This is a genomic window from Methylobacterium sp. WL12 (assembly GCF_008039475.1).
Lineage (GTDB): Bacteria > Pseudomonadota > Alphaproteobacteria > Rhizobiales > Beijerinckiaceae > Methylobacterium > Methylobacterium cerastii.
The window spans coordinates 54,534-108,871 of sequence record NZ_VRUW01000008.1; the positions used below are offsets into that span (position 1 = coordinate 54,534).

At 70.9% G+C, this 54,338-nt stretch carries 55 protein-coding genes and 1 pseudogene (1 of these 56 only partly in view); 27 read left to right on the forward strand and 29 right to left on the reverse strand.

Translation table 11 applies throughout. From position 1 onward, the window contains the following. On the forward strand, positions 1-4,069 hold the 3' portion of the coding sequence (locus FV226_RS05355; protein ID WP_147762069.1) for an NAD-glutamate dehydrogenase. Its footprint begins 782 nt before the window's first position; the window shows 4,069 of its 4,851 coding nt (coding positions 783-4,851); the start codon falls outside the window, past its left edge; it ends in the stop codon at positions 4,067-4,069. Between the two features lie 390 nt (positions 4,070-4,459). On the opposite strand, the gene FV226_RS05360 is transcribed toward FV226_RS05355, so the two are convergent. Further along, a complete protein-coding gene (locus FV226_RS05360) occupies positions 4,460-5,635 on the reverse strand; it encodes an MFS transporter (RefSeq protein ID WP_147762070.1) in 1,176 nt (391 codons plus the stop codon). A gap of 288 nt (positions 5,636-5,923) precedes the next feature. Here FV226_RS05360 and FV226_RS05365 point away from each other — a divergent pair, with 288 nt between their 5' ends. Continuing rightward, positions 5,924-6,418, forward strand: a complete 495-nt coding sequence (locus FV226_RS05365) for a hypothetical protein (protein WP_147762071.1) — start codon at positions 5,924-5,926, stop codon at positions 6,416-6,418. Between the two features lie 73 nt (positions 6,419-6,491). Here FV226_RS05365 and FV226_RS05370 read toward each other — a convergent pair whose 3' ends face one another. Next, positions 6,492-7,739 carry a deoxyguanosinetriphosphate triphosphohydrolase gene (locus tag FV226_RS05370; RefSeq protein WP_147762072.1) on the reverse strand — a complete coding sequence of 416 codons (1,248 nt, stop codon included), beginning with the start codon at positions 7,737-7,739 and terminating at the stop codon, positions 6,492-6,494. Between the two features lie 164 nt (positions 7,740-7,903). On the opposite strand from FV226_RS05370, the gene FV226_RS05375 reads away from it, so the two are divergent. Next, positions 7,904-8,230 carry an iron-sulfur cluster assembly accessory protein gene (locus FV226_RS05375; protein WP_147751928.1) on the forward strand — a complete coding sequence of 109 codons (327 nt, stop codon included), beginning with the start codon at positions 7,904-7,906 and terminating at the stop codon, positions 8,228-8,230. A gap of 169 nt (positions 8,231-8,399) precedes the next feature. Then, positions 8,400-10,286 (forward strand): hypothetical protein, encoded by a 1,887-nt coding sequence (locus tag FV226_RS05380; protein ID WP_246691500.1) that lies wholly within the window; start codon positions 8,400-8,402, stop codon positions 10,284-10,286. 27 nt (positions 10,287-10,313) lie between these two features. Here FV226_RS05380 and FV226_RS05385 read toward each other — a convergent pair whose 3' ends face one another. Genes FV226_RS05385 through FV226_RS05395 form a run of 3 tightly spaced genes read right to left on the reverse strand, consistent with a single transcriptional unit; the run spans position 10,314 to position 12,812 of the window. Beyond that, positions 10,314-11,090 (reverse strand): ATP-binding cassette domain-containing protein, encoded by a 777-nt coding sequence (locus FV226_RS05385; RefSeq protein ID WP_187278706.1) that lies wholly within the window; start codon positions 11,088-11,090, stop codon positions 10,314-10,316. After that, positions 11,071-11,781 (reverse strand): ABC transporter permease subunit, encoded by a 711-nt coding sequence (locus tag FV226_RS05390; protein ID WP_147762121.1) that lies wholly within the window; start codon positions 11,779-11,781, stop codon positions 11,071-11,073. Before FV226_RS05390 ends, FV226_RS05385 begins: the two co-directional genes overlap by 20 nt. A gap of 50 nt (positions 11,782-11,831) precedes the next feature. Next, a complete protein-coding gene (locus FV226_RS05395) occupies positions 11,832-12,812 on the reverse strand; it encodes an ABC transporter substrate-binding protein (RefSeq protein ID WP_147751917.1) in 981 nt (326 codons plus the stop codon). Between the two features lie 197 nt (positions 12,813-13,009). On the opposite strand from FV226_RS05395, the gene FV226_RS05400 reads away from it, so the two are divergent. Both FV226_RS05400 and FV226_RS05405 read left to right on the forward strand, forming a co-directional pair. Beyond that, complete coding sequence (locus tag FV226_RS05400) at positions 13,010-13,387, forward strand: 4a-hydroxytetrahydrobiopterin dehydratase (RefSeq protein ID WP_147762074.1); 378 nt, start codon at positions 13,010-13,012, stop codon at positions 13,385-13,387. Between the two features lie 121 nt (positions 13,388-13,508). Beyond that, the gene (locus tag FV226_RS05405) at positions 13,509-13,757 is read left to right on the forward strand and encodes an RAG2 PHD domain containing protein (protein WP_147762075.1); all 249 of its coding nucleotides are present in this window, start codon (positions 13,509-13,511) and stop codon (positions 13,755-13,757) included. Positions 13,758-13,769: 12 nt separating this feature from the next. Here the strand turns inward: FV226_RS05405 and FV226_RS05410 are convergent, their stop codons facing one another. The 3 genes from FV226_RS05410 to FV226_RS05420 all read right to left on the reverse strand — a co-directional run bounded on the left by FV226_RS05410 (position 13,770) and on the right by FV226_RS05420 (position 15,544). Then, a complete protein-coding gene (locus tag FV226_RS05410; RefSeq protein ID WP_147762076.1) occupies positions 13,770-13,991 on the reverse strand; it encodes a hypothetical protein in 222 nt (73 codons plus the stop codon). A 90-nt stretch (positions 13,992-14,081) separates the two neighbouring features. Continuing rightward, entirely contained in the window at positions 14,082-14,939 is an 858-nt protein-coding gene (locus FV226_RS05415) for a metallophosphoesterase (protein ID WP_147762077.1), read from the reverse strand. After that, positions 14,936-15,544 (reverse strand): cation transporter, encoded by a 609-nt coding sequence (locus tag FV226_RS05420; RefSeq protein WP_147762078.1) that lies wholly within the window; start codon positions 15,542-15,544, stop codon positions 14,936-14,938. The genes FV226_RS05415 and FV226_RS05420 overlap by 4 nt, the downstream gene beginning before the upstream one ends. A 163-nt stretch (positions 15,545-15,707) precedes the next feature. Between FV226_RS05420 and croR the strand changes: the two genes are divergently transcribed. The 9 genes from croR to FV226_RS05465 all read left to right on the forward strand — a co-directional run bounded on the left by croR (position 15,708) and on the right by FV226_RS05465 (position 25,132). Beyond that, a complete protein-coding gene (croR, locus tag FV226_RS05425; protein WP_147751911.1) occupies positions 15,708-16,184 on the forward strand; it encodes a 3-hydroxybutyryl-CoA dehydratase in 477 nt (158 codons plus the stop codon). Positions 16,185-16,238: 54 nt separating this feature from the next. Further along, on the forward strand, positions 16,239-17,069 hold the full coding sequence (locus tag FV226_RS05430) for an RNA methyltransferase (protein ID WP_147762079.1): 831 nt from the start codon (positions 16,239-16,241) through the stop codon (positions 17,067-17,069). Between the two features lie 86 nt (positions 17,070-17,155). Then, positions 17,156-18,733, forward strand: coding sequence for a phytoene desaturase family protein (gene crtI, locus FV226_RS05435; protein ID WP_147762080.1), 1,578 nt, complete (start codon positions 17,156-17,158; stop codon positions 18,731-18,733). A gap of 68 nt (positions 18,734-18,801) precedes the next feature. Further along, on the forward strand, positions 18,802-19,212 hold the full coding sequence (locus tag FV226_RS05440) for a DUF2141 domain-containing protein (protein ID WP_147762081.1): 411 nt from the start codon (positions 18,802-18,804) through the stop codon (positions 19,210-19,212). An 8-nt stretch (positions 19,213-19,220) separates the two neighbouring features. After that, positions 19,221-20,186: an ABC transporter ATP-binding protein gene (locus tag FV226_RS05445; RefSeq protein WP_147762082.1), complete on the forward strand. Its 966-nt coding sequence runs from the start codon at positions 19,221-19,223 to the stop codon at positions 20,184-20,186. Continuing rightward, the gene (locus FV226_RS05450) at positions 20,183-21,382 is read left to right on the forward strand and encodes an ABC transporter permease (RefSeq protein ID WP_147762083.1); all 1,200 of its coding nucleotides are present in this window, start codon (positions 20,183-20,185) and stop codon (positions 21,380-21,382) included. Before FV226_RS05445 ends, FV226_RS05450 begins: the two co-directional genes overlap by 4 nt. Positions 21,383-21,488: 106 nt before the next feature. Continuing rightward, complete coding sequence (gene crtI / locus FV226_RS05455) at positions 21,489-23,015, forward strand: phytoene desaturase family protein (protein WP_147762084.1); 1,527 nt, start codon at positions 21,489-21,491, stop codon at positions 23,013-23,015. 114 nt (positions 23,016-23,129) lie between these two features. After that, positions 23,130-23,981: a lysophospholipid acyltransferase family protein gene (locus tag FV226_RS05460; RefSeq protein ID WP_246691505.1), complete on the forward strand. Its 852-nt coding sequence runs from the start codon at positions 23,130-23,132 to the stop codon at positions 23,979-23,981. Then, positions 23,981-25,132, forward strand: coding sequence for a glycosyltransferase family A protein (locus FV226_RS05465; protein ID WP_147762085.1), 1,152 nt, complete (start codon positions 23,981-23,983; stop codon positions 25,130-25,132). Before FV226_RS05460 ends, FV226_RS05465 begins: the two co-directional genes overlap by 1 nt. A gap of 30 nt (positions 25,133-25,162) precedes the next feature. Here FV226_RS05465 and cutA read toward each other — a convergent pair whose 3' ends face one another. Further along, a complete protein-coding gene (cutA, locus tag FV226_RS05470; RefSeq protein WP_147762086.1) occupies positions 25,163-25,492 on the reverse strand; it encodes a divalent-cation tolerance protein CutA in 330 nt (109 codons plus the stop codon). 88 nt (positions 25,493-25,580) lie between these two features. On the opposite strand from cutA, the gene FV226_RS05475 reads away from it, so the two are divergent. Beyond that, positions 25,581-26,348, forward strand: coding sequence for an NAD kinase (locus FV226_RS05475; RefSeq protein ID WP_147762087.1), 768 nt, complete (start codon positions 25,581-25,583; stop codon positions 26,346-26,348). A 414-nt stretch (positions 26,349-26,762) separates the two neighbouring features. After that, entirely contained in the window at positions 26,763-27,542 is a 780-nt protein-coding gene (locus FV226_RS05480) for an SDR family oxidoreductase (RefSeq protein WP_147762088.1), read from the forward strand. Positions 27,543-27,727: 185 nt separating this feature from the next. On the opposite strand, the gene FV226_RS05485 is transcribed toward FV226_RS05480, so the two are convergent. The 3 genes from FV226_RS05485 to FV226_RS05495 all read right to left on the reverse strand — a co-directional run bounded on the left by FV226_RS05485 (position 27,728) and on the right by FV226_RS05495 (position 32,988). After that, positions 27,728-30,472, reverse strand: coding sequence for an ATP-binding protein (locus FV226_RS05485; RefSeq protein ID WP_147762089.1), 2,745 nt, complete (start codon positions 30,470-30,472; stop codon positions 27,728-27,730). A gap of 79 nt (positions 30,473-30,551) precedes the next feature. Continuing rightward, positions 30,552-31,589: an HD domain-containing phosphohydrolase gene (locus tag FV226_RS05490; RefSeq protein ID WP_147762090.1), complete on the reverse strand. Its 1,038-nt coding sequence runs from the start codon at positions 31,587-31,589 to the stop codon at positions 30,552-30,554. A gap of 37 nt (positions 31,590-31,626) precedes the next feature. Next, the gene (locus FV226_RS05495; RefSeq protein ID WP_246691501.1) at positions 31,627-32,988 is read right to left on the reverse strand and encodes a pilus assembly protein TadG-related protein; all 1,362 of its coding nucleotides are present in this window, start codon (positions 32,986-32,988) and stop codon (positions 31,627-31,629) included. Between the two features lie 487 nt (positions 32,989-33,475). Between FV226_RS05495 and FV226_RS05500 the strand changes: the two genes are divergently transcribed. The 4 genes from FV226_RS05500 to FV226_RS05515 all read left to right on the forward strand — a co-directional run bounded on the left by FV226_RS05500 (position 33,476) and on the right by FV226_RS05515 (position 37,120). Beyond that, the gene (locus FV226_RS05500; protein WP_238272218.1) at positions 33,476-34,138 is read left to right on the forward strand and encodes a TadE/TadG family type IV pilus assembly protein; all 663 of its coding nucleotides are present in this window, start codon (positions 33,476-33,478) and stop codon (positions 34,136-34,138) included. Next, positions 34,135-34,719 carry a TadE/TadG family type IV pilus assembly protein gene (locus FV226_RS05505; RefSeq protein ID WP_147762122.1) on the forward strand — a complete coding sequence of 195 codons (585 nt, stop codon included), beginning with the start codon at positions 34,135-34,137 and terminating at the stop codon, positions 34,717-34,719. Before FV226_RS05500 ends, FV226_RS05505 begins: the two co-directional genes overlap by 4 nt. 265 nt (positions 34,720-34,984) lie before the next feature. After that, positions 34,985-36,538 carry an FAD-dependent oxidoreductase gene (locus FV226_RS05510; RefSeq protein WP_147762092.1) on the forward strand — a complete coding sequence of 518 codons (1,554 nt, stop codon included), beginning with the start codon at positions 34,985-34,987 and terminating at the stop codon, positions 36,536-36,538. A gap of 282 nt (positions 36,539-36,820) precedes the next feature. Continuing rightward, positions 36,821-37,120, forward strand: coding sequence for a hypothetical protein (locus tag FV226_RS05515; protein ID WP_147762093.1), 300 nt, complete (start codon positions 36,821-36,823; stop codon positions 37,118-37,120). 181 nt (positions 37,121-37,301) lie between these two features. Here the strand turns inward: FV226_RS05515 and FV226_RS05520 are convergent, their stop codons facing one another. Continuing rightward, the gene (locus FV226_RS05520) at positions 37,302-38,240 is read right to left on the reverse strand and encodes a pirin family protein (RefSeq protein ID WP_147762094.1); all 939 of its coding nucleotides are present in this window, start codon (positions 38,238-38,240) and stop codon (positions 37,302-37,304) included. 121 nt (positions 38,241-38,361) lie between these two features. Here FV226_RS05520 and FV226_RS05525 point away from each other — a divergent pair, with 121 nt between their 5' ends. Beyond that, positions 38,362-39,282, forward strand: a complete 921-nt coding sequence (locus FV226_RS05525) for a LysR family transcriptional regulator (protein WP_147762095.1) — start codon at positions 38,362-38,364, stop codon at positions 39,280-39,282. 127 nt (positions 39,283-39,409) lie between these two features. Then, on the forward strand, positions 39,410-41,026 hold the full coding sequence (locus FV226_RS05530; protein WP_147762096.1) for a cyclic nucleotide-binding domain-containing thioredoxin-disulfide reductase: 1,617 nt from the start codon (positions 39,410-39,412) through the stop codon (positions 41,024-41,026). 327 nt (positions 41,027-41,353) lie between these two features. Here the strand turns inward: FV226_RS05530 and FV226_RS05535 are convergent. The 5 genes and pseudogenes from FV226_RS05535 to FV226_RS28475 all read right to left on the reverse strand — a co-directional run. Next, positions 41,354-41,752 (reverse strand): annotated as a pseudogene (locus tag FV226_RS05535) (TSUP family transporter); the annotation flags it as partial. 101 nt (positions 41,753-41,853) lie between these two features. Beyond that, positions 41,854-43,205, reverse strand: a protein-coding gene (locus FV226_RS05540) for an IS3 family transposase (RefSeq protein ID WP_147753291.1) whose coding sequence is annotated in 2 segments (ribosomal slippage) — positions 41,854-42,869 and positions 42,869-43,205 — 1,353 coding nt in all. Because the reading frame shifts where the segments join, the coding sequence is not laid out codon by codon here. 324 nt (positions 43,206-43,529) lie between these two features. Continuing rightward, a complete protein-coding gene (locus FV226_RS05545) occupies positions 43,530-43,832 on the reverse strand; it encodes a hypothetical protein (protein ID WP_147762097.1) in 303 nt (100 codons plus the stop codon). A gap of 108 nt (positions 43,833-43,940) precedes the next feature. Continuing rightward, positions 43,941-45,062, reverse strand: a complete 1,122-nt coding sequence (locus FV226_RS05550) for an integrase (RefSeq protein WP_246691502.1) — start codon at positions 45,060-45,062, stop codon at positions 43,941-43,943. Between the two features lie 14 nt (positions 45,063-45,076). After that, on the reverse strand, positions 45,077-45,514 hold the full coding sequence (locus FV226_RS28475; protein WP_246691503.1) for a hypothetical protein: 438 nt from the start codon (positions 45,512-45,514) through the stop codon (positions 45,077-45,079). 257 nt (positions 45,515-45,771) lie between these two features. On the opposite strand from FV226_RS28475, the gene FV226_RS05555 reads away from it, so the two are divergent. Both FV226_RS05555 and FV226_RS05560 read left to right on the forward strand, forming a co-directional pair. Then, on the forward strand, positions 45,772-46,326 hold the full coding sequence (locus FV226_RS05555) for a metallophosphoesterase (protein WP_147762099.1): 555 nt from the start codon (positions 45,772-45,774) through the stop codon (positions 46,324-46,326). After that, entirely contained in the window at positions 46,323-46,628 is a 306-nt protein-coding gene (locus tag FV226_RS05560) for a hypothetical protein (RefSeq protein ID WP_147762100.1), read from the forward strand. Before FV226_RS05555 ends, FV226_RS05560 begins: the two co-directional genes overlap by 4 nt. 78 nt (positions 46,629-46,706) lie before the next feature. Here FV226_RS05560 and FV226_RS05565 read toward each other — a convergent pair whose 3' ends face one another. From FV226_RS05565 to FV226_RS05595, 8 genes are read right to left on the reverse strand one after another with little or no spacing between them, the layout of a single operon-like run. Further along, on the reverse strand, positions 46,707-47,105 hold the full coding sequence (locus FV226_RS05565) for a hypothetical protein (protein ID WP_147762101.1): 399 nt from the start codon (positions 47,103-47,105) through the stop codon (positions 46,707-46,709). Continuing rightward, positions 47,102-47,623, reverse strand: a complete 522-nt coding sequence (locus FV226_RS05570; protein WP_147762102.1) for a hypothetical protein — start codon at positions 47,621-47,623, stop codon at positions 47,102-47,104. The genes FV226_RS05565 and FV226_RS05570 overlap by 4 nt, the downstream gene beginning before the upstream one ends. Next, positions 47,620-47,820 carry a hypothetical protein gene (locus tag FV226_RS05575; RefSeq protein ID WP_147762103.1) on the reverse strand — a complete coding sequence of 67 codons (201 nt, stop codon included), beginning with the start codon at positions 47,818-47,820 and terminating at the stop codon, positions 47,620-47,622. Before FV226_RS05575 ends, FV226_RS05570 begins: the two co-directional genes overlap by 4 nt. Next, positions 47,817-47,981 carry a hypothetical protein gene (locus FV226_RS27880; RefSeq protein ID WP_187278707.1) on the reverse strand — a complete coding sequence of 55 codons (165 nt, stop codon included), beginning with the start codon at positions 47,979-47,981 and terminating at the stop codon, positions 47,817-47,819. The genes FV226_RS05575 and FV226_RS27880 overlap by 4 nt, the downstream gene beginning before the upstream one ends. Further along, a complete protein-coding gene (locus FV226_RS05580; RefSeq protein WP_147762104.1) occupies positions 47,981-48,361 on the reverse strand; it encodes a hypothetical protein in 381 nt (126 codons plus the stop codon). The genes FV226_RS27880 and FV226_RS05580 overlap by 1 nt, the downstream gene beginning before the upstream one ends. Positions 48,362-48,374: 13 nt before the next feature. Continuing rightward, entirely contained in the window at positions 48,375-48,680 is a 306-nt protein-coding gene (locus FV226_RS05585; protein ID WP_147762105.1) for a hypothetical protein, read from the reverse strand. Beyond that, positions 48,677-49,978, reverse strand: coding sequence for a PcfJ domain-containing protein (locus FV226_RS05590; RefSeq protein ID WP_147762106.1), 1,302 nt, complete (start codon positions 49,976-49,978; stop codon positions 48,677-48,679). Before FV226_RS05590 ends, FV226_RS05585 begins: the two co-directional genes overlap by 4 nt. Further along, positions 49,978-50,535, reverse strand: a complete 558-nt coding sequence (locus tag FV226_RS05595; protein WP_246691506.1) for a GcrA family cell cycle regulator — start codon at positions 50,533-50,535, stop codon at positions 49,978-49,980. The genes FV226_RS05590 and FV226_RS05595 overlap by 1 nt, the downstream gene beginning before the upstream one ends. Positions 50,536-51,100: 565 nt before the next feature. Between FV226_RS05595 and FV226_RS05600 the strand changes: the two genes are divergently transcribed. Then, the gene (locus tag FV226_RS05600) at positions 51,101-51,985 is read left to right on the forward strand and encodes a hypothetical protein (protein WP_147762108.1); all 885 of its coding nucleotides are present in this window, start codon (positions 51,101-51,103) and stop codon (positions 51,983-51,985) included. Positions 51,986-52,014: 29 nt separating this feature from the next. Continuing rightward, positions 52,015-52,623 carry a hypothetical protein gene (locus FV226_RS05605; RefSeq protein ID WP_147762109.1) on the forward strand — a complete coding sequence of 203 codons (609 nt, stop codon included), beginning with the start codon at positions 52,015-52,017 and terminating at the stop codon, positions 52,621-52,623. 52 nt (positions 52,624-52,675) lie between these two features. Here the strand turns inward: FV226_RS05605 and FV226_RS05610 are convergent, their stop codons facing one another. The 3 genes from FV226_RS05610 to FV226_RS05620 form a co-directional block, all read right to left on the reverse strand. Beyond that, on the reverse strand, positions 52,676-52,999 hold the full coding sequence (locus FV226_RS05610) for a hypothetical protein (RefSeq protein ID WP_147762110.1): 324 nt from the start codon (positions 52,997-52,999) through the stop codon (positions 52,676-52,678). 187 nt (positions 53,000-53,186) lie between these two features. Beyond that, positions 53,187-53,594, reverse strand: a complete 408-nt coding sequence (locus tag FV226_RS05615; protein ID WP_147762111.1) for a hypothetical protein — start codon at positions 53,592-53,594, stop codon at positions 53,187-53,189. Between the two features lie 159 nt (positions 53,595-53,753). After that, positions 53,754-54,125, reverse strand: coding sequence for a hypothetical protein (locus FV226_RS05620; RefSeq protein WP_147762112.1), 372 nt, complete (start codon positions 54,123-54,125; stop codon positions 53,754-53,756). Between the last annotated feature and the right edge of the window lie 213 nt (positions 54,126-54,338).

Here is a 54,338-nt window from a genome sequence, read left to right on the forward strand (position 1 = left end):
CACCGAGGCCGAGAGCCTCGGCATCCTGCGCGATCCCGGCCTCGCGGTGCTGCGCCGCGGCCGGGCGCTGGTCGACATGACGCCGGAGATCGTGGCCTTCCTCGAAGAGCCGCACGCGCTGATCATCACCAAGTCGAGCCTCAAGGCCCGCGTCCACCGGGCGGCGCATCTAGACTACGTCGCGGTGAAGCTCTTCTCCACCACCGGCAAGCTCACCGGCGAGGTCCGCATCGTCGGGCTGTTCACCGCCGCCGCCTACACCGCGCTCGCCCGCGAGGTGCCGTATCTCCGCGGCAAGGTTGCGGCCGTGGTGGAAAAGGCCGGCCTCGACCCGACGAGCCATGCGGGCCGAGCGCTGCTCGCGGTGCTCGAGACCTACCCGCGCGACGACCTGTTCCAGATCGACGTGGACCGGCTGTTCCGCTTCACCCTCGCCATCGCCAACCTCGCCGACCGGCCGCGCATCCGCGTCCTGTCCCGGACCGACCGGTTCGGGCGCTTCGTCTCGCTCCTCGTCTACGTGCCGAAGGACCGCTACGATTCGGTCGTGCGCGCCCGCATCGGCGCCTACCTGGCGCAGGAGCACGGCGGCCGGCTCTCGGCGACCTATCCCGACCTGCCCGAGGGGCCGCTGGCGCGCATCCACTACGTGGTCGGCTTCTCGGAGGCCGGCGCGCCGGAGCGCGACCCGTCGGCGCTCGAAGCCGGGATCGCCGCCTTGGTGCGGACCTGGGGCGACGCGCTCCGCGCTGCCCTCGGCGACGCCATGGGCGGCTCGGAGGCGCGGACGCTGGCCGCCCGCTACGGCGAGGGCTTCTCGGCGGCGTACCGCGAAAACTTCTCCGCCGAGGTCGCCATCGGCGACATCGCCATCCTCGAATCGCTCTCCGAGGAACGACCGCGCGCGGTCGCCATCGACCGCCGCGACACCGACCCGGCGGCGCAGGTGCGCCTCAAGGTGTTCTCGCGCGGGGCGTCGCTGCCGCTGTCGGACCGGGTGCCCGGCCTGGAGAACCTCGGCTTCCGCGTGATCAACGAGCGGACCTACAGCGTTTCGGCGGTCGGCGCCGACACCAGGGTCTGGCTGCACGACATGCTGCTGGAGCGCGCCACCGGCGCGGCGATCGAGATCGGCCCGCTCGAGGCGCCGCTGGAGAAGGCGATGCTCGCCATCGCCGCGGGCCAAGCCGAATCCGACGGCTACAACCGCCTCGTGCTGGAGGCCGGCCTCGCCTGGCGCGACGTGGCGTTGCTGCGGGCGCTCGGCCGCTACCTGCGCCAGCTCCGCGTGCGCTACGGCCAGGATTACCTCGCCGCGACCCTGAGCCAGCACCCCGGCATCGCCCGCCATCTCGTCGCTTTGTTCTACGCCCGCTTCGACCCCGTCACCGAGGGCGACCGCCAAGCGAACGAGGCCGCCGTCCGCGAGGCCATCGAAACGGCGCTCGCCGACGTGACCAGCCTCGACGAGGACCGCATCCTGCGCCGCTTCGTCAACCTCGTGGAGGCCGCGGTCCGCACCAACTTCTTCCAGACGGCCGCCGACGGGCTCCCGCGCGAGACGATCGCCTTCAAGTTCGCCTGCGCCAAGGTGTCCGGGATGCCGCTGCCGCGGCCGTTCTTCGAGATCTTCGTCTACGCGCCCCGCGTCGAGGGCCTGCATCTGCGCTACGGCTATGTCGCCCGAGGGGGCCTGCGCTGGTCCGACCGGCCGGAGGATTTCCGCACCGAGATCCTGGGGCTGGTGAAGGCCCAGCAGGTGAAGAACGCGGTGATCGTACCGGTGGGCGCCAAGGGCGGGTTCTTTCCCAAGCGCCTGCCGCCGGCTTCCGACCGCGCGGCGTGGCTCGCCGAAGGCACCGAGAGCTACCGCATCTTCATCCGCACGCTGCTCGAACTCACCGACAACTTCGTCAGCGAGGGCATCGCGCCGCCGGCCGACACCGTGCGGCACGATTCCGACGACGCCTACCTCGTGGTCGCCGCCGACAAGGGCACGGCGACCTTCTCCGACATCGCCAACGCGCTCTCGCTGGAGCGCGGGCACTGGCTCGGCGACGCCTTCGCCTCCGGCGGCAGCCAGGGCTACGACCACAAGGGCATGGGCATCACCGCGCGTGGCGCCTGGGAGGCGGTGAAGCGCCACTTCCGCGAGATCGACGTCGACACCCAATCCGATCCGGTGACGGTGGTCGGCGTCGGCGACATGTCGGGCGACGTGTTCGGCAACGGCATGCTGCTCTCGCGCACGCTGAAGCTGATCGCGGCCTTCGACCACCGCGACGTGTTCCTCGACCCGAACCCCGACATGGCCGTGAGCTTCGCCGAGCGGAAGCGGCTGTTCGACCTCGGCCGGTCGAGCTGGGCCGACTACGACAAGGGCCTGATCTCGGCCGGCGGCGGCGTGTTCTCGCGCGCGCTGAAGGCGATCCCGCTCTCGGCGGAGATCCAGGCGGCGCTGGGCTTCGACCGCGCCTCCGCCTCGCCGGCCGAGCTGATGCAGGCGATCCTCAAGGCGCCCGTGGACCTGCTGTGGTTCGGCGGCATCGGCACCTATGTCCGCGCCACTACCGAGACCGACGAGCAGGCCGGCGACCGGGCCAACGACGCGGTGCGCATCACCGGCCCGGAGATCCGCGCCAAGGCGGTGGGCGAAGGCGCCAACCTCGGGCTGACGCAGGCCGGGCGGATCGAGGCGGCGCGTGCCGGCGTGCGGCTCAACACCGACGCGATCGACAACTCGGCCGGCGTCAACACCTCCGACGTCGAGGTGAACATCAAGATCGCGCTGATGATCCCGGAGCGCGACGGCCGCCTCGACCCGGACGCCCGCAACGCGCTCCTCGTCGCCATGACAGACGAGGTCGCGCACCTGGTGCTGCGCAACAACGAGCTGCAGACCCTGGCCCTCACCCTTGCCCTGCACCGGGGCCTCGGCGAGACCGGTTTTGCGATGCGCACGATGCAGGGGCTGGAGGCGGAAGGCCGGCTCGACCGCGCTGTCGAGGTTCTGCCGGACGACGCGACCCTCACCGAGCGCATGCGCCGCGGCGAGGGTCTGACGCGGCCGGAATATGCGGTGCTGCTGGCCTACGCCAAGCTCTCGCTCTACGACGCGGTGCTGGCGAGTTCGGTGCCCGACGACCCGTACTTCGACCGCGAGTTGCAGCGCTACTTCCCCAAGGCGCTCCGCGAACGCTTCCCCGACGCTGTGAAGGGACACCGTCTGCGCCGCGAGATCATCGCCACCGCCCTGTCGAACATCATCGTCAACCGCGGCGGCATCTCGCTCGTCACCCGGCTGACCGACGAGACCGGGGCGGACGCGGCCACCATCGCGAAGGCCTACGCCGTGACCCGCGACGCCTTCGGCCTGATGGAGCTGAACGCGGCGATCGACGGGCTCGCCGGGCGCATCGGCGGGCAGGCGCAGGTCGGACTCTACGCCGAGGTGCAGGATCTGCTGGTCGACCGCATCGTCTGGTTCATCCGCAACCTCGACCTGACCGGCGGCATCGCCCCGCTCGTCGCGCGGTACCGCGACGGGATCGGTGCGGTGCTTGCGGCCCTTCCCGGCGTCCTCGGCGCGGACGCCAACGCCGCGATCGAGCGGCGGCGGGCGGAGCTCGTCGGGCAGGGCATGGACGACGAGCCGGCCCTGCGCCTCGCCTCGCTCCGCGCGCTGACCTCGGCGCCCGACATCGTCCGCGTCGCAGGCACCAGCGGGCGGCCGGTGGCGGAGATCGCGGCGACGCATTTCGCGCTGGAGCGGGAGTTCTCCCTGGATGCGCTGGCGGCCGCCGCCCGCGCCGCGCCGGTCTCCGACACCTTCGACCGGGTCGCCCTGGAACGGGCGGTGGCCGGCATCTCGAGCGCCCACCGCCAGCTCACGTCGGAGGTCGTGGACGACATCGGCCCCGGGCCGGAGGCGGTCGCCGCCTGGGGCAAGGCGCGCGGTCCGGCGCTGGCGCGTATCCGCGGGGCGATCGACGCCATCGCGGCCTCGGGGCTGACGGTCTCGAAGGCCACCGTCGCCGCGAGCCTGCTCGGCGATCTCGCGCGACGCTGATCGGCCCGGTCGCAGACACGAAAAAGCCGGCCCGGCGCTTGCGCGGGACCGGCTTTTTAAGGGCCGACGGGTTGTGCGCGTAGGCTCAGAACGGGCCCATCCGCATGTCGAGCATGCGCTGGTTGTGCTCGAGCCAGAGGCGAAGCATCTGCGAGAACAGGCCGGGCTTCGGTGCAGGCTGGGTCATGGTTCGCACTCCGTAGGTGTGACGGTCGTAGGCGCCGTCCGTTCGCCCGGAAGATGCGCGTCATGGTGCATCGCAACAATAGCTTCTGCCGCACGTAACGGATGCGTCGATCGCATGGCAAACGCTAAAAATTAACGATTTTGCGCCGGGGCATGCGGAAATTGCAGTATCTTGCAGCTCGGCTGCGAGCGTCGTTCTTCATGTCAGCCGGGATGGATCGGCGCCGGCAGCACCGACCGCGTCGGGCCCGACATCGCCGACAGCGCGAGGCCGAGCCCCAACGTCGACACCGCCGCCGCGATCAACGGCAGCTGCCCGTAACCAACGCCCGCGGTGAGTGCGACCCCGCCGAGCCAGGCGCCGGTGGCGTTGCCGAGGTTGAACGCGCCCTGGTTAAGCGTCGAGGCGAGGTTCGGCGCGTCGCTGGCGGCCTCCACCACCCAGATCTGCAGCGGCGAGACCAGGGCGAAGGCGAGCCCGCTCCACACCACCAGCGCCGCGAGCATCGCGAACTCGAAGCGGGCGACGCCGGCCAGCAGCGTCAGCACGGCGATGAGGCCGAGGAAGCTGCCGATCACCGTGGCGGTGAGATTCCCGTCGGCGAGCCGTCCGCCGATCAGGTTGCCGGCGGTCAGCCCGATGCCGGCGACGAACAAGGCGCCGGTGACGCCGCGGGCGCTGAGTCCGGTCACCCCCATCAGCAACGGCGTGATGTAGGTGAACACCGTGAAGAAGCTCACAGAGGACAAGGTCGAGACCAGCATCGGCCGAAGCACGGGCCAGCGCCCGAGCGCCCGGAACTCTCCCGCCAGCCCGCCGCGCGAGCCGGGGAGCCCGGCTGGCACGAACAGCTGGATCGCGAAGCCCGCCGCGACGCCGATCGCCACCACCGCCCAGAAGGTCGCGCGCCAGCCCGCCGCCTGGCCCAGCGCGGTGCCGAGCGGAACGCCGAGCACGTTGGCGAGCGTCAGCCCGGCGAACATCAGCGACACCGCCTGCGTCCGCTTCTCCCGCGGCACCAGGTCCCACGCCACGATCGCGCCGATGCCGAAGAAGGCGCCGTGGGCGAAGGCGGTGGCGATGCGCGCGAGCATCAAGGTGGCGTAGGTCGGCGCGACGGCGCAGGCGACGTTGCCCATGAGGAACACCGCCATCAGGGCGAGCAGGGCGGTCTTGCGCGGCAGGCCCGCGGTGGCGATCGCCACGAGCGGCGCGCCGACCACCACGCCCATCGCGTAGCCGGAAACGAGGTAGCCGGCCTGCGGGATCGTGACGGAAAAGCTCTGCGCCACCTCCGGCAGCAGGCCCATGATCACGAATTCCGTGGTGCCGATGCCGAAGGAGGCGACGGCGAGGGCGAGGATCGGCAGCGAGGCCATTCGGAGTCTCCGTTGGCACGGGATCGGGCGCGCGGGCGCCCGTCCCTCTTTGTGCGGTGCGGTATGCCCTCAACATGCCGGATCGCCCGCGGTTGCGAACCATCGGTGATCGGGACGCAGCCCTGTTCTACGGACGGGTCTGCTGTAGGAGGCGTCGATCGGGCCGGGATAACTGCCCGGGTGCGTACACTGCCACTCCGTCGTCGTGCAGGCTGCTGATTACAGTCCTAGGCGTAACGCGCGGCGACCGGCCGTCGCGATCCTCGTATCTCGAGTGGAGACGACGTGATGAAGGCTCTTATCCTGGCAGGCGCGACGCTGGCCGCCGCCGTGGTCGCGGTTCCCGCAAGCCTCGAGGCCCGCCCGTATGGCGGTGGCTGGGGCGGCCATGGCGGGTTCCACAGCGTCGGCTTCGCCGGCTCGCGCGGTGGCTTCGTCGGCTCGCGTGGCGGCTACGGTGGGTATCATGGCGGCTACGGTGGATACCGGGGCGGCTATGCCGGCAATCGCGGCGGATACGGCTACCGCGGCGGCTACGGCCGGGGCGTCGGCTACGGCATCGCCGGCGCTGGGATCGGCCTGGGCCTCGGGCTCGCGGCCGGCGCCCTGTCGGGTGGCTTCGGCGGCTACGATTACGGCAGCAGCTACGGCGGCGGGTATGGCGGCTACGGCTACGCCCCCGCCTACGGCGCGAGCTACGCACCCGTCTACAACGGGAGCTACGGCGGCTACGCGCCGGCTGCCTACGGCTATGGCAGCGGTTGCACCTGCTCGGGCTACTGAGCCGAACGGCTGAGCCGCGCGGCGGCGGGCGATTCGGGCACCCGCCGCCCAGGTATCTCAAGTACAACCCGCCTCACGGCTCGGTCAGCGGCAGGCCGCGGCTCGGCGGGCTCCAATGCAGGTCCGGCGTCGCGGCATAGAGCCGGCGGTGGGCGAGCACGGCGTAGGTGTCGGTCATGCCGGCGATGTAGTCGGCGATCCGACGCGCGATCCGGCCCGGCGGCGCCCCATCGAGCCCCGCGCTCCATTCCTCGGGCATCCGCGTCGGGTCGGCGGAGAACGCCGCGAACAGGTCCGCGACGATGGCGTTGGCCTTCTCGCGCACCGCCATCACCTCGGGATGCCGGTACATCCGCGCGTAGAGGAAGCGCTTGATGTCGGTGTCAGCGGCCGCGATCGCGGCCGAGAACGCGATCACCGGGGCGTCGGCCGCGCGGATGTCGGCGACGCTTGCCGGGGCCAGACGATCCAGCCGCCGCCGGCTCTCCGTGATCACGTCCTCGACGAACCGGGTGATCACCCGCCGCGCGAGCTCGTGGATGGTGCGCGACGCCTCCAGGCCGGGGTGCAGGGCGGCGATCTCGTCGAGCAAGCCGCGCAGGAACGGCACCTCGCCGAGGTCGGCGAGGTCGAACAGCCCGGCGCGCAGGCCGTCGTCGAGGTCGTGGCTGTCGTAGGCGATGTCGTCGGCGAGCGCCGCCGCCTGCGCCTCCGGGCCGGCGTGGCGGGCGAGCTCCAGCGGATGCAGGGCATCGTATTCGAGGATCGCTGCCGGGATGCCTTCGCGGGCGTAGCGCGGAGTCGGGCGCCCGTCCGGGCCGAGCAGCGGGCCGTTGTGCTTGACCAGGCCCTCCAACGTCTCCCAGGCGAGATTCAGCCCGTCGAAGCCGGCGTAGCGCCGCTCCAGCCGGGTCACGATCCGCAGGGCCTGCGCGTTGTGGTCGAAGCCGCCATGGGACGCCATGCAGGCGTCGAGCGCGTCCTCGCCGGTATGGCCGAAGCAGGTATGACCGAGGTCGTGGGAGAGCGCCAACGCCTCCGCCAGGTCCTCGTCGAGGCCGAGTGCGCGGGCGAGCGCGCGGGCGATCTGGCTGACCTCCAGGGTGTGGGTCAGCCGGGTGCGGTAATGGTCGCCCTCGTGGTGCACGAAGACCTGGGTCTTGTGCTTCAGCCGGCGGAACGCGGTGGAATGCACCACCCGGTCGCGGTCGCGCTGGAAGTCGCTCCGCGTCGGCGAGGCCGGCTCTGGGATCAGCCGCCCCCGGGTCGCGCCCGGGTCGGTGGCGTAGGGCGCGCGCCAGCGCTCACCGTTGGCGCGCACGGGTCCCGCCCATCTGTTCGCGATGTCCTGCCCGCATGGTCCCCTCGCGGTTCGGCGACGCACGCGTTGCGGCGCGCCGTCCTACCTCATATCTTGGTTCGATCACGCGGCAGGCAATCGCCTGCCGCGCCCAGACCCCGACGACAGCGCCGATGGCTTCCCCGATGGCCGAGATCACCCTGACCCCCCGCGCCGCCAAGCGCATCAACGAGATCATGGTCGCCGAGCCGCCGGGCGCGGCGCTCCGCGTCAGCGTGAACGGCGGCGGCTGCTCGGGCTTCTCCTACGCCTTCGACATCACCCGCGACCAGGCGGCGCAGGACGTCGCAATCGAGCGCGACGGCGCCACCGTGATCGTCGACCCGGTCTCGCTCGAGTACATGGCCGGTTCGACCATCGATTTCGTCAACGACCTGATCGGCCAATCCTTCAAGATCGAGAACCCGCAGGCCACCTCGTCCTGCGGTTGCGGCACCTCGTTCTCGCTCTGACCCCACCCGACCTCCCAACGCCGGCACCGTTGTGCCGGGACGAAAGGTGCGGGCCGGCGAGGCTTGCGACAGGGTTTGCGACGTGGCGCACCGATTGCCTCGCGCGCCGAAATGCGGGACGACGGCGCCGTCTTCTCGGTCTGGCAATCCCGGCAGCGGTCCGCACACGATGATCCCTCACCGAACGGTCCGCGCCAGCCTGCTCCGGGCGGCTCGACTCTGCTTCTATGCCAATCTTATCCTTGGAGGCGTCGGGCTCTCTGCCGTCCCGGCCACGGCGCAGGAGGCGGCCTCCGCCGTCCAGGACGTCGTGCTCGTCGACGTGGCGCTGCCGCTCGGCGATACGCTGTTCAAGGCCGCCCGCGTCACGGTGAGCGGTACCCGGCTGTCGCGCGGCGACCTGACGGCGATCCTGGCACCGGACTCGGCCGAGCCGTGGGCGCCGCGCCTCGCGCGCCTGGAAGCGGCGAGCATCTCGATCCCGGTCCTCGTCTCCGAACATCCCGGTCCCGGCGGATCGCTGCAGACCGTGACCTACCGCGAGGTCACGGCGCGCGACGTGCGGGCCGGCCGCATCGCCGAGCTGACCATGGCCGGCGCCGGCGTCGCGGTCTCCGGCGCGCAAAAGGGATCGGGCACTTACGGCCGGATCGTCGCGAGCGACCTCGATCTCGCCGCGCTCGTGCGGCTCTCCTCGGAACCGGGTGACGGAAAAGGGCCGGTGCAGCGGGTCTACGCCGCGATCCGCGTCGCCGACGTGACCTACACAGAGGATTCGGGCGTCGCGATCCGGATCGCCGGGCTCGAAGGCCGCGACTTCGGCGGCCGCCAGATCCCCGGCGGGTGGAACGGCGCGATGGCCGCCCTCACCAGGGGGCTCGACGCGGTCGATCCCGAGATGAAGGCCGACGCGCGCGGCCGGCTCGCCGCCACCGCGGCGGATCTTGCCGACGCGGTCTCCTTCGGCAGCCTCGAACTGCACGGCCTCGCCATCAGCCGGACCGGGGCCGGCGCGCCGATGCTGGTCGAGGTCGGGCGCCTGGCGCATGTCGGCACCGGCGCCGAGGCCGGCACGACGCTCGAGGCGATCGCCTTCGCCCAGGGCGGGGTGAAGGCCCGGCTCGCGCGGGCGGCGCTCACCGGCGTCTCGCTCAGCCCCACCATCGCGGCCCTGCGCCGCCTCGCCGACCCGAACGCCGCCGTCACCGACGAGGCTTTGCGCCGCCTCACCCCGGCCATCGGCGGCCTCACCCTGCAGGATATGAGCATCGAATTGCCGGCCGATCCGGCTGCGGAAGCCAGGCAGACCGGCCGCAGCGCCGGTAAGCCGCCTGCCGTCGCCGGCGACCCGCTCGGCGTTCCGGCCTCGCAGGGCGCCGCGCCGCTGCGCCTCGTCCTGCGCAGCGGCGCCCTGACCTTCGGGCCGCTGCGCGACGGGGTGCCGACCGCAAGCCGCCTCGACCTGTCGGGCGTGACCTTCCCGGCGACGATGGTCGCCGGCGTGCCGGTGCTCGGCGCCCTGCCGGATTACGGCTATGCCGACCTCGATTTCAACCTCGTGGTCGACTCGGCCTGGGACGAGGACAAGCGCGAGGTGGCGTTGCGCGAGATGACCCTGTCGGGACGCGACATCGGCTCGCTGCGGCTCGCCGGCACGATCGGCGGCATGGGGCCGGAGCTGTTCGCCTCGCACATCCCGGCGGCCAGCCTGCTGATGCTCACGGCCACCGCCAAGGCCCTCGACCTCACCGTCCAGAACACCGGCCTGTTCGAGCGCTTCCTTGCCGCCCAAGCGAAGGCCCTCAGCCTGAAGCCGGAGGAATTGCGCCAGGAATACGTGGCGGCGACCCAGTTCGGCGTGCCGGCGATGCTCGGCAACTCGCCCGCCGCCCGGGCGATCGGCAGCGCGCTCGGCCAGTTCGTGACGAAGCCCGGACGCCTGACGCTGAACGCCAAGGCGAAGAACGCGGCCGGCCTGGGCTTCGCCGATTTCGGCCTCGCCCGCACGCCGGGTGCGGTGCTCGACAAGCTCGACGTAGATGCACGAGTGGAGTGAGGTCGGGCCTTCCGGCCAGACGAAGCCTTACTCGGCGATGACGCCGGGGTAGCGCCGCGCCAGGTCCTGCCGGGTCGCGTCGGCCCAGGCGCGGTCGCGGCTCGTCCGCGGGCGATCCAGCGGCACCGTCGCGACCAGGCTCGCCGGGCGCGGCGACAGCAGCAGCAGCCGGTCGGCGACGGCGATCGCCTCGGCGACGTTGTGGGTCACCATCAGCACGCTCATGCCGAGCCGGTCGACGGTGTCGACCACCAGGCCCCGCAGGGAGGCGGCGGCCGCGTCGTCGAGCGACACGAACGGCTCGTCGAGCACCAGGAGACGCGGATCGTTCGCGAGCGCGCGGGCGAGCGCCACGCGGCGCTGCATCCCCAGCGACAGCGCGCCGGGAAACCGGTCCCGCCACGGGGTCAGCCCGAGACGCGCGAACAGCCCGTCGAGGTCGCGCGCGCGCTGCGGCCGCGGCATCGCCAGGCGCACGTTCTGCTCCACCGTCCGCCACGGGAGCAGACGCGGCTCCTGGAACACCATGCCCGGCCCGTTCTCGGATGCGCGCGGGTCCGGCACGATGGTTCCGTCGTAGTCGGGGTCGAGCCCGAGCAGGATGCGCAGGGTCGTGGTCTTGCCCGCCCCCGACGGCCCGATCAGGCAGGCGATCTCGCCCGGCCGGATCGCGAAGGCGAGGTCGCGCACCGCCTCCACCGGCTCGACCGAATTCGGATGGTAGACCTTCCGCGCGATCGCGACCGTGAGGACCGCGTCCTCGCCGTCGCCGACGGCGGACATCTTATCGCCAGCGGCGGACATGTGCTTCGAGCCGCTGCAGGAGGAGGATGTCGATGGCGATCATCACGCTCATGAACACGATGCTGTAGCCGAGGATCGCGGCCACGTCGGTGCTCTGGACGAAGTAGTAGTTGATCGCGAAGCCGACGCCGTTGGGACGCCCGAGCAGCTCGATCACCAGCACGATCTTCCAGGCCAGCGACAGGCCGGAGCGTGCCGCGGCGACCGCGTAGGGCTGAAGCTGCGGCACGAGCACGTGGGCGACCCAGGAGCGCCGGTCGAACCGGTAGGTCCGCGCCATCTCCTCCAGGCCGGGGTCGAGGTCGCGCGCGCCCTCCCGCAGGATCACGGCGACGTTGGGCAGCTTGTTCAGCACCACGGCGAGGATCGCGGCCGTTTCGTTCAAGCCGACCCAGACGTAGGCCAGCACGGTGATCACCAGGGCCGGCGTGTTCAGCATCGCCAGGAGCGGCGTGTCGAGGAGGGTGTTCAGGCGCTTCGAGCGCCCGAGCGCCACGCCGAGCAGGACGCCGAGCACCATCGCGAGCACGAACGAGACGCCGACACGCGCCAGCGTGATCCCGACATTGGTCCACAGGTCGCCGCGCGCCGATTCCCGGGCGATGAACGTCGCCACCGCGAGCGGCGTCGGCATCATCCGCGAGCCGGCGACCTGCGCCGCCGCCTGCCATGCGGCGAGCAGCACCAGCATGGAGGCGAGACGGGTGAGGACGGCCCGGCGGTTCGAGTCGCTGGCGCGGATCAACCGGTCGTCCCGTCGTAGTACAGGCCCGGCGGCAGGCCGGTGCCGGTGCCGACGAGGCGCTCGCCCCCGAGCCGCGACATCACCGAGAACAGCCGCTCGCCGTCGCTGCGCTCCTCGGCCACGGGCCGGCGCGGGATGCCGGCGAGGTATTCCCGCTTCAACGCCTCGAAGATCGCGTCGTCGTCGGCCGCCATCAGCGGGCGCACGATCGTCCAGGCGGAGGGGTCGCCGGCCAGCATGTCCTTGGCCGCGCGCACGGCGCGGACGAAGCCTGCCATCGCCTCGGGCTTGTCGGTGACGGTCTTCGCCTCGAACAGGTAACCGATCAGTGCGAACGCGCCCTTCGCACCGAGCGCCCGCATCATGTCGTCGGCGCCGATCAGCCGGCGGAAGCCCTTGGCTTCGAGGCGCGCGCAGTAGGTCCAGTAGGTCAGCGCCGCATCGAGCGAGCCTTGCTCGAGCTTCAGCGCGATCAGGGGCGGCGCGCCGTAGGCGATCTCGCTCTTGGCCTCGATGTCGAAGCCGGCGGCGTCCTGCGCCTGGGCCTTGAGCAGCAGCCAGTTCTTGTCGAGGGGGCCGCCGCCGACGCCGAGGCGCTTGCCTTCGAGGTCCTTGAGGGTCTTCACAGGGCTTGCCGCGGGCACCATCACGGCGCCCTCCGAGGTCGAGGCCGGCACGTAGCGCATCGCGCGGCCCTCGTTGCCGAGGCGGGCCGCCCAGAGCAGGTCGCCGACGATCACGTCGACCTGGCCGCCCATGAAGGCGATGCGCGCCGCGTCGTTGCCGGCGAGCTTCACGAGGTCGAGGTTGAAGCCGTTGGCGGCGTCGAGCCCGCGCGCCTTGATCAGCGCGGCTTCCCACGCGACCGTGCCGAAGGGCAGGCTGCCGAGGCGTACGCTCGGCGCCGCCAGCGCCCGATGCGACAGCATCGGCAGGCCGGCGAGCGCGGCGGCGAGCAATCCGCGCCGTGACAGCATCGCGCCTTCTCCCTAGAGATCGTCTCGGCCGATCTTGGCCTTGTGCCGTTCTCGGCCGGAACCGTGAGGCACCGGCGCCCGCGGAACCATTGTGCAGAGGTCTTAGGGCGCGGGGGGCGGCCCGTCCACATCCGCCTTGCGCGGTCGCGGCCGCCGGGGCAGGCTCGGGCGGGGAAAACCGATCGGGAGAGACGACCATGGCCGAACCGCGCGAAGGCGCCCTCGACGACGCGACCATCGCCGCACGGATCGCCGCCGAGATACCGGCCTGGCGTTACGAGGACGGGTGGATTCGCCGCACCTACAAGACTGCCAGCTGGAAGAGCACGCTGATGGTGATCAACACCGTCGGACACCTCGCCGAGGCGGCGTGGCATCACCCCGACCTCACCGCCTCCTACGCCTGGGTCGAGGTGCGGCTGATGAACCATGCCGCCAAAGGCATCACCGACAAGGACTTTGCGCTGGCCCGCAAGATCGAGGAGGTCGTCTCCTGGCAGCCGGGCCTCGAAGGCGCCGGCCTGGAGGGCACGCCGACGGACCCGCGCTTCGCCTACGTGAAGTACGACAAGTAGGGCGTTCCCTAACGACACCCTCACGGCGTCGCGCGGCCTAACCGCTCGATTCCTCACGGTCGCGGCCCGATCTTGGCGGTGCGGTCCCATCCCCGGGACCGCGCCAGCCCCGCGTGAGACCATGCCGAACCTGTCGATCGCCGCCGTCCCGTCGCCCGCCCGCCCAGCCGCCGCGGGAGCACCCGGCCTCAGCTTCACCATCGGGCAGGATGTGAGCGGCTGTTGGGTCGCGCTGGAGAGCCGCGGCATCGCTGGCGGGCTGTTCCGGAACCGCGACGACGCGATCCACTATGCCGGGGTCGAGATTCGCAACGGCGCCGGCGAGATACGCTTCGCCACCGGGCCGGTCGCCTTCAGGATCGGCCGCTGAGGTGCGCTGCGGTCACGGGGCGTTCTTCACCCGGCGGCACTCGGTCTTGAGGTAGGAGGTCTTGCCGATCTCGTCGCGCAAATCCGTGCGGGCGATGATCTCCTGCCAGCCGTTGGTGCAGCCGAGCTCGTTCGCGACGCGGACCTTGCGCACCTCCAGGGCCTTGTCGTCGGTGCAGGCTTCCTGCGCGATCGAGTTGGCGCAGACGAGGACGACGGCGAGGAAGGTGTTCACGGACAAGGTTCTCCCGCGGATGGACGTGGCAGCCTTACGCGCGAACCGCGCACGAGGTTTCGCGCCGGGCGCGTCGTCCGCGGTCGTCGCTCAGGCCGGGCTTCGCGCCAGCGTGACGACGCGGTCGGCGGCGTAGGTCGCGCCCTCGACCGGGTTCGCCACCCAGCGGCAGCGGCCGATCGCCATGTCGTGCCCCGCATGGAAATGACCGGACACCCACAGGTCGGGTCGCGCCGCGTCGTCGAGGTCGTCGAGCACCGTCGTCGCGTAGAAGGCCGGCACCCACCACGGCACCCCCGGTGCGTCGCGGAAGGCGTCGGCCGCACGCGGGCTCGGCGGATGGTGCGTCACCGCCACCGTCGGCCCGTGGAAGGGCTGTGCCAGGGTCGCCAGCAGCTCGGCCCGCTCCGCCGCGTGCGCCGCCATCGCGTCGGGGGGAAGCCAGACCGTGCCGTCCGCCTTGCGGATCGAGCCGCGATACTCCCGCGAGCCGGTGATCGGGTCGGTCATGCGGTCGGCCGCGTAGGCCACCGGGTCGGCCGGGCGGTCGGGGGCGTCCGGCCCGAGCCAGCGCCCCGCCAGCGACCAGTCGCTCCACAGGGTCGCGCCGACGAACCGGACCCCGTCGAGGAGGCAGGCGCCGCCGTGCCGAAGCAGGTGGATGCGGGCGCCGCCTTCGTTCAGGCGCGCGACCTCGGCCGCGAGCGCGGCGAGGAGCTCGGGCGCAGTGCGCCCGTCGCCGGTCGGCGCGTAATGCTCGTGGTTGCCCGGCACGAGGACGACCGGCCTGCCTCCGGCCAGCGCCAGCACGGCGGCGAGCCCGCGCTCGGGGTGTCCTTCGTACAGGTCGCCGGCGCAGACCATGACGTCGAACGGCCCGCTCGGCGGGGCGATCAGGTCGAGGCGGCGGCGCTCGAGGTGGAGGTCGGAGATCGGGAAGATTCTCACGGGGTCCGTCCTGCGTCGTGCGCGGCGCGGCGCTCGGCGGCGGCCGCGCGAAGGATGTCGCCGGCCGAATCCGCGTTGAGGATGGCGATGCCGGCCGCCGCGATCAGGTCGGGCCAGGGCGAGGGCTGGAACGCGGTGACGAGGCCGGCGGCGATGATCGCGAGGTTGGCGTAGGCGTCGTTCCGGGCGGATAGCCAGGCGGCACGCGTCAGGCTGCCTGCGCCGTCGCGGTGGCGCGACAGCATCAGGGCGCAGGTGAGGTTCACTGCGAGCGCCCCGAGCCCGGTCAGCGTCAGCGGAAGCGGCGCCGGCGCGCTCATGTCCGAGACCTTCTCGTAGGCCGCGTAGGCGGTGGCCAGCGCCGGCACCATCAGGATGCCGGCCATCGCCGTGCCGAGGCGCGCGCGGTTGGCCGCGCTCCAGCCGAGGCCTGCGAAGATCAGCAGGTTGATCGCCGCATCCTCCAGGAAGTCGAGGCTGTCGGCGATCAGCGCCACCGAGCCGATCGCCAGCGCCACCGCGATCTCGATGCCGAAATAGCCGAGGTTCAGGCCCGCGACGCGCAGGACGACGGTGCGGAGCGGGGGAGAGGCGGCAGATTCCACGCGGGCGACGGTGTCCGTTACGGGGCGGGCCGCCTCTTCGCCCACCCGGTGCCTGCTGTCGAGCCGCCCTTACGCGTTTCGTCCGGCTGGATTCGGAGGCCGTCCTGTGCGAGGCGGGTCGGCCATCGGACCGAATCCGTTCGGCCGGAACGAGGAGTCTCAGATGTTGCCCGAATTGCGCGTTCTCTACTTCGAGGACCTCGAAGTCGGGCTCTCGGAGACCCTCTCGAAGACGATCGCCTCCTCCGACGTGGTCGGGTTCGCCGAGATCACCGGCGACCGCAACCCGATCCACCTGTCCGAGCACTTCGCGGCGCGCACGCCGTTCGGCACCCGCATCGCCCACGGCCTCTACACCGCCGGGCTGATCTCGGCCGTGCTCGGCACCCGCCTCCCCGGCCCCGGCGCGGTCTACATCAGCCAGACCTTGAACTTCCGTGCGCCCGTGCGCATCGGCGACACCGTCGACGTCACCGTCGAGGTGGCCGAGCTGGTGCCCGAGCGGCGCCGCGCCCGCCTCAAGTGCACCTGCGCGGTGGCCGGCGAGGTCGTGCTCGACGGCGAGGCCCTGGTGAAGGTGCCGACCAAGGCCGAGGCCGACCCGCTGGCGGTCCGCATGGGCGGCCGCCCGCCGGCGTGAGCGGTTCCCGGTGCTCGGGCGCATGATGTCTCCTTGCGATCGTGACCTTCCGGCATGATCCAGATCTCCGACCCGGCCGATCCGCGCATCGCCCCCTACGCGGCGATGCGCGAGCGCGACCTCGTCGGGCGCGCCGGGCGCTTCATCGTCGAGGGCGAGGTGACGCTGCGGCTGATGCTGTCGCCCCGCGCCCGCTTCCGCACCGAATCGATCCTGCTGCTGCCCGAGCGCGTCGCCGGGCTCGCGGCCGCGATCGAGGCTTGTCCCGATCGGCCGCCGGTCTACGTCGCCGACCGCGCCGTGATGAGCGCGGTGGCGGGGTTCCCGATCCATCGCGGCGTGCTGGCCGTCGGAATTCGCGGCTACGACGCGGGCGCCGAGGTGCTCGTTCCGCAGGCGGCCGCCCCGGCTTTGGTCGTAGGCCTGGCCGGCTTGACCAACCACGACAACGTCGGCGGCCTGTTCCGCAACGCCGCCGCCTTCGGCGCCGACGCGGTGCTGCTCGACGCTGGCACCTGCGATCCGCTCTACCGCAAGGCGATCCGCGTCTCGGCCGGCGCCGCCCTCACCGTCCCCTTCGCCCGCCTCGATCCCGGCGTCGACTGGTTCGCGACGGCCGCCGCCCTCGGCCTGGAACCGCTCGCGTTGAGCCCGTCCGGCGCCGAGGATGTCGCCGACCTCGCGCCGCCGTCGCGTGCGCTGCTCATCCTCGGAACCGAAGGCCCCGGACTGCCGGCCTCGGTGCTGGCGCGGATGCGCGGGCTGCGCATCGCTATGGCCCCCGGCTTCGATTCGCTCAACGTCGCCACCGCAGGCGCGATCGCGCTGCATCGCCTCGCGTGCGGGCTCCGCACTGCGCGCGACAATGAGCACCCATTGCCTTGACCCCGCAGCGAGCTAGCTTGACCGCACGGTGGAGCGGGCGGCAGCCCGTCGTCCGCCGGGAAGTTCGGATCGGGGAGTCGGGCGCGTTGCTTCAATCACGTGAGGGCCTGCGGACGTTGTCCGGGCGCCGGGTCGTCGTCGTCGGTGCGGGGCCCGGCGGTCTCGCCACGGCCCTGTTGCTGGCGCGCGCCGGCCTTCAGGTCACGCTGATCGAGAAGGACGGGCAGGTCGGCGGCCGGACCAAGACGGTGTCGGCGCCCGGCGGCTACAAGTTCGACATCGGCCCGACCTTCTTCCTTTATCCCCAGATTCTCGCCGACATCTTCGATAGTTGCGGCGAGCGGCTTGAGGATCACGTCAAGCTCGAGCGGCTCGATCCTCAGTACCATCTCGTCTTCGAGGCGGGCGGCGAGATCCGCGCCACCGGCGACATGGACCGGCTGGAGGCCGAGGTCGCGCGCATCGCCCCGGAAGACGCCAAGAACGTCAAGCAATTCTTCGCCGACAACCGCGTCAAGCTGAAGTTCTTCAAGCCGGTGCTGGAGCAGGCGTTCCACACCCTGCGCAGCATGGCGAGTCCGGGGATGCTGCGGGCGCTGCCGCACCTCCATCCCGGCCGCAGCGTCGACCGCGACCTGCAGCGCTACTTCAAGGACCCGCGGGTCCGCCTCGCCTTCGCGTTCCAGACCAAGTACCTCGGCATGTCGCCGTTTAGGTGCCCGAGCCTGTTCACGATCCTCTCGTTCCTCGAATACGAGCACGGGGTCTACCATCCGGTCGGCGGGTGCGGCGCGATCTCGGAGGCGATGGCGGGCCTGTGCCGCCGCATGGGCGTCGACATCCGCCTCGGCACCTCGGTTGAGCGCGTCACCTTCGACGGCAAGCGCGCCGACGGCGTGATCGTGGACGGCGAGCGGATCGCGGCGGACGCCGTGGTGATCAACGGCGACTTCGCACGGGTGATCCAGGACCTCGTCCCGGAGGAGCACCGCCCGCGCTGGCGCGACCGGAAGATCGAGAAGGCGCGCCTGTCGTGCTCGACCTTCATGATGTACCTCGGTATCGAGGGGAAAGTGCTCGACAGCCTCGGGCACCACACCATCCTCCTGGCGGAGGATTACGCGCGCAACATCCGCGAGATCACCGACGGCATCCTGCCGATGCAGCCCTCGGTCTACGTGCAGCATGCCGGCTACACCGACGGCGGCATGGCGCCCCCCGGGCACACCGCCCTCTACGTCCTCGTGCCGGTGCCGAACCTGAAGGCCGGGATCGACTGGCCCGCCACCCGCGCGACCTACCGCGCCCTGGTGCTGGAGCGCCTGAAGCTCCTCGGCCTCGACGACGTCGAGAGCCGCATTCGCTTCGAGCGCATCGTCGACCCGGTCGAGTGGCAGGACAACTTCTCGGTGTACGAGGGGGCCACGTTCAACCTTGCGCACGATTTGATGCAGATGTTGTACTTCCGCCCGCACAACCGCTTCGGGCCGGGCTTGTACCTCGTCGGCGGCGGCACGCATCCGGGCTCGGGCCTGCCGGTGATCTACGAGGGCGCGCGCATCTCCGCGCGCCTGCTGATCGAGGAGTTGGCCGGCGCCCGCGTCGCCGAGACCTCCGGCGTGCCCGAGACCGCCGCGCTGGCCACCGGCGGCGAGACCTCGTGAGGTTGGGCGGGCGCCGCACCCTCCGCACGTCGCTCTCGACTCCCCCATCCGCCTGGGCGCTCGGTCGGATGGCGGCGGCCCTTTTCGCGGTTCTGTTCGCCTTGCCGGCGGCGGCGGCTACCGTCGAGGTCGTGGTGGAGGGCGCCGACCCGGGCGCCTCGGTCTCCGTCGCCCTGTGCCAGGGCGGGCTGTCGGAGGAGGCGTGCAGCGCCGGGCAGGAGACCACTGCGCGCGGCGGCGCGGTCACCGTGGTGTTCCGCGACGTGACGGCCGGCCGCTACGCGGTCGCCGCGTTCGAGGACGTGAACGGCAACCGCCGGCTCGACCGGACCGGCCTCGGCCTGCCCACGGAACCCTACGGCTTCTCCGGCGGCGCCGGGCTCAAGGCCCGCCCGACCTTCGCCGAGGCCGCCTTCGACCTGCGCGAGCCCGGGTCCGCCCTGCGGGTCCGCCTCGCCCGCGCCCTGCCCCGACGCTGAGGCGCGCCGTGACGGAGCCTCTCGTCCGCGTCGCGGGCGCCGCCCTCGCCTATCGCGACCGCCGCGTGCTCGACGCCGTCGATCTCGTCCTCGACGCGGGCGAGATCCTGGCGCTGCTCGGGCCGAACGGCGCCGGCAAGACCTCGCTGATGCGCCTGATCGCCGGGCGCCTCGCGCCGCAGGCCGGGACGGTCCGGGTCGGCGGGCAGGATCCGTTCCGGGTCCGCGCCGCGCGGCGCGGAATCGGCTGGGTGCCGCAGGAGATCGCGCTCTATCCCCGCCTCACCGTCGCCGAGAACCTCGGCGTGTTCGCCCAGCTCGTCGGCCTCGGCCGGCGTGAGCGGGCGGGGGCCGTGGCCGAGGCCATGGCGCTCACCGACGTCGCCGAGGCGGCGGGACGCCCGGTCGGGCTGCTGTCCGGCGGCTACCAGCGCCGGGTGAACATCGCCGCGAGCCTGATGTGCAAGCCGGGCCTGGTGCTCCTCGACGAGCCGACGCAAGGCGTGGACCTGACGGCGCGGGCCGCGATCCACGCCGTGCTCGGCCGCCTGCGCCAGGAGGGCACCGCGATCCTGATCGCCACCCACGACTTCGCCGAGGCCGAGCGCCTGGCCGACCGCGCCGCCTTCATGGCCGCCGGCCGCATCGTTCGCGAAGGCACGCTCGCCGACATGCTGGCCGAGCTTCGCCAAGGCGTCCCCGAGCGCGAGGTCGCCCTGACCCTCCCCGCCGGGCCGGCGGCCGACCAGGCCCTGCGGCATGCCGGGTTCGCGCCCTCGCACAGCCCGCTGGTCTGGCGCGCCGCCCCCGGCGTCGGCCGCGTCCTCGACGGCGCGGACCTGCTCGACGCGCTGCGCGCGCAGGCGGTGCCGGCCTGCGAGGTCCGCGTGCGGGCGCCCGGCCTCGAGGCGCTCTATCTCGACGCGCTGGCCGGCGACCCCGCGGCCCTGCGCGCGGCCGGGGCTGGCCGATGATCGGCGCCGCCTTCCGCGTGATGTGGATCAGCCTGATCCGCGACCGCGCCGCCCTGACGATGGCCTTCGTGCTGCCGACCGTGATCTTCGTGATCTTCGCGGCGATCTTCTCGGGCGCGATCGGAGACCGCATCCGCATCCATCTCGGGCTGGCCGACCTCGCCGGCACCGCCACCACCGAGCGGCTGATGAAGGCCCTGGAGGCCGACCCGTCGCTCCGCGTCACCCGCCTGCCCGAGCGGGACCTGCCGGGCGTCGTCGCGGCGGTGCGCCGCGGCGAGGTCGACGTGGCGCTGGCGATCCGCGGCGACCTGTCCGCGCCGGCCGCCGGAGCGGCGGCGGAGCAGCCGGTGGTGCTGGTCGAGAGCCCGGCCAAGGCGCTGGCGACCCCGATCGCGCTGGGCCAGCTCCAGCGCGTGCTGAACGAGGCGCTGCCCGACGTGGTGCTGTCGCGGGTCGTCGCCGACGTCGAGCGCAGCGGCAAGATCGGCGCCGACGAGCGCGCCTTCCTCGACCAGGCCTTCGCCGAGCAGCGCGCCAAGAAGGAACCGTTCAGTTTCGCCTCCCTGGTGGAGCGGCGCAGCACCGCGGCCGGCGCCGCCAACGAGCGGGTGCGCTACTATGCCGGCGCGATCACCGCGGTGTTCCTGCTGTTCGCCGCGATGCAGGGGGCGATGTCGCTCACCGAGGAGCGCGCCACCGGCCTCGCCGACCGGCTGATGGCCGGTCCGGGCGGGCTCGCGGTGATCGTGCTCGGCAAGTTCGCGTTCCTCACCCTCCAGGGCGTCGCCCAGGCCGGGCTGATCTTCGCGGCCGCGGCCCTGTTCTACGGCGTCGAGATCGGGCCGCACTGGCCGGCCTTCCTCGTCACCTGCGTCCTGGTCTCGGCGATGGCGGCCGGGCTGGCGCTCGCCGCCTGCGCCGCCGCCGCGACCCGCCAGCAGGCCCACCTCGCCTCGACCTTCGGCGTGCTGCTGCTCTCGGCGGTGGGCGGCAGCATGGTGCCGCGCTTCCTGATGCCGCCCTGGCTGCAGCAGGCGGGCTGGTTCACCCCGAACGCCTGGGCGATCGAGGCCTACCAGGGTGCGTTGGGCGACGGCGCCGGCGCGGCGCTGGCGGCCTGGGGCGTGCTGTTCGCGATCGGCTTCGCGGGGCTTGGCGCCGCGCTCCTTCTCGTTTCGCGGCGGACAGCATGACGGACCGTCCGGCGCGACCCGGTGGCGCGTTGACCGCCGGTCCGTTCTGCCTAGCTTCTATCAAGCGGACGCCGTCGTCGCGGGCGTGCCGGGAGTATCGATCGTCATGAGCCAGGATTCCACGGTCGCCGTCGTCGGCAGCGGGCTCGGCGGCCTCGCAGCCGCCTGCGTGAGCGCGGCGCGCGGACACCGGGTCACGGTCTACGACAAGAACGACTGGCTCGGCGGCAAGGCGGCGGTGCTGCACGAGGGCGGCTTCCGGTTCGACATGGGGCCGACGATCCTCACCGTGCCCCGCGTGCTGGAGCGCATCTTCGCCGAGGCCGGCCGCAACCTGCACGACTATCTCGACCTGCGCCGGCTCGACCCGCAATGGCGCTGCTTCTTCGACGACGGCACCCGCATCGACCTGATGCAGGACGTCGCCCGCATGGCCGCCGACATGGATCGCTTCGCCCCCGGCAGCGGTGCGGGCGAGGGCTACCGGAAGTTCCTCGACGTCTCCGAGAACCTGCACGGCATCTCGGAGAAGTTCTTCTTCTGGAAGCCGGTCGAGGACCTGTTCGACACCATCAACATCCGCGCCAATCTCAACCCCGGCACGCTGCGCGACGTGCTCGCGCTGCGTATGCACGCCTCGGTGGCGAGCACGATCCGCGGCAAGGTCAAGGACGCCCGCCTGGCTCAGATGCTCGACCACTTCGTGCAGTATGTCGGCTCCTCGCCCTACGGCGCGCCGGCGGTCCTCTGCGCCATCGCCCACATGCAGACGGCGGAAGGGGTCTGGTACCCGATGGGCGGCACCCGCGCCGTCGCCGAGGCGCTGGCCAAGCTCGCCACCGAACTCGGCGCGACGCTGAAGCCGGGTGAGGAAGTCCTGGGCCTCGACGTGTCGGCCGGCGCCGTGAAGGGCGTGCGGACCAAGTCCGGTTCCACCGCCTACGATGCGGTGATCTCCAACATGGATTCGGTGCGAACCTACACGGAGCTGGTCGGCGGCGACGCCGGCAAGGCTTACGCCAAGAAGAACCCCGAGCCGGCCTGCTCCGGCGTCGTGCTCTATCTCGGTCTGAACAAGCGCTACGAGCACCTGAACCACCACGATTTCATCTTCTCCAAGGACCCGGAGGAGGAGTTCGACTGGATCTACCGCAAGGGCGAGCCGGCCCCGGACCCGACCGCCTACCTGGCGGCGCCCTCCTCCACCGACCCGTCGGTGGCACCCGACGGCGGCGAGGCGCTCTACGTGCTGGTGCACACGCCGTACATGCGCCCACACCACGACTGGAAGACGATGTTCCCGGCCTACCGGCAGGTGATCCTGGACAAGCTCAAGCGCACCGCCGGCATGCCTGACCTCGAGGAGCGCATCGTCGTCGAGCGCCATCTCACGCCGCAGGATATCCACGAGCGCTACCACGTGCTCAACGGCGCGATCTACGGGCTGGCCTCCCACGGCAAGGTGATGGGCGCGTTCAAGCCCGGCAACCGCTCGCGGCAGGTGCGCAACCTCTACCTCGCCGGCGGCGCAGCCCACCCCGGCCCCGGCATGCCGATGGTGATGATGTCGGGCTGGATCGCCGCCGACGCGCACGATGCCGACGCCCGCGGGCAGCTCAGCGAATCCGCGTGACCGGCGGGACGGCACTCGGCGCTCCGGTCGGGGCCTGAGCGCATGGCCGACGCGCCCGATCGCAGCCGCCGGTTCCGGGCGCCGCCGCCGGCCTCGCCGGTGGTGTGGCGGTTCATGGTCGCCTACTTCGACCGCTTCCTCCGGCGGCGGATGAACGCCCTGCGCCTTGCGCGCTGGGGCCTGCCGCCGGACCTCGGCCCGGGGCCGGTGGTGGTCTACTGCAACCATCCGGCCTGGTGGGACGCGGCGGTGATCATCCTGCTCGCCGGGCGGCTCTTCCCCGAGCGGTCGAGCTATGCGCCCTTCGACGCGCGGATGCTGGAACGCTACGGCGTCTTCCGCCGCATGGGCGCCTTCGGCGTCGACCTCGACACGCCCCGGGGCGCGGCGCAGTTCATGGCCGCCTCGCGCGAGATCCTGGCCCGGCCGGCGAGTGTCCTCTGGATCACCGCCCAGGGGCGCTTCGCCGACGTGCGCGCGCGGCCCCTCGACCTGCGCGCGGGCGTCGCCCGGCTGGCCGAGATCGCGCCGGACGCGCAGTTCGTGCCACTGGCCCTCGAATACGCGTTCTGGGACGAGAGCGGCGCGGAGGCCTGCGCGGCCTTCGGCGCGCCGGTCTCGGGCCGTGTCCTGGCCGCCCTGCCGCGGGGCGAGCGCCTGGCACGGCTGGAAGCCGACCTCACCGCAATCCTCGACCGCCTGAGCGCCGACGTGGTCGCCCGCGACCCGACACGGTTCCGCGACCTCGTCTCGGGACGCCAGGGCGTCGGCGGCCTGTACGACGGCTGGCGCCGGCTGGCGGCGACCCTGCGCGGGCGACGCTTCGAGCCCGGTCACCGGGCGGCGGGCGGCAACCCCGAGTCGCAGCTTCGGTCGCAAATCCAACCGCATATGCAGTCTCAATCGCAGTTGCACTCTCACTTGCCGTCGCAATCTCAGCCCCCCCCCGAGGACGCGCGTCGCTGATGGCCGACCCTCTGCTCCTCGTCCTCGCGATCCTGGCGCTGGCGGCCGCCCTCCTCCCGGCGGTGCTTGCGGCGATGAACCTGACGCTGCTGCGCACGCCGGAGCCCGAGCCCGAGCCCGGCGAGGCGGGCCTCGTCTCGATCCTGATCCCGGCGCGCAACGAGGCCGGCCACATCGCCGAGACCGTGCGCGCGGCGCTCGCCAGCGTCGGCGTCGCGATCGAGGTGTTGGTCGGCGACGACCACTCGACCGACGCCACCGCCGCGATCGTCGCCGGCCTCGCATTGGCCGAGCCGCGCCTGCGCCTCGTGCCGGTGCCGCCCCTGCCCGAGGGCTGGACCGGCAAGAACCACGCCTGCGCGCACCTGGCCGGCGAAGCGCGCGGCGTGCACCTGCTGTTCGTCGACGCCGACGTGCGGCTGAAGCCGATCGCGGCGGCGGGCCTCGTCGCCCACGCCCGCCGCAGCGGATCGGGGCTCGTCAGCGCCGTGCCGCGGCAGGTCATGGGGACGCTGGGCGAGAAATTCACCGTGCCGATGATCAACTTCCTGCTCGTCGGCTACCTTCCGGTGGCGATGATGCGCGCCTCGATGCGGCCGGCTTTGGGCGCGGCCTGCGGGCAGATGCTGCTGATCGGGCGCGACGCCTACGCGGCCGTCGGCGGCCACGGCGCCATCCGCCGCTTCCTGCACGACGGGGTGAAGCTGCCCCGCCTGCTGCGCGCCGCCGGCCACCGCACCGACCTCGTCGCGGGCCATGCGCTGGCCGACTGCCGGATGTACACCGGCTTTCCGCAGTGCTGGGCCGGCTTCTCCAAGAACGCCCACGAGGGCATGGCGACGCCGGTGGCGCTGCCGGTCTGGACCGCGCTGCTGGGCCTCGGCCACGTGATGCCGGCCCTGCTCGTGCTCGCCGGGTTGCTGGTGGGCCTCTCCGGCGCGACCTGGTTCCTGGCGCTCGCCGCGCTCGCCGTCTCGCTCGCGACCCGTGCCGCCATCACCCTGGTGACGGACGAGCCGGCCGCCACCATCCCGCTCCACCCGGCGGCGGTGGTCGTCGCGCTGGCGATCCAGTGGAACGTGCTGCTGCGCCGCAAACGCGCCGGCGCGGCCGTCTGGAAGGGCCGCAGCTATCCGACCGGCGGAGCCTGAGCGAAGTCCAAATCCGCCATCCCGAAGGGATCAATCGGATTGGGTATCGGTCTCGGCGAGTATCCAGGCCGTCGTGTCCGGGTCGGCGTCCGTGACGGGCAGATGCAGGATGATCGGCGTCTCGTAAGGGTGGCGCGCCTTCAGCGCCGCCGCCAAGGTCTCCGAGAGGCCGGTGCGCGTCTTAACGACCGCGACGACCTCGTCGGCGTGCGCGACCGCGCCCTTCCAGGCGTAGACCGAGCGCATCCCGGGCAGCACGTTGACGCAAGCCGCGAGCCTGTCGCGCACCAGCGTCTCGCCGACCGCGAGCGCCGTCTCGGCATCGGGGAAGGTGGTATAGACGAGGAGCGGACGCTCCATGCTATGGCTCTCCCGACGGCGAAGGCGGCAGGCGCTCGATCGAGCCCGGCGCCGGCCCCGCGTCAACTGAGGTGGTCCCGGGTCCCGCATGCCGCGCTTCCACAAGGTCGCCTTCGTCGCGAGCCCGACGCCCGACGCCCGCGAGGCGGCCGCCGCCCTGATGCGGCGCTACGACCACGTCGCGCCGGAAGAAGCGGACGTGGTGGTGGCGCTGGGCGGCGACGGCCTGATGCTGCAGGTGCTTCACCGCTTCATGGACGCGAAGAAGCCGATCTACGGCATGAACCGCGGCACCGTCGGCTTCCTGATGAACGAGTTCCGCGAGGACACGCTGCTGGAGCGCCTGGAGGCGGCCCATCGCAGCGTCGTCCACCCGCTGCTGATGGAGGCGCACGACACCGAGGGGCGCAGCCACCGCGCCCGCTCGATCAACGAGGTCTACCTGCTGCGGCAGACCCACCAGACTGCCAAGCTCAAGATCTCCGTCGACGGGCAGGTGCGGCTGCCCGAGCTGATCGCCGACGGGGTGCTGGCCGCGACGGCGGCGGGCTCCACCGCCTACAACCTGTCGGTGGGCGGCCCGATCCTGCCGCTGAACGCCAAGCTCCTGGCGTTGACCCCGATCTCGGCGTTCCGGCCCCGGCGCTGGCGCGGCGCCCTGCTGCCGGACCACGCCCACATCCGCATCGAGGTGCTCGACGCCGAGCACCGGCCCGTCGCGGCGGTGGCCGACCACACCGAGTTCCGCCGGGTGTCGATGGTGGACACCTGGCTCGACCGCGAGACCCACCTCGTGCTCCTGCACGACCCCGGCCACAGCCTCGACGAGCGCATCCTGCGCGAGCAGTTCGGCTGATCCTGCTCACTCTCTTTGCGGTGCGCCATTGTCTTTCGCCGAACCGGCAACCGCTTCGACGGGAAATGCTCTCGGTTACAAACCCGATCAGCTTGGCCGTGTCATTGTCTGCCGGCGACCCATTGCAGAAACTGGGAGCGTCCGCTTGCGGGGCACTTGGTGAAGCAGAAACCTATGGCCAGCATGGGTGGAAATCAGCCCGACCGCTTTCGAGATACGGCTTGCCGATAGCTGCCATCAATGGGTGATGCCACCTCTCAAGCACGACGGACTTCGAAATTTGCGGCCATCAGAGAGATCAGGTAGAATATAGGTCTACTTAGGAGTTATCGAAATGATCAATCGTCACCGCTGAATCGCTAGGTGATACGCCAGCGAAGTGATCCGCCGATTGGACACTATTTCGAGATCATCATGCAACGTTTGAAGAACAAGACGTGCGTCGTCACCGGCGCCGCGCGTGGCATTGGCCGCGCCATCGCAGAGCACTTCCATAGTGAAGGTGCTTTCGTCATCGTTACAGACATCGACGACCTGATAGGAGCGGCAACGGCTACCGAGATCGGATGCCAGTTCGAGCCTCTGGATGTGCGCAAGGAAGCCGATTGGGCGCGATTGGCCAGTATCGTTCCGGTGGTTGATGTCATGGTCAACAACGCAGGCGTGACGGGGTTCGAAAACGGAATGGTCGCCCACGATCCGGAGCATGCCAGTCTGACGGATTGGCAAGCGGTGCATAGTGTCAATCTGGATGGCACCTTTCTCGGATGCCGCTATGCGATCGGCGCGATGAAGGTCAGTGGCACAGGTTCAATCATTAATATTTCGTCGCGCTCCGGGTTGGTAGGCATTCCTCTGGCGGCGGCATACGCCTCTTCCAAAGCAGCGATCCGCAACCATAGCAAAACGGTCGCGCTCTACTGTGCGCAGCAGGGCTGGAAAATCCGCAGCAATTCTATTCACCCCGCTGCTATCCTCACGCCGATCTGGGAACCGATGCTGGGGAGCGGGCCGGAGCGAGAGGCTCGAATGCAGGCACTTGTCGCCGATACGCCCTTAAAGCGCTTTGGGATGCCAAACGAGGTTGCTGCGATTGCTGTTATGCTCGCATCAGACGAAGCAACTTACGTCACCGGAACGGAATTCAACATCGACGGCGGGCTTCTGGCAGGTTCCGCCGCTTCTCCGGGGTGACTGACGTAGGTGCGGCTCTGCTCGCAATTCAATCGCTTGTTTATGACCGGTTAGGAGAAGGTCTGAAGCAACCTCATGCGACGGGGTTGGGTCGGAAAGGGAACGTCCGCTTCAGGGCGAAAGGCCAAAGTCCGCTCACCGCCCTCAGCGGACAATCCCACGGCCAAGCTGAGCGGATTCCCACCCTAAGCCGCCAGATCCCGCCGGACCGCATCGTCGGCGAGCGCCTGGAGCGTCTCCTCGAACACGGCGCGGATTTGCGCGATCTGCCGCGTGCCGGGGATCGCTCGCTCCCCACGTGCCCGCCCCTCGACGGCGGCGAGCAGTCCGACCAGCCGGATCGCTCCGACGTTGGCACTCATCGACTTCAACCCGTGGGCGGCGCTGGCGACGACGGCCGCGTCGCCGTTCGGGATCGCGGCTTCCAAGGCGGCGAGCGCCACCGGTGCCTGCGCCGTGTAGAGGCCGAGTACCCGGGCCAGGAAGGCGCCGTCGCCCATTTCGGCGAGGCCTTCGAGGGTTTCGCGGTCCAAGAGCGCCGGTGCGTCGGGAAGCGCTGGCGCGTCGTCGCGCGTCGGCAGGCCGGCCGTCGGCGTCGCCGCGTCGTCGAACGCTTCGGGCGCCGTCCCCGTGTCCATGCCGGGCGCGTCCGCGGCGACGAAGCGGCCGAGCACCTGCGCGAGCTGGGCCAGGGTGAAGGGTTTGGCCAGCGTCCCGTCCATGTCCGCGTCCTGCCACGCCGTGGCGCCGTCGCCGATCACGTGCGCGGTCATCGCGACGACCGGCAGGCGGGCGGCGCCGGCCTCGGCTTCGCGGCGGCGGATGGCGCGCGTCGCCTCGAACCCGTCGAGGACCGGCATGCTGCCGTCCATCAGGATCAGGTCGAACCGGGCGGCGGCGCTCGCGGCCACCGCCTGCGCCCCGTCCCCGACGGTGATCACGTCGGTCACGCCGCAGCGCGCCAGGGCCTCGACCGCGACCTCCAGGTTCACGGCGCTGTCGTCGGCCACGAGCACGCGGGCGTGGGGGAAGCGCGGCAGGGCGTCTGCGGCCGACGCGGAACGCTGCGTGTTCGCGGCGAACGGGCGGTCGGCGGCAAGCGCCGCCAGCACCGGCCGCCACTCCGCCTGGACCACGGGCCAGCGCAAGACCTCGTCGGCGAGCCCGGCGCGGAGCGCCTGCTGGCCCGCCGGATCGCCCATCGGCGCCACGGCGACCACCCGCAGGGCCGCGTCCGGGCGGCGCCCGCGGACGAGGAGTTCGGCGGCATCGAGGATCCAGGGTGCGCGATCCGCCGCGGTGTCGGCGAGGGGTGCGAGGTCCGCCTCGACGAGGCCCGCCGCCAGCGCGACGCGCGTCGCACCGCCGAGGCCGGCCAGGACGACGCCCGCCGGCGCATGGCCGGCCCGGCGGATCGCCTCGGCCGGCTCCGGTGCCGCGATCGGAATCCGCGCCCAGAAGGTCGAGCCCACGCCGACGCGGCTCTCCAGGCCGACGGTCCCGCCCATCGCCGCGATCAGACGCTCGGCGATCGAGAGGCCGAGGCCGGTGCCGCCGAAGCGGCGGGTGGTGGATTGGTCGGCCTGGGTGAAGGCGGTGAAGACGCCGGCGATCTTGTCCTGCGGGATGCCGATGCCGGTATCCGTGACGGCGATCTCCAGCATCCGGCCGTCGTCGCGGGTGCCCATCCGGACGAGGACGTGGCCGGCTTCCGTGAACTTCAGCGCGTTCGAGACGAAGTTGCTCACCACCTGCCCGAGGCGGACCGGGTCGCCGACCATCGCCGCCGGCACGTCCGCGCCGACCTCCACGGCCAGGTCGAGGCCGCCGTTGCGGGCGCGCTCGCCGAACAGGGTGACGACGGTGTCGGCGATCTCGCGCGGGCTGATCGTGGTGCGCTCCAGCTCGAGCTTGCCGGCCTCGACCTTCGCGAAGTCGAGGATGTCGTTGATGATCGCCAGCAGCGACTGGCCGGAGCGCGCGATCACCTCGGCGTAGCGGCGCTGGCGTGGCGGCAGGTCGGTGGCGGCCAGGAGTTCCGCCATCACCAGCATGCCGTTCATCGGCGTGCGGATCTCGTGGCTCATGGTGGCGAGGAAGGTCGACTTCGCGGCGTTGGCGGCGTCGGCCTGCTCGCGGGCCTCGCTGAGGTCGTGGGTCCGGACGCGGACCTCCTCTTCCAGGCCGGTGCTGTAGGCGGCGAGCTGCCGGTCGCGGACGTTCACCGCGCCAAGCAGGTCGTTGAAGGTCTGCGCCAGCGCGCCGACCTCGTCGTCGGTGGTGACGTCGGCGCGCCGGCTGTAGTCGTGGCGCGAGCGCACGGCGTCCATGGTGCCCGCAAGCGCGGTGAGCGGGCGCGTCACCGCGCGCTGCAGCCGGAGCGAGACCGCCAGGCCGACGAACACAGCGACGAGGCCGGCAAGCAGCGCGTTCAGGGCGACGTCGCCGAGGCGCTCGGCGAGGTCGCCGGTCTCGGCCACGACCACGACCCGGCCGATCGCGCGCTGGTTCTCCAGGACCGGCTCGCCGACCTTCAGCGTCCGCGTCAGCATCAGGGCGAGGAGCGAGGGCCGCTCGGTGGCGTCGAGATCGAGGTCGTCGGCGAGCCGCAGCCCGATGCCCTGCTCGCCCAGGATGCTGCCGTCGGCGCGCAGCAAGGCGGCGTAGACGAGCGAGGGGTTGCGCGCGATCGCGCGAAGGGTGGTGTCGGCGGCGTCCGCGTCGTCGCCGGCGATGGCGCCGGCGCCGCTATGGGCCAGCACGCGCGCCACCGTGCGCAGCGCCTCGCCCTTGTCGGCGGCGTAGCGGTCGACCTCGCGCCAGACCGAGAGCGTCGTCGCGACCAGCAGCGCCACCGCGACCGCGCCGATCACCGCCCAGGCGACCCGGCCCGCGAGGGACCGCCTTGGATCGAGTGCCTTCCAACGCATCGCGCCCCGTACCCTTCCGACCGTGTCGTCCGCCGCCCTCACCGGACGCCGCCGACCTTGAAGCCGATCTTGCCGCCGATCACGCCGCCAAAAGCTGGCATTGCCGTTCGACCTCGGCCCAGCCGGCCAGGAACGCCGCGACGCAGGCCGGGTCGAAATGAGAGCCCGCGTTCTCGGACAGGAGCGCTCGCGCCTTCTCCAGCGGCCACGCCGCCTTGTACGGGCGCTCGGAGACTAGCGCGTCGAACACGTCGGCCACGGCGACGATGCGGCCCGAGAGCGGGATCGCCTCGCCCGCGAGGCCCGCCGGGTAGCCGGTCCCGTCCCAGCGCTCGTGGTGGCTCGCCGCGATCTCGGCGGCGAGCCGCACCACGTTCGAGGTGCTGCCCTCGAGGATGCGGCGGCCGCGCTCGGCGTGCTTCTCCATCTCGCCGCGCTCCTCGACAGAGAGCGCGCCGCGCTTGAGCAGGATCGCGTCGGGTACGCCGATCTTGCCGACGTCGTGCATGGTCGAGGCGAGGCTCAGGAGGCGGCAGTACTCGTCGTCGAACCCGAGGTTTCGCGCGATGATGCCGACATAGGTCGAGACCCGCGCGATGTGGTTGCCGGTGTCGGTGTCGCGGTGCTCGGCCGCGCGCATCAGGAGGTCGATGATCTCGCGCTCCCGGGCCTCGATCACCGACACCGCGGCGGCGACCTCGCGGGCGAGCCACGCCCCGCGGTCCTGCTCCTGGCGGTAGGCGTGGCTGATCTTCATCAGGTTGGTGACGCGCGCCCGGATCTCGGCCGGGTCGAACGGCTTGCCGAGGAAGTCGGTGGCGCCCGCATCGAGCGCCTGCCGGCGGATCGCGCGCTGGTCCATGCTCGTCACCATGACGACCGGCACGTGCGCGAAGCCCTCGACCTCCCGCGCGGCCGCGATGAACTCGATCCCGGTCATCCCCGGCATGTCATAGTCGGTGATGGCGATGCCGATCTGCGCGACGTTGGCGCGCAGGAACTCGAGCGCCGCCAGCGGGCAGGTGAACTCCACCGGCTCGCAATCGGGCACGGGCTTGAGCGCCTGCACCACGAGCAGGTTGTTCAGTTCCGCGTCGTCGAGGATCAAGGCGAGCATGGCGCTCCCTCCCGTTTGCGATGAAGGCGACGGGCCGTCATTGCGTCAGCAGCAGCCGGCCGGAGATCGGGCCGACGCCTTTCGGCACCGGCACGCTCGTTCCGGCGTAGTTCGCGTTGAGGACGAGGTTCGGGCCCTCGTAGAGGTTGATCTGCTGGGCCACGATCACGGTGTAGGCCGACTGGTCGGCCACCGGCTTCGACGAATCGATCACGAGGCGCCCGGCCGGCAGGTAGATCGTGCCGAGCATGGTGCGGGCGTTGTCGCTGATGATGCGGTAGATCCGCACCGGCTTCGTGATCGCGAGCGGCGGCGGCGTCGGGCTGATGAGGTCGCCGAGCAGCGTGTCGACGAGGGCCGTCGGGTCGATGGGAAGCAGGACGCCCCGGTCCTCGGACATCAGCAGGCCGGCCATGACGCCGGTGACCGGCGCCTTGAGGCTGATGGTGGTCTTCTTGTCGAAGACCAGGCCGCCGTTGTTGCCGGTGAAGTAGAACGCCACGTCCTCGCCGATCAGCGTCGCCTTCTTGTCGACGATGAGCGGGCCGTCCTTCATCACGTAGACGCCCGGCTTCAGCGTGACGACGGCGTCGTCGGTGATGTGCAGGCCGGCACAATAGGTGCCGGGCTCAAGCATCATATTCTGCTTGATCGTCTTCATGGCGAGGACGTTGAGCAGGTTCAGCGGAAACGGCAGCGTCATGCAGGGCTCGATCGGCGGCGCGGCGCGGTCCTTCAGAGGGTCCTCGATCACCGGGCATCCGGTCTGCGGCGTCGGGCTGAAGTTCGCGCGCACCCCGAGATAGCCGCCGGCCGAGCAGATCGTCTGCGCCTTGGCCATCGCGTTCGCTTGGCCCACCATTCCCGTTCCCGAGGCGGAATTCGAGTAGAGGGCGCAATCGGTGGCGGTGACCTGCGCGCTCTTCTGCAGGTTGAACGCGCCGGCCGCGTAGGAGTCGAGCGCCAGCATGCATAGGCGCATCCGGCCGACGACGCTCGCCTGCGCCTTCACCGCGAGCTTGGCGGCGGGCAGGCCGACGAAGCTGCCGAAGGACAGCTTGTAGGTCTCGGAGGCGGCCACCGTGACGTTGGTCTTGTCGGGCGCGACGGTGACCGCGACGGTCAAAGGCCGGTCGGACGGCGACTTCGCCTCGGACCGGACCGTCTGCTCGGTGATGCCGGTCACCGCGGCGGTGTTCGACAGGGCGAGCTTGAGGGCGTTGCCGCCGGCCAGCGCCCCGGCGTCGGCGGCCGCCTGCAGCTGGGATCGCCGGGCGGCCAGGCGCGCATAGTCGACGCCGCCGCCGACGAGGCCGAGCAGCACCGTCGCGACCAGGCCGAAGATGAGGGCGACGGCGCCGCTTCGGTCGGCTCCGAACGACCGGATGCGGGATGCCACGAACCCGAACCCGTGGCTCGACGCTTGCCCCGCTCGACGCCCGCTTTCCATCCCGACCGCCTCCTCGGCCCATCATGAACCCCGGGTCTACAGAGACCGGATTAATGAATGGCCCTGATCGTCCGGCCGAATTCCGCACAGGACGCGCCGAACCGCGAAGGATGCCGCGATCAGGAAACAACGAGCGGTTGTTTCGAGAGGCGTAGACCAGCATCGCGTTGCCGTACGCGGTGACGAGCTTATAAAATTGCACGCTCAGGTAGAGTTTTTGCGCGAGATTTTGGCGCGATCCGGCGTCGGACGCTCTAGGACGGCGTGGTATCTAAAACTCAGAGTTGTATAACCGGCGTTACTCGGATGCGCACCGGGCGGATGTCGATTCTTCCGGTCGATCACAGAAATTTTAAAGCACTCGGCCTCTAGACTGCCGTCCACCCAGGGCTGGGCCGTGCCGACGATCGGTGGTCCGTGCCCCTTCAGGCTATCGATGCGCCGGACGATCCAGATACGCCGTGAGCTGCCGGACGACCGAAACGGACTCCCCGGCGCGATCGTCGCCTGGGCGACGGGTCTGCCGGCGCGCCTTCGTTCGGCATCCGGCAAGGGCGGACGCCACCCGCGGTTGCTGGCCGACCGGCGCGGCGTCGCCGGCGTCGAGTTCGCGATGCTGGCGCTGCCGTTCTTCGCCCTCCTCGGCGTCGTCGCCGAATCCGGCGTGGTCGTGCTCGCGCAGCAGACCCTCGACGTCTCGGTCGACCGGGCGTCGCGCCTGCTTCGCACCGGCGAGTTCCAGGACCGCGCCGACGGGTCCGATCCGAGCCAGCGCCTGCGGCAGCTGATGTGCGGCAATTCCAGCCTGTTCTTCGCCTGCCGCGAGGTCCGCCTCGACGTGACGCGCGCCGCGAGCTTCAAGGGCTCGCAGGTGGCCGAGCCCTACGACACGCAGACCAAGACCGTGGCCCAGAGCTTCGGGACCCAGTTCCAGTGCCCGGCCGGGGACGACGTGATCGCGATCCGCGCGGCCGTCCCGATCCTGCGGCTGTTCTCGTTCCTCGACTTCACCGGCCGCCGCCTCTCGGACAACCGCCAGCTCCTGGTCTCGACCGTGATCTTCCGGGCGGAGGCCTACGACGCCAAGCCGTGCCAATGACGGCCTGCCGGGGCGGTCTGCGTCGGTTCCTGCGCGCGCGCGGCGGCGTCAGCGGCGTCGAGTTCGCCCTCGTCGCCCCGATCCTGCTCCTGATGTTCATGGCCTCGATCGAGCTGCCGCGGGCGTTCACCACCGCCCGCCGGGCCTCGCTCGCGGCGACGACCATGGCCGACCTGATCTCGCGGGACGACGTGACCGACGTCGCCGAGGTCTACGCCGCCGCCCAGGCGGTCACGAGCCCCTACGACCTCGCCCGCGCCGGGATCGTGCTCACCGCGGGGGGCGTCTACCTCGACGGGCTGACCCCCGTGGCGAAGGTCTGCTCCAGCGTCGCGCGCAACGACCCGCCCCGGTCGGCGGGCTCGACGATCGGACCAGCCCCGCCCGGCACCGCGAGCCCCGGGGACCGGCTGGTGATAGCGGAGATGCGCCTGCCCTACACCGCCGTGTTCAGCGTCTTCCCCGTCCTCAAGAACTGGACCTTCGTGGTGCGCAAGACCTGGCCGGTGCGGACCGGAAAGGCCTATCTCGGCCGCGAGGAGGTCGTGCTCCCCGGCGGGAAGCCCTGCGCGGTGTTCTGAACGGGGTTTTTGCCGGCGCGGTCATCCCGCGTCGCCGAGCGTCGTGTCGCCGTGATGGTCGAGGCCGGCCCGAAGGAGATCGCCGCCGGGCGCGAACATCGCAGCCCGACGACGGTGCGGATGCGGCACGAACCGGCGACGAAGGCCGGTGTTCGAATGGGTCCGGAAGTCCGCCGTGCTCCCCACCTGGCAAGAGGCAACCGGAACGGGTTCGGCGACTTGAATAGCCCGGGCGCGATGGCGCTCGCCAGGAGCGACGCCAGACATGCCCGGAACCGAGATCCGCCTTGCCCTCGATGCGATCCCGATGGGGGGCATGACGGAGGGGGCGGCCGGGGACGAGAAGGTGCTGTTCGTGCGCGACGCCTCCGGCGTGCGGGCGTTCCAGGCCAAGTGCCCCCACCTCGGTGCGCCGCTGGCCAAGGGCGAGATCTGCGGCGGGCGCCTCTACTGCCCCTGGCACAAGGCCGCCTTCGCGCTGGCCGACGGCACCCTCGAAGAGCCGCCCGCCCTCGATTCCCTGACGCGCTACCCCGTCCGCATCGAGGGTTGCGAGGCCGTCGCCACCCTCACGCCGGAGCCGGCGCCGCGCAAGAGCGTGGCCGCGACCGTGGAGAGCGTGCTCGTCGTCGGCTCGGGCGCCGCAGCCATCGCCTGCGTGAAGACCCTGCGCCGCGAAGGCTATGCAGGCCGCATCACCCTGGTCGGCCGGGAGGCGCACCAGCCCTACGACCGGACCAAACTTTCCAAGCAGTTCCTGGCCAAGCCGACCCCGCCGGACAAGGTGCTGATCGAGCCCGACTTCACGCAGAGCAATCAGGTCGAGCGCGTCACCGAAGAGGTCGTCAAGGTCGATCCCGCCCGGCGCGACGTGACGCTCAAGGACGGCCGGACGCTCACGGCCGACGCGATCCTCGTCGCCACCGGAAGCCGGGCGGTGATGCCGGACTTCCCCGGCCACGACCTCGACGGGGTCTTCACCCTGCGCAGCCTGGACGACGCGGTGCGCGTCAGCGAGGCGGCGGGCGCGGCCAAGACGGTCGTCGTGGTCGGCGCCGGCTTCATCGGCATGGAGGCCGCCGCGTTCCTTACCAAGCGCGGGTTGTCCGTCACGGTTCTAGCCCGCGAGGCGGTTCCCTTCGCCGAGCGCTTCGGCGAGGCGGTGGGCGCGGCGCTGAAGCGGTACCATGCCGGCAACGGCGTCACCTTCGAGACCGGCTCCGTCGCCAGGATCGCCGGCAGCGGCCGCGTCGAAGCGGTCGAGACGGAGGACGGACGGCGCCTTCTGGCCGACATCGTCCTCGTCGGCGCCGGCGCCAAGCCGGAAACCGACATGGTCGCCGGCATCGAGGCCGAAGAGGGCGGCGGGCTCAAGGTCGGCGGCGACCTCAAGCTCGCGGACGGCGTCTGGATCGCGGGCGACATCGCCGCCTTCCCGGAGATGGCGAGCGGCGAGACCGCGCGGATCGAGCATTGGCGCCTGGCGCAGCAGCACGGCACGCACGTGGCCCACGCCATCCTCGGCCGGGGCGGCGCGTTCGCGGGCGCTCCGTTCTTCTGGAGCAACCAGGGCGACAAGCGACTCGATTACGGCGGCTACGCCAAAGCGTTCGACCGGGTCGTCCTGCAGGGCGACGCCGCCGCCCTCGATTTCATCGCCTATTACGTCACCGGCGACCGGGTCACCGCCGCCTGCAGTATCGGTCGCAACGGCGCCTTCACCGCGTTCCTGCACCTGCTCGGCCTCGGGCGTCTGCCCTCGGCGGCCGAGATCGAGGCCGGGGCGGATCTGCCAGCGCTCGCGAAAGAGGCTGCCTAGGATCTGCCTGGTGATCCATCGAGGACGGCGGCGGCAGTGGGCCTGAGCTGCCGCCGCGTCCGTTCCCCGGCGGGCGGCCGCTCGGGCCGGCCAGCCAAGCGGCCCGACGCAGAAGGCCAAAGCCTCGGGAGCGTCGTCGCAAAGCATCCGGCAAGGTGAGGCCCCGGCGGCCGAAGATGCGGGCGCGGTCCTGTTACAATTTTCGACAAATTCGGCGCAAAACCAAGGAAACCGCCCCGCAGGGATCGCTGTTTTTAGGCCATCGCAGCAGAGGAGATGCCAATGCGACTGAAACTTGCTGGCGCAGCCGTCCTTGCCCTCGGTACGATTGCAGCAACAGCCGGCGCCGCCGAGGCGCGCGACGGGTGCGGACCCGGAGGCCATCGCGGTTATTACGGGTATTGCCGTCCCAACGTCGTCTACCGGCCCATCGTCGTGCGCCCGGTCGTCTACGGCTACCGCCGCGTCGGCTGGTACGGCCCGCGGTGGCACCGCTGGGGTGGCTACCGCCACGTCGGCTGGCACCGTCCCTGGGGCTGGCACGGCGGCTACCGCCACGTCGGCTGGCGCCACCGCTGGTAGGGTGGCGCCGGCATGAAACGGGGCGTCCGGCTCGCGCCGGGTGCCCCATTCGAGCATCAGCCTGCATGCGTCGCCCGGCGACCAGCACCCGAAATGTTGCCGGGCGACGGACGCGACCCGCGCAACGCCCCTCGCTCACCCCGGCCCCGATCCCGAACGGCCGGCCGCCCTTGGCGGGTCGTCAAGGATAGCGCACCGGCGGTGGGGAGTCGGGCAGAGGGATGAACTCGGAATCGCCAGGCACGGTGTCGAAGCGCGCGCGGCGCCAGTCTTCCTTGGCCTGCTCGATCCGCTCGGGCCGCGAGGACACGAAGTTCCACCAGAGATGGCGCGGCCCATCCATCGGCTCGCCGCCGAGCACCATGAGGCGGGCGGCTTCCGTCGCGCGGACGCTGATCCGGTCGCCTGGTCGGAAGACCAGGAGCTGGCCCGGACCGAAGGTGTCGCCGGCGATCTCGATCACGCCCGACACCGTGTAGATCGCCCGCTCGTCGTAGGTCGGGTCCAGCGGCAGCGTCGCCCCGGCCTCCAAAGCTGCGTCGGCGTAGACCATCGGGCTCGAGGTCCGCACCGGCGACGCGGCCCCGAACGCCTCGCCGGCGATGACGCGGACCGTCTTGCCCTCGCCGGTCAGCGTCGGCAGGGCTGCGGCGTCGTAATGCTCGAAGGCGGGGGCGCATTCCTCGTCCTTGGCGCTCAGGGCGACCCAGGCCTGGATGCCGAACAGGTTCGAGCCGGATTGCCGCAGGTCGGCCCCCGTCCGCTCGGAATGGGTGATCCCGCGGCCGGCCGTCATCCAGTTGAGCTCGCCAGGGCGGATCGGCAGTTCGGTGCCGAGACTGTCCCGGTGCATGATCTCGCCGTCGAAGAGATAGGTGACGGTCGACAGGCCGATATGCGGGTGCGGTCGCACGTCCATGCCCTTGCCGAGCAGGAATTCGGACGGGCCCATCTGGTCGAAGAACACGAAGGGGCCGACCATCCGGCACTCCGCCGACGGCAAGGCCCGCCGCACCGCGAACGAACCGAGGTCGCGCGAGCGCGGGACGATCAGCGTCTTGATCGCGTCGCAGGTGAAACGATCCCCGGGGATCGGGTCTTCCGCACCGTGCCAGCTCATGATGGATCCCTCCTTCGCGCAATCGTTCGAAGACCGGCGCCTTCGACTCTGGCGTTATGCGGCTTGCCAGCCAGGTCGGAAAGCGAAACGATGGAAACCCATCGTTTCCGGAACCTGCCGCATGCGCTTGCCCGATTTCGAGGCCTGGGCGATCTTCGCCAAGGTCGTGGAGGCCGGCTCCTTCGGCCGCGCCGCCTCCGAACTCGGGTTGTCGAACGCCACGGTGTCGAAGGCGGTGAGCCGGCTGGAGGCCCGCATCGGCGCCCGCCTGTTCCATCGCACCTCGCGCAAGCTCGCGCTGACGGAGGCGGGACGGGCGGCCAAGGACGGCGCCGCGCGCATCCTCGCCGAGGGAGAGGCCGCCGAGGCGGAGGCCCTGGCCGGCGCCTCCGAGCCTCGGGGCCTGGTTCGCCTCGCGGTGCCGATGTCGTTCGGCCTGCTCCACGTCACGCCGCGGCTCCCGGACTTCCTCGCCCGGTACCCGGCCGTCTCGATCGACCTGCACCTGAGCGACGAGGTGGTCGACCTGATCGGCGGCGGGTTCGACATCGGATTGCGCATCGCCGCGCTGCCGGATTCCTCGCTGCGCGCCCGCAAGCTCTGCGCCGTCCGCCGCTCGCTCGTGGCGACGCCGGGCTACCTGGAGCGGCACGGCCGCCCCGAACACCCGGACGACCTCGTCCGGCATGCCTGCCTCGGCTACGCCTACCTGCCGGCCTCCGACCGCTGGCGGTTCACGGACCCGACGGGGACCGAAGCGTCGATCGTGCCGAAGGGGCCGATGCGGGCCAACAACGCGGAGGCCCTGGCGCCGGCCCTGCGCGCCGGCCTCGGCCTGGCGGTGCAGCCGGACTTCATGATCTGGGACGACCTCAAGGCGGGCACCCTGGAGCGCGTGCTGCCCGATTGGGCCCTGCCGCCGATCGCCCTGCACCTCGTCATGCCGCCGGGCGAGTTGCGTCCCGCTCGCGTGACGGTGCTGATCGCCTACCTCGCCCAGGTGCTCTCCACGGCTCCGTGGGCGAGCGCCGACCATCCTTGAGACGCCCGAACCGGACACGCAGGATCGCGGTTGGAGCGGGCTCGGGCATCTTGCCGGCCGGGCACCTTGTCCGGCGGGGCGGCGTGACCGATGCTGCGCCGCACCAGGGCGCGCGGGAGTTGACGACATGGAGACGATCGGCCGGGACCTGAGCGAGATGCAGCGCATCCCCCTCGCGGCGTCGCACATCGCCGCGCTCCACGCTGCCGGCGTCGAGCGGCGTTACCCGGCCGGCACCTTCCTCGTGCGCGCCGGCGAACGGGCCGACCGCTTCGTCTACGTCGAGGCGGGCGAGATCGAAGTGGTGAACCCCTTCACCGGTGCGCGGCACCTGCCCTCCACGCTCGGGCCGACGCAGTTTATGGGCGAGATCGCGTTCCTGAACGGCGGGAACTGGTCGATGCCGATGCGGGCGGTCCAGGACACCACCGTGATCGAGGTGCCGCGGCGGGAGATGCTGCGGCTGATGTCCGAGATCCCCGAGATGTCGGACATCGTCATCACGGTGCTCTCGGCGCGGCGGCGGCGGCAGCTCGACACCCATGACGGCACCCTGGTGCTGATCGGCGAGGACGACGACCGGGCGGTTCGGCGGATCGCCGAGTTCGCCAGCCGCAACCGCCTCCCCTACCGATCCTACGCCCTCGGTAGCCCGGAGGCCGAGGCCGTCGCGGAAAGCTGCGCGACGCGCGCGGACCGGCCGGCGGTGATCTTCGGGCGCGACGTGGTCGTGACGGAGCCGACGCCGGACAAGATCGCCGACCTGCTCGGCCTCAACTACGACCTGATCGACGACGAGGCCTTCGACGTGATCGTCGTCGGCGGCGGCCCGGCCGGCGTGGCGGCGGGCGTCTACGCGGGCGCGGAAGGGCTTCGCGCCCTGGTGGTCGAGGATGTCGCGGTCGGCGGCCAGGCCGGCACGTCGAGCCGCATCGAGAACTACATGGGCTTCCCGACCGGGATCTCCGGCGCCGACCTGGTCTGGCGCGGCGAGGTCCAGGCGATGAAGTTCGGGACGCGGTTCGCGATGCCGCGACGGGTGGCCAAGCTCGAGCGGCTCGAAGACGGCGATTTCTGCGCGACTTTCGAGAACGGGCAGCGCGTCCGCGGGCACGCCGTCGTCGTCGCGACCGGCGTCCAGTACCGGCGCCTGCCGATCGACCGGCTCGAAGCGTTCGAGGGCGCGGGCGTCTACTACGCGGCGACCGACATCGAGGCGCGCTACTGCCGCAACGCCGAGACCGTCGTCATCGGCGGCGGCAACTCCGCGGGACAGGCGGCGATGTTTCTCAGCCGCTCGGCCCGGCACGTCCGCCTCGTGGTGCGCGCGCAATCGCTGGCGGCCTCGATGTCCCAATACCTGTCCAGCCGCCTGGAGGCGGACCCGGCGATCACGATCGAGTACGGCACCGAAGTCAGCGCCCTGCACGGCGACGACCGGCTCGACGCGGTGAGCGTCCGAAACGTGGCGGACGGGACGGTGCGCCTGGTCGTGACCTGCGCCGTGTTCGTCATGGTGGGGGCGGCGCCCAACACGCGCTGGCTCTCGGGCCTCATCGCCCTCGACGACCACGGCTTCGTGCTGACCGGAGAGGCGGTCGGCGCGAACTCGCCGTATGCCACGTCACACGCGGGCATCTTCGCGGTGGGCGACGTCCGCGCCGGCTCGGTCAAGCGCGTCGCCTCGTCCGTGGGCGAAGGATCGGTCGTCATCTCGAAGGTCTGGGACTACGTCCGGCGTTGAGTCGCCCGCGCGCTCAAAGTCGTCGGTGAAGAGCCGCCTGCAACGCGACCGGACGCCGAGGTCCTTCACCCGCCAATTCGATATGGTTTTTGTGCCCGGGACCGACATGACGGCTCATCGAGCGCAGCGAGAAGGCCGTCCGGACGACGACCGGAAGCCGTATGGGCCGATCCAGAGCGCGCGGGCGGGTGCGAAAGCACCGACCTCGCGATCGATGTCCGGGGGGCAGGCCACCTGGCGTTCGTCTCGTTTCCCGAACCGTTTCATCGATTGCGTATGAAGAGGTTGGGACGCAAGCATGCGGCAGGGCGCAAATGCCGATACCGATCAGGCCGGATGGGTCAGGGCGCCGACGTTGCGATAGAGCATGTATCCCGCCACCACGAAGATGACCCCGGCGAAGATCCGGTTGAGCAGCCCCTTGTACGCGGCCAGCCGGCCGGCCAGCCGCATTCCCAAGAAACCACCGGCGAGGCCCCCGGCGATGAACTCGGCGGCCACGATCCAGTCCACGAGTCCGGACAGCGCATAGTTCGCCGCCGTGGCCAGCCCGAAGGCGCCAACCGCCAAAAGCGAGGTGCCGACCGCGTTGATCAGCGGCATCCCCGTCGCGAAGACGAGGCCGGGCACGATGAGGAAGCCTCCGCCGATCCCGAAGAAGCCCGACAGGATTCCGACCGTGAACGCCACGGCGAGCACCTTCGCCGTCGGCATCGGCCCGCATCCCTCGGCCGGCGCGCTATTCATTGCTGGTGTCCGTCGTCAGATGATTTGGGACATTCAGCGGTGTTCAGGAGCGGAGGCTCTGGTCCATCTGGGGTAAGAGGTTAGGCAGCCTGCGCGTGGTGGCGCAAGCGGCGATCCATCAGGGTCTGGCGCTTGATGCGTTCCCGCTCGGCCAGGATCCCTTCGCCGCGTCCGAAGTAGACGTCGGCGGGCGTGAGGTTGCTCAGGCTCTCATGGGCTCGGGCATGGTTGTAGTGTTCGACGAAGGCCGCCACCCGCGCTTCGAGTTCGCCGGGCAAGTAGGCGTGTTCGAGCAGGATGCGGTTCTTGAGCGTCTGGTGCCAACGCTCGATCTTGCCCTGCGTTTGCGGATGGCATGGCGCACCGCGGGTGTGGGTCATGCCCCGAATGCCGAGCCAGTCAGCCAGGTCGCTGGCGACGTAGCTCGGCCCGTTGTCGGAGAGCAGGCGTGGCCGCGGCATCACCCGCGCCTGATCGAGCCCAGCCGCCCCCAGCGCCAGGTCGAGCGTGGCGGTGACGTCGCTGGCCTGCATCGTCGTGCACAGCTTCCACGCCACGATGTAGCGTGAGAAGTCGTCCAGGACCGTCGACAGGTAGTACCAGCCCCAGCCAACGACCTTCAGGTAGGTGAAGTCCGTCTGCCAAAGCTGGTTGGGCGCGGTGGTCTTATCGCGGAACTCGTCGGCGGCCTTGATGACGATATAGGCTGGGCTTGTGATCAGGTCCTGCGATTTGAGTAACCGGTAGACGGTCGCTTCCGAGACGAAGTAGCGACGCTCGTCTGTGAAGCGCACCGCCAGCTCACGCGGGCTGAGTTCAGGCTGCTCCAGAGCCAGGGCAACGATCTGCTCGCGGATCTCTGCAGGTAGACGGTTCCAGACCCGGCTCGGCTGCGAAGGATGGTCCTTCAACGCCTCGGGGCCGCCGCGCTGGTAGGCATCGTACCACCGGTAGAACGTCGAGCGGGTGATGCCGAGCTTGTCCAGGGTGGCACGCACCGGCAGGTGGGATTGCTCGACGAGCCGGATGATCTCCAGCTTCTCGGGGGCCGGGTACCTCATGCCTCGTCGCCCCCAGCCCCGCTCATGCTTTTTTTAAGCAGACGGTTCTCCAGCACGAGATCAGCCACGACCTCCTTCAGCGCCCCCGTCTCGCGGCGCAGATCCCGCACCTCGTCCGTCGTTGCCGCGCGCGCCGTGTCGCCAGACAGGCGCTTCTTGCCCGCCTCTAGGAACTCCTTGGACCAGCCGTAGTACATCGAGGCGGCGATCCCCTCGCGCCGGCACAGCTCGGCGATGCTGTCCTCGCCGCGCAAGCCTTCCAGCACCACACGGATCTTCTCCTCGGACGAGAACTGTCGACGTGTGGCCCGGCGGATGTCCTTGATCACCGCTTCTGCCGGCTTCTTGGCCGGTCCGGATGTCTGCTTCATCTTCGCTCCTCAGGGGCTACGATGAACCAGCCATCCTCCGTTCGTGAAGACCCTCAATCTGTCCCACAGGTGCTGACGTCGGACAGCAAAAACCGCCCGAAGGCGGCTTTGCTAACTGGCTGTTGTGGTTGGATTAAATTGGAGCGGGCGAAGGGATTCGAACCCTCGACCCCAACCTTGGCAAGGCTCTCACCCCGCCTCCGATCCTCTAGGCGCGGACGCCGGCCCCGTCAATTCCCATGCAACGCCGTTCAATCCCGCGCACCGCCCTTCCCCGCCATGCGAGCCCGAATTCCGAATTGCGGGGCCATTCCGGGGCCACGGCTAGTCCTCCTGGATATCCAGGAATTCGCGTGCGGTCCTACCCTCGACGATGGTGACGTTGCGGGTGTCGACCCAGCACCCCTCCCCGTCGGCGCCCTTGCGGAACTCGCTCATCGCGTAGGTCTCGGGCTCGGCCTCCCAGAAGCGCGTCAGCACGCCGCCCGAGCGGCGGTAGAACAGGAACGGCAGGACGGTGTCGTCCTTGATCGGCACCAGGCAGTCCCCGCACTCGTAGAGCCCGTCCCTCGGGACCGGGGGGGCGTCGGCCTTCGCGGCGGCGTCGATCCGGACAGTGGCGTTCATGTCGATGGTCCTCTCTGTTGAGCCTGCTGCCCGTGCGAGGCCGGTGGTCTCCGCTCCCGAAGGCGGGCACCGGCCCCGAGGCGGGCGTCAGGCGGATCGTGTCGGCGACTAGGCCGCCGCCGCAGCCTTCTGGTAGGCCGAGCTCGTGTGCCCGTAGACTTTGAGAACCATCGAGAGGCCCATCCCGAGGTACTCGGACACCTCGACCGGCGTGACGCCGGCGCGGAGCATCAGCGTGGCTCGCGTGTGCCTGAGCGCGTGGGGGGTGGGCCACCCGAGCTCGTCGGCGTCGCCCTCGTCCTCCTCGGGCATGTAGCCCTCCTCCTCGTCGGCCAGGTCGGCAGCGAGGCCGGCCGCCAGGTCCGAGACCCGGTACGTCCCGTCGATCTCGCGCCGGTCGAGGCAGGCCCGGATCGCCGCCATCCGGAACCCCTTCGACACGCGCTTCACGGTCGCGCCGTTCCGGTGGACGACGCGGGACACGCCGGCCGCCAGGTCCTCGTCGCGCCACTCCTTCAGGAGGGGCAGGAGGCGGTCGTGGATCCTACACGGGGGCTGCCTCTTGCGGGACGCCGGCGCCTCGGGGCCTTCGCGGTGCAGGGTCACCGTCGGGAAGTCGACGTACCCGGCGGTGCGGTGCTTGCGCCAGCGCAGGTCGAGGACGGCCGCGCTACGGGTGCCCGAGTAGAACGCGATCTGAAGGAATCGCTCAAGCTGCGTGCCGGGCTCCGTGCGCAGGCCCTCGATGCGTTCCCAGTACGGCTCGCGCGTGGCGACGTCGGAGGACAGCCACCGGAAGCCCTGCGCGGCCTTGAGTAGCCGCTCGAACTCAACCTCGGTCAGCCAATCGGCGTGGGCCTTGCCCTGCGCCGGCAGTTCGAGGACGGGGACGGACGAAAGGTTGAATTCCCTGTGCCAGGCGTTGATCGCCGCAGACAGGGTCCCGAGCTCGCGCCGGGCCGTCGCCGGCTGGACCTTCTTGGACACTTTCCACCCCGGCTTCGTGTACGTCTCGGCCGTGCGCTGGGCGACGTACTCGCGGCACACCGATCCCCGGATCCCGGCGAGGGTCGTGCCCTTCAGGATGCGGAGCAGGTGGACGATGTGCTGGCCGACCAGCTGCGCGTTCTTGGTGCCCTCCATCCGGGCGCCGTAGAACGTGAGGCAGGCGGCAACCGAGATGAGCCGAGGGTTTGAATTCGACGGATCGTCGTGATCCGGCGCCGCCATGAGGCGCTCGCGGTTCAGCCGCGCTTGCTCCGCGATGTGGAGGGCGAGTTCCTCTTGAGCCTTCCCGCGAGCAGCAAGGCCGTGCTGAGTTCGTCGCTTGTAGCGCTCTCCGTCGATGTGGTCTGCGATCGCCCAGACTTTCCGCTTCCGGTCGAAGACGAGGCGGGCAGGTTGCTTTGGTCTAGCCATGAGTTCTTCCAGTCGATCAGATGCTGCCGTGTGACGAGGATCGCGTGCCCGGGGCACATCGATTTCAATCGATGCGGCGGGTCGGCACGCGTCGCGGCACGCAGCTGAGCGACGGAGAAGACGGGGAACCCGAAGGCGTCGAGGACCTCTGGAGCCCACGCGGCGGCCTCCAAGGACAGGAGGGTGTCGAGCTCGGCACGGGCGGCCTGCGCGCCTGCGCCCGCGCTGAGGTCGAAGGGACCGAGGAAGAATTGGTACGTCATCCAGGGACTCTGAATCGATCGATTCGCGACCGCAACGCTCAATGGTACGCTCGGTTAACGGGAACGCCAGTTGTCCACCTGGGCCGCGAAGTCGAGGCCAGGAAAACCTCAACTACATCGTCAGCCTCAGCTTGCCCGCCGGCCCGGCCGCTGGCACGTTGAGCCCATCAGGAGACCGACCGTGAAATTCTTGCGCGCCCCGACCCCGACGACCTGATCCCGGAGAGCCGCGCTGCGCCTCCGTTCTGGAGGCCTTCATGCCCGTCACCTGGTTCACCGCCGATTCCCACTTCCACCACGCCGGCATGATGTCCGAGCGGATGCACAGCAGGCGCTCGTTCCCCTCCGTCGAGGCGATGAACGAGCACCTGATCGCCAGCTGGAACGCGGTCGTCGGCCGGGGCGACACTGTCTGGCACCTCGGGGATTTCGCGTACAAGGCGTCGCTGGCCGAGGCGCAGGCGGTGTTCAGCCGCCTCAACGGCCGGAAGCTCCTGATCCGGGGCAACCACGACAAGGTCGGCGAGCGCCTACCTTGGGATGGCCCCGTCCGCGACGTCGCCCAGATCCACGTGCAGGATCCCGGCATGGCGAAGCCGGTCGCTCTGTGGCTGTCCCACTACGCGCACCGATCGTGGCCACGGCAGCACAAGGGGTGTCTTCACCTGTACGGCCACTCGCACGGCGCGCTGGCGCCGACCGCCACGAGCCTGGACGTAGGCGTGGACTGTTGGGACCTCGCCCCCGTCGCGCTGCCCCAGATCCTGGAGCGCCTCGCCGAGGCGGCGGCGCGCGAGGGGGACGCGTCGTGACGTGCTCGGACGGCGACCTGCCGGCCGCGGCGGTCACGTGCCGGCGATGCGGGACCGTCGGCGTCGCCGTCTCGGAGGCCGTGGCCGGCGCCCGGATCGAGGCGGCCGCAGCACGGGGCGAGGACCTGGCGCGCGAGGACTTCCTGTGCCGCTGCGGCGGCGAGGCGTTCCGGCCGGCCCGGCCCGAGGACGCCCCCGTCGGCGCGGCGCTCTACGCCGTCGTGGCGGACCGTCCCGCGAGGGCGGTGACGCCGGCGAGGCTCGGGCTCACGATCCGGGAGCGGGCGTCGATCGGCTGGTGACGGCCGCCTGTAACGGCGGCACCGGGATCAGTAACGAGAAACCGAAGGGCGGGAGGTACACGGCCCCCCCTGGCAAGCCTATGCGGCGACAGGCGGATTTTGAGCGTGCACACTTTTAAGCACAGCAAGGGGCGACGGCGTGCCGTAGTCGGGCTGCGGACCGACGTCGATGCCCGCCTTCAACGCGGCATGGGCCAGCGCCCGCTGCCACGCCTGCATCGCGCGCCGGTATTCCCAGTCGCGGAGATCGTCAGGGGTCGGGTGTGCGGCCGCCTCCAGGTCGGCCCTCGTCGGCAGCGGCGTCCCGTATCGGGCGTGGGCCTCGACGCCACGCCGGGCGACTTCGCGGACGCGCTCAGCGAGCCCGGCGTGGCCTACGCAGGAGACGAGACCGATCAGGTGCAGCCGGGCAACGACGGCGCCCGCGATGGCTTCGGCCGCCGTGTCCGCGGGATAGTCGATGGGCGGACCGTTCACCGATCGCCCCTGTAGTAGTCCGTCTTCGGGCGGGTCTCGTCGGCGAGGCTCTGGAGCTCGGCGCGCAACGCGATCGCCTCGGCGAGCAGCGGGGAGGCGCTGTACTTCGGGTCGTCGACCATGCCCATGCGGCTCGCCCAGCCGCAGAGGCCGGCGTGCCGGAATCCCCACGCTCGCGGCGAGACGTATGCCCTGCCCGGCCTCTCGCCCGGCGCCAGCGGATGATCGTCGCGGAGCTCGACGATCGCGCGACGGAGCTCGACGACGGCCTTCGCGAGATCGTCGAGCGGGTCGCCCGGCGCCGGCCACGACGGCACCTCAGCCCCGGCCTCCTTCAGGATCGCCAAGGCCTTCTCCCCGCTGGGACCGAGCCCGCCGCCCTCGGTGACGATGCGTCGGATGTCGTCGACTAGGCGGTCGTCTCCATCGACGCGGGCGTAGCCCCTGAAGGCGGATGGGCCGATGCGGAACGCCTGCCCGTCCTTCAGGCCGAGGTGGTGAGGGTGCGGTGTGGTCATCGGCGGGGATCCTTCCGGAGCTCGGGGACGAAGGGGACGAAGAATGCCTCGCCGTCGTGGACGCGGACGAGGTAGGTGCGAGGCGCCTGGCCGGGGCCGGTGCGGTCCCGGACGATCGCGCCGTCCCGGACCGCGCCGGGATCCGTCCGCAGCGGGATCGCCGCGACGGCGGCGCGGAGGCGGCCGCGGGCGGTCATCCGCACAGGCAGTTCAGGCAGACGACGACGTCAGGGCGCTGCTCCAGGACGACGCCCTCGTCGTAGTCCAGCACCTCGTTGCAGCACGGGCACTGGAACGCGGGCTCGGGCGTGTCGTCGTCATCGCGGTTGCGGTCGAGGTCTTCGATGTAGCGGCGCATCAGTCGTCGTCCCCGTCATCGAACGGGCCGTACTGGCACCAGATCGCGTCTACATCCTCGTCGGACATCGCCTCGATCGCCTCCTTGAAGGCGGGGACCGCCACGAGGATCCGCAGCTTGGCCTCCGCCGCTTCGTCCTCGGCCCAAAGCTCGTCGTAGCGGTGCTCGTGGCAGCGCGTGAGGTCGTGGCCGACCCTGGCCGTCGTCGCGCGCATCTCCTGCCCGAGGACGGCAGCGAAGCGGCACACCTGCTCGGCGAGGGCCCCCTGCCCGGACGCGACCGCGGCGGCGTGGGCCTCGACCAGGGCCTGGGGGTCGTCGTGGTCGATGAGGCCCGTCATCAGGGCGGGGACGGCCGTATCGGTGGACTGCTGGATCATGAGGGTCTCTCCTTCAGGTTGGGGTGACGGGACGGGCCGATGGGATCCGCCGCGGCGGGGGCAGCCCCGGGCGTGGCTTGCTCCGGGCGGTGCCCTCGTCATGCGGGGCCGGCTCCGGCGCCGAGGCAGCCGCGACGAGGGATTCGTAGATCGCGATGGCGGTCAGCATCGCGGCGGTGACGTCCCGATCCGCCGCCGCGATCGCATCGCGCAGGGCGATCGAGGGGTGATCCGCCAGGGTGTCCCGGACGGCGAGGCGGGAGCGGACGAGCTGGTCGCGTAGGGCCTGCCCGCGGAGCGTGGCGAGGACCTCCGTCATCGGGGCCTCCCGGCGCGGGCGCGCTCATGCTGGCGGTACCAGGGCTCGCCGCCTCGGTTGCTACTCCGCCTGAACTCCACCGCCGGCAGCGTCTCGACGATGGAGGCCGGCTGCGGGTCGCGCTCGATACCGCGGACCAGTTCGGTGACGGCCTCCCCGAACATGACCCCGAGGGCCTCCACGATGGGGGCGAAATGCCGGAAGGTGACTTCAACCGTCTCGGTCAGCTCGGTGACGATCTGCCCGATCGGGCGCTCCATCGCGCCGAGGGAGAGATCGAGGTCGACCCAGCTATCGCCCCCTTGTCCGACACCGTCCTGACTATGGGAGCCGGCCCGGACGGGGCGGCGGTAGAACACCGTCCCGGGGCCGATCGTGTACTCAGATGCCAAGCCATCGGGTCTCACACGCTTGGCCGCGAGGCTCGTCTGCCCGTCCTCGGCCCGGTAAAGCCAGCGCGGCAGCCGGAACGGGTGACCGGGCGGGGCGAAGAAGCCGACGAGCGTCTCGAAGGCCGGCGCGGTCTCGGGTTCCGGGCGCTCGTTCTCCGGGCCATGGACTTGGCAGAATCCGTTGGATGCCACCTCGACGGTGACCTTCGACCGGCCGTCGGCATCGCGGAGGGACCAGATCCCGGTCGCCGGGCCCTGGTGCTCTCCGGTCCAGGCGTGGCGATCGTAAGCTCGGGAGCCGACGCAGTGGCCCATGACGACGCCCTCGCGATCGAGGGCCCCCTTCGTCACAAGCTGCGTCCAGTACCAGCCTTCGATACGGGAGACCGGGAGGTAGTTGGCCGTCCCGCGGTCGCCGGCGATGCCGTCCTCCCGCATCGCGGCAAGGCGTTCGTGCCAGCGCCCGGCATGCACGACGGCTTGGTCCCACGTCACACGCGGGAGCTTGGCGAGCATGCGGGGATCGGAATCCTCCAGCGACGCTAGCCAGTCGAAGACCTGTCCGCACGCGACTGGGTAGTGCGTCTCCATCGCACCGACGACGCTCTCGCCGCGCCGATGACCCGCGAGTACGGCGGCCTGGCTTGCGCGGGCGCGCTTCACGGCATCGACAAGGATCGGCGATGCATCGGTCCTGTGAAAGGCACGCGGGAGGCGGAGCGACGTGAAATCGGGATCGGTCGACATATCCGCCCAGGGGTACGGGAGGATCGTGAGCGGCCCGACGCGGACACCGGCGCCGGGCATCCGCCGCACGATCCACGCCTGGGTGCGGGGATCGCTGAGGTGCTCAACGGCCGATTCGGCTGCGTTCAGGATGGAGTACGGATACGTGAAATCGAGCATCACGCCGCCCTCCGGAACAACGCGAATCCGGACGAGACGCGCGGTCGGGAGACGGTCGTGCAGATCCTCGCGTGCCCCGGGCACCAAGCCGACCCCTGCTCGACCGCGTGCCCGCAGCACGAGCTGTCGACCCGGGGGTCCCAGGCGATGTAGCGGCAGGCGCTCGCCCCGATCTCCGTGATCGCCACGCGCCGGGATTCGGGTAGCTCGGACGGCCGCGGGGCCGGGCGGGCGACGAGAACCGCGGCGGGCTTCGGCGCCGGCTTGGGCTTCACGACGGTGGCGGGGTCGCGCTTGGCCTTGGGCTTTCCCTTCGTGCCCTTCGGCAGCATCACCGGGAGCCGCGGGCCCGCGTGCGAGAGGCCGGCGCGGTGCATCCGGGAAATGATGGCGCGGCGCGAGAACGCCGTCCCGAACTCGGTGTTGACTGCCATCGCGACGTCGGCCGCCGAGGGAGCCGTCGCCCACAGCGCCATGGCGCGCTCGACAGCCGCGGGCGACCACCTGGCGGGGCCGGTCGGCAGGGTGGCCGTCGGAGCGGCGAGGCGTTCGATCATCCCGCTCACGACCGCACCTCCGCCCCCTCGGCCTCGTCGTAGGCGTGCTCCAGGCGCACGAGGCCGAGGGGGCGGAGGACCGCCGCCCCCGGCTCCCGCCGGCCATGAACGACGTCTCCGAGATACGTGGGCGACACGCCGTGCCTGCGCCCCCATGCAGTGGCACCGCCCACCTGATCCATGCGCTCCCGGAGGCGCTGTCGAACCTGCTCCGTCGTCAACATCTTCGTTCTCCCCGTGACAGGGCACAAACTGATGCAACGGTGCCAGCAACGCTAGGTGCGCGGATGAGCGTTTTTCGGGTAAATTCTTGTCAAGACCCGCGAGGGTGCTCGGTTAACGGCATCCGATTGACACCGTTGAACGTGGTTCAATTGGAGGAGGTAACGAGTTTGCCAAAGGTTTTCCTGGGAGAAACGCGCAACGGCGGTTTTCCACAGGCGCCACCAGGTATGCGTAGATTTTCAGCCTCGAAATGAGCGGTGCTTCTTGATGTCGCATCCGCGCATTAGCGAATCGGCGCGGTGGTAACCTGTGGACAATCCAACATCACGAAAGGCCGCCCGTGCCCCCCATCGATTTCGGCATCGTCTGGACCGACCGCGGCATCCACCGCCGCTACGGCCACGACCTGCGCCTGTTCACCGGCCCGGACCCGCTCTCCTCCCCGCTGGCGTTCTCCGACGCGTGGAAGGCCAACCGCGGCGCCCTGGAGGCCGCGGGCTTCACGTGGACATCGAAGCTGGACGGCGGATTCGTGCAGATCTGCTGGTGGGAGATCGCCGACGCAGCGTCGATCGACGCGGTGGCCCTGCAGGCGATCGTCGACGGCGCCTTCGCCGTGGCCGAGGCGGCACGCGTCGCGAAGGCGCAGACGGAGTGGGCCCGGTGGATGCGGGAGCTCGCCGACCACGCCGAGCAGGCGGCGCCGATTCGCGCCGAACTCGGCCGCCTGCTGCGCGACCATCCATGGAAGCTCGGGCGCAGCCTACGCGAGGCCCGGGAGATCCTGGCCCAGCCGGATTGGGGCGCATCGGCCGTCGACCAGGCGGGTCGCTACGTCCGGTCCGCGAAGGCGAACGCGGATCGGGCCGAGGCCCGGCTCGCCAAGCCCACGAAGGCTGCGTGGTTCGCCCGGGCCGCATGCCCGGACGTGCGCGTCGCCGCCCACCAGGCGACCCGCTACATCAGCGCCCTCGATGCGGACTGGGCGGCCGAGCGGAACGGGCAAGGCTGGTCGATGGCGACGTGTTGGGCGGGGCACACGCTTTCGGACAAGGCCGCCCTGGACCAGGCCGAGGCCGCCCACGCCCTGGAGCTCCTGCATGGGCACCGCGGGCAGCTGACCGACGAGATGGCGATCGCGTGCTTCGGGTCGGCCCCCATCCGGAGGAAGGCCCGTCGCCCGGTCGATGACGCTGGTCCCTTTCTGGCCGGTGCGGGATCCTGATGGCGGGACACATAAAGGGAGAGCGGACCATGGACGAGACCACGACGACGACGCCGGTGTCGATGACGGAGGCTGCGCTGACGGCGCTCCGCGCGATGCTGGAGGCGTTCTACGAGATGGCTCTGCTGCTCGTGGCGCTCCTGCTCTGGCCGCTGCGCTGGGCCGGGATCGTCCCGCCGCGCGACGCGAGGGACGTGGCGCGGGAGACCCTGGCGGCGGACGACGGCATCATCGATCAGGCCGTCGCGGACGACGAGCCGGCCCCGCTGGGGGAACTGGTCCGGAGGCACGCGATGGCGAGGCGGTGGGCCCCGGCGCCGGGAGCCCCCGAGCTCGCGCCGCTGCCGCCGCTCGTCGCGAGCTGGCTCGATCGGATGGACGCCGCGCAGCTGAAGACGCTGACGAGCGGCGTTCAGACATCCAGCATCGAGCGGCACCTGCTCGCCGGGGCGGCCGGCCATCTGGCGAGCACGCTAGGGGCTTGCACCGCGGAGGACATCCGGGCCCGTCCGATCCGCACGAGAGCCCCGGAGCCGGCGCCCATCGAGCCCGCGCGGATCGAGCCGGCCGACGAGCTGACGCTGGAGCAGATGTTGGAGATGTGCGGCGTCGACCCAGAGACCCTAGCCTACCGCTAGGGTCTCAACGCCGCGACGACGTCCAGCCCGCCGGTCCCCCCGGCGGGCTTTTTCATGCCCGCGCGAGGCGCTGGCGGACCACGCTGGCGAACCGTGCGAGCGCACCCTCGGCCTTGTCGGCACGCTGGTTCGCGGCGGCGAGCTCCAGCCCCAGGGCGACGCTGTCCCGGCGGGCTTGGGCGGCCTCGGCCTGCGCGTGGGCGACGAGCCGGCGGAGGCGGTGGACCTCGTCGGCGAGGGCCTCGGCGGCGGACAGGTCGTTCAGCCGACGGAGGTCGCGACGGGCGGCATGGCCCCGTGCGGCGCCGACGATGAGGCCGGCCATCTGCAGACCCCGGCCCGAGACGTCTCCGGTGAGGTGGGCGGCGTGGGACATGGGGGCTCTCTCCAGGCGGGGCGATCTCTCCCGTCCAGAAGGCACCTGGGCTGGGGCGGCCGTCAAGAATCCCTCGCCCCTTAACCAGCATTATCCCTGGGCTTCAGTTAAGGCCACCAAACGCATCTAAGCTTTCTAGATGCCTTTCGACGTTCCCCCGTTACTTCATTCCAGTGAAACGTCGAAGTCAAACGGCGGCCGCGTCACGGTGTGACGCGTTCCCCCTCTCCGGAGCGGGCGGGACAAGGAGACGGAGCCGCATCGCCTCGGAGACGGCCTTCCCGTCGTAGGGGACAGCACCGTCCGGAGCCGCCGACCTGCGCGCCTTGGCCTGGAGATATTGCGTGGCAAGGACGAGGATCGACATCGGATCGATCGGCCGGAGGAGGCTGTCGTCATGGCGCAGGAGGAACACGCGCATCGCGTCGACGATCGCCTTGTCGAGGGCCTCCGGCTCCGGCACGCCGGCGGTCCGACGGCGCTCGCGTAGCTCGCGTTGGCGGTCGGCACCAAGGCGCCGGCGCCTGGAGATACGGGCCGCGCCGGTGCAACGGCGGGGGGATTTAGGTTCGGGGGTGGGGATTGAGGTCTGCATGACGACATCGTGCCATGGCCGCATGCATGAAAGAGCATCACGCGTGACGCGAAATCTCACGGGGGCGGCGATTAATAACGCGAATGCCCTTGTGCCTTACCCTGTGCACACAATTCGGCACGACGTCAGCCCGAGGTCGGGCCATCGATACCTTCGCCTTCAGGCTGGCTCAAAGGCGACGATCGCCCTCATTCCCTGGGGGACGAGGATGGCCTCGACGCGATGGCCGAGGCTGGCCGAGACGGCGCACAACCGGTCGAGATCCCAGCGCGCCAGGTCGCCCGATCGGAGCGCGGTCCGGACCTTCGGCGACGCCATCCCCACGGCGTAGCGCGCGACGGACGGGGTGCGTTCCTCGACGCGGGCGACGGCCTCGGGCATGGCGGCGTCGAGGATCGGGAGGAGCTGGCCGGCGAGCCCCGCCCGGGCGACGTCGGCGGCCTCGCGCCCTGCCGCCGCATCGTGCCGCGCGATGAGGTCGGTGCCCGAGACCCTCAGCTTGCGGCGGGTCGCCAACAGCTCGCGGGACACCGAGGCTCGGAACGCCTCGGCCTCGGGGTAAGGACGGCTTGCTCGATTTGGGTAAGCGGATCGACGTCGGACAAAGGGGCTCTCGCTAGAGCGGCATCCGATCAGGCTGAATCAATAGGGTTTACCACTCGGAGCGTGATGTGATTCTCTTGGCGGCTTTTGCAGGAGAGCCGCATGGCATCAGCTCTATCCGTCGATCTGCGCGCGCGTGTC

Bases quoted from the DNA above. Each gene is read 5' to 3' on its own strand.
- FV226_RS05480 (WP_147762088.1), top strand. From the start codon at position 26,763: ATGCAACGTTTGAAGAACAAGACGTGCGTCGTCACCGGCGCCGCGCGT.
- FV226_RS05385 (WP_187278706.1), bottom strand. From the start codon at position 11,090: ATGTCCGCCGCTGGCGATAAGATGTCCGCCGTCGGCGACGGCGAGGAC.
- FV226_RS05530 (WP_147762096.1), top strand. From the start codon at position 39,410: ATGGAGACGATCGGCCGGGACCTGAGCGAGATGCAGCGCATCCCCCTC.
- FV226_RS05485 (WP_147762089.1), bottom strand. From the start codon at position 30,472: ATGCGTTGGAAGGCACTCGATCCAAGGCGGTCCCTCGCGGGCCGGGTC.
- FV226_RS28475 (WP_246691503.1), bottom strand. From the start codon at position 45,514: ATGACGTACCAATTCTTCCTCGGTCCCTTCGACCTCAGCGCGGGCGCA.
- FV226_RS05380 (WP_246691500.1), top strand. From the start codon at position 8,400: ATGATCCCTCACCGAACGGTCCGCGCCAGCCTGCTCCGGGCGGCTCGA.
- FV226_RS05505 (WP_147762122.1), top strand. From the start codon at position 34,135: ATGACGGCCTGCCGGGGCGGTCTGCGTCGGTTCCTGCGCGCGCGCGGC.
- FV226_RS05615 (WP_147762111.1), bottom strand. From the start codon at position 53,594: ATGCAGACCTCAATCCCCACCCCCGAACCTAAATCCCCCCGCCGTTGC.
- FV226_RS05575 (WP_147762103.1), bottom strand. From the start codon at position 47,820: ATGACCGCCCGCGGCCGCCTCCGCGCCGCCGTCGCGGCGATCCCGCTG.
- FV226_RS05550 (WP_246691502.1), bottom strand. From the start codon at position 45,062: ATGGCGGCGCCGGATCACGACGATCCGTCGAATTCAAACCCTCGGCTC.
- FV226_RS05585 (WP_147762105.1), bottom strand. From the start codon at position 48,680: ATGACGGAGGTCCTCGCCACGCTCCGCGGGCAGGCCCTACGCGACCAG.
- FV226_RS05570 (WP_147762102.1), bottom strand. From the start codon at position 47,623: ATGACCACACCGCACCCTCACCACCTCGGCCTGAAGGACGGGCAGGCG.
- FV226_RS05595 (WP_246691506.1), bottom strand. From the start codon at position 50,535: ATGATCGAACGCCTCGCCGCTCCGACGGCCACCCTGCCGACCGGCCCC.
- croR (WP_147751911.1), top strand. From the start codon at position 15,708: ATGTTGCCCGAATTGCGCGTTCTCTACTTCGAGGACCTCGAAGTCGGG.
- FV226_RS05365 (WP_147762071.1), top strand. From the start codon at position 5,924: ATGAAGGCTCTTATCCTGGCAGGCGCGACGCTGGCCGCCGCCGTGGTC.
- FV226_RS05610 (WP_147762110.1), bottom strand. From the start codon at position 52,999: ATGTCCCACGCCGCCCACCTCACCGGAGACGTCTCGGGCCGGGGTCTG.
- FV226_RS05500 (WP_238272218.1), top strand. From the start codon at position 33,476: ATGCGCCGGACGATCCAGATACGCCGTGAGCTGCCGGACGACCGAAAC.
- FV226_RS05555 (WP_147762099.1), top strand. From the start codon at position 45,772: ATGCCCGTCACCTGGTTCACCGCCGATTCCCACTTCCACCACGCCGGC.
- FV226_RS05460 (WP_246691505.1), top strand. From the start codon at position 23,130: ATGGTCGCCTACTTCGACCGCTTCCTCCGGCGGCGGATGAACGCCCTG.
- cutA (WP_147762086.1), bottom strand. From the start codon at position 25,492: ATGGAGCGTCCGCTCCTCGTCTATACCACCTTCCCCGATGCCGAGACG.
- FV226_RS05465 (WP_147762085.1), top strand. From the start codon at position 23,981: ATGGCCGACCCTCTGCTCCTCGTCCTCGCGATCCTGGCGCTGGCGGCC.
- FV226_RS05590 (WP_147762106.1), bottom strand. From the start codon at position 49,978: ATGCTCGATTTCACGTATCCGTACTCCATCCTGAACGCAGCCGAATCG.
- FV226_RS05490 (WP_147762090.1), bottom strand. From the start codon at position 31,589: ATGCTCGCCTTGATCCTCGACGACGCGGAACTGAACAACCTGCTCGTG.
- FV226_RS05405 (WP_147762075.1), top strand. From the start codon at position 13,509: ATGCCGAACCTGTCGATCGCCGCCGTCCCGTCGCCCGCCCGCCCAGCC.
- FV226_RS05360 (WP_147762070.1), bottom strand. From the start codon at position 5,635: ATGGCCTCGCTGCCGATCCTCGCCCTCGCCGTCGCCTCCTTCGGCATC.
- FV226_RS05580 (WP_147762104.1), bottom strand. From the start codon at position 48,361: ATGATCCAGCAGTCCACCGATACGGCCGTCCCCGCCCTGATGACGGGC.
- FV226_RS05450 (WP_147762083.1), top strand. From the start codon at position 20,183: ATGATCGGCGCCGCCTTCCGCGTGATGTGGATCAGCCTGATCCGCGAC.
- FV226_RS05400 (WP_147762074.1), top strand. From the start codon at position 13,010: ATGGCCGAACCGCGCGAAGGCGCCCTCGACGACGCGACCATCGCCGCA.
- FV226_RS05390 (WP_147762121.1), bottom strand. From the start codon at position 11,781: ATGCTGGTGCTGCTCGCCGCATGGCAGGCGGCGGCGCAGGTCGCCGGC.
- FV226_RS05545 (WP_147762097.1), bottom strand. From the start codon at position 43,832: ATGAACGCCACTGTCCGGATCGACGCCGCCGCGAAGGCCGACGCCCCC.
- FV226_RS05375 (WP_147751928.1), top strand. From the start codon at position 7,904: ATGGCCGAGATCACCCTGACCCCCCGCGCCGCCAAGCGCATCAACGAG.
- FV226_RS05510 (WP_147762092.1), top strand. From the start codon at position 34,985: ATGCCCGGAACCGAGATCCGCCTTGCCCTCGATGCGATCCCGATGGGG.
- crtI (WP_147762084.1), top strand. From the start codon at position 21,489: ATGAGCCAGGATTCCACGGTCGCCGTCGTCGGCAGCGGGCTCGGCGGC.
- FV226_RS05515 (WP_147762093.1), top strand. From the start codon at position 36,821: ATGCGACTGAAACTTGCTGGCGCAGCCGTCCTTGCCCTCGGTACGATT.
- FV226_RS05520 (WP_147762094.1), bottom strand. From the start codon at position 38,240: ATGAGCTGGCACGGTGCGGAAGACCCGATCCCCGGGGATCGTTTCACC.
- FV226_RS05605 (WP_147762109.1), top strand. From the start codon at position 52,015: ATGGACGAGACCACGACGACGACGCCGGTGTCGATGACGGAGGCTGCG.
- FV226_RS05395 (WP_147751917.1), bottom strand. From the start codon at position 12,812: ATGCTGTCACGGCGCGGATTGCTCGCCGCCGCGCTCGCCGGCCTGCCG.
- FV226_RS05475 (WP_147762087.1), top strand. From the start codon at position 25,581: ATGCCGCGCTTCCACAAGGTCGCCTTCGTCGCGAGCCCGACGCCCGAC.
- FV226_RS05430 (WP_147762079.1), top strand. From the start codon at position 16,239: ATGATCCAGATCTCCGACCCGGCCGATCCGCGCATCGCCCCCTACGCG.
- FV226_RS27880 (WP_187278707.1), bottom strand. From the start codon at position 47,981: ATGCGCCGCTACATCGAAGACCTCGACCGCAACCGCGATGACGACGAC.
- FV226_RS05525 (WP_147762095.1), top strand. From the start codon at position 38,362: ATGCGCTTGCCCGATTTCGAGGCCTGGGCGATCTTCGCCAAGGTCGTG.
- FV226_RS05440 (WP_147762081.1), top strand. From the start codon at position 18,802: ATGGCGGCGGCCCTTTTCGCGGTTCTGTTCGCCTTGCCGGCGGCGGCG.